This is a genomic window from Phaeobacter sp. CC-HEC084 (assembly GCF_059429255.1).
Window position 1 is genome coordinate 2491089 of record NZ_JCAIJQ010000002.1, and the last position, 57671, is coordinate 2548759.

A 57671-nucleotide genomic window follows, 5' to 3' on the forward strand; every position below is an offset into this window, starting at 1 on the left:
CCCATCCCGAATTGCGTTTTCAGGAGCATCGAACGGCGGCGCTTGTGGCATCGAAACTCAAGGAATTTGGCTGCGATGAGATTGTGACGGGCTTCGGCGCAACCGGTGTGGTCGCTGTGATCAACGGCAAGTCAAACACTTCGGGCAAAACCATCGGGTTTCGCGCAGACATGGACGCCCTTCCGATTCAGGAAGCAACAAATTTGCCTCATGCATCGACCGTTCCGGGGAAGATGCACGCCTGCGGGCATGACGGGCACACATCAATGCTCCTGGGCGCGGCGAAATACCTGGCCGAGACGCGGAATTTTGACGGCCGGATAGTCTTGGCCTTCCAGCCCGCCGAAGAAGGTGGCGGTGGTGCGCGGGCGATGATCGATGCCGGGTTGATGGAGCGATGGGGTGTCGAAGAAGTCTACGGCATGCACAATATGCCGGGGATGCCCATCGGCGAATTTGCGGTGCGCAGCGGGCCTCAGATGGCCTCGCCGGACAAGTTTGAGATCATCGTGCGCGGAAAGGGTGGCCATGGTGCCATGCCACACAAGAGCGTTGATACAACATTGGTGGCGTCGCAGATCGTTGTGGCCCTGCAATCAATCGCATCACGCAACATCGATCCCATCGACAACGTGGTGGTCTCGGTCTGCGGCTTTCGGACAGAAACCGACACATACAATGTAATCCCGGATTCCGTTCACATGCGTGGCACGGTTCGGACGTTCGAACCCGGGGTTCAGAAGCTGGTGCGGGCCCGCATCGATGCGCTGGCGACGGCCACCGCAACTGGCTACGGCGCGGTTGCTGAAGTCACGCATATCTCCGGCCCACCTGCGCTGGTGAACCACGCGCGGGAAGCGGATCTTGCCGCAGAGGTTGCCCTCGAGGTCTCTGGTGTAGCGTATCGTGATCTGAAGCCAATCATGGGGGGAGAGGATTTTTCCGAGATGCTCCTGGAACGCCCTGGGGCATACCTGTTCATAGGCAATGGCGACAGTGCCGATCTTCACAACCCGTCCTATGAGTTCAATGACGAGGTCATTCCCTTCGGCTGCAGCTGGTTTGTCGCAATGGCAGAACGGCGCATGCCGCTGGCATAGACATTACGGCCGGATACCTTGTTGATCGCCTCGCTGGCATCTTATCGCTGCCTGGCAGTCAGTTTTCCGGTGGGTGAGATCGCCACTGACAATCCCAAAGGTTTGTATAGACTTAGCCGCCCGCCCTACTCCGTGCCTTCTCAATAGATCGGGAACCTGGGGATAAAGCTCAAAACCGTGCTACTACATCTGGAAGATGCTTTGCCATTGTTCGGTCTGGCTGTGCCTCATTGGTAGAACACAAAAACGCCGCTGCCCTTTCGGGTGCGGCGTTTTGCGTTATTTTTGGTTGCGGGAGCGTGCAGCCGTCGCAATCTACCAAATCCGAACTGCTATGTTTGAACCCTTTGGTACCTAGGTCATTCCCGCCCCTCGCTTTGCCAGCGACAAGCGACAGGAAATGGCTGCTCTACAACCTGATCCTACGGCAGCAGGCCAACAATGCACTAACAAGAAAACCGAACCACCCGATGGTTGCACGCCAAAATCATTGTGCTGCCCTCACAGCCCGCAGAACTTCCTCCAGGTGATCGGCAGGATAGCCAGGGGGTATCTCAATGGCTGCCGTTCCGATACTGATCCGGCAGGAGGTGCTACTTGCAGTCTCGTGGCCATACTCGTGAGGAAGCTCGGCCAGCCGCTGGACCGCCGGAGCAACGAACTCGACAAAAGCTGGGCTCTTCCCGGAAGTGTCGGCCTTCTTAACCCAGAGAGCGACCAGAGATTTGTTGGTGCCGATCTCCTCAGCCGTCTCACGGATTCCGGCTCCAGCTAAGATCTTTCGAACAGCCTTGGCGCGGAGCGCGTCTGGCCATTTCCGCCTCCTGGTTGGGGAAACGGGGACCGTGATCCCCCACACTTTCACTTCTTCCGGCATCATTCCATCCAGAATTACCGCCTCCTTTCTTCAGGTGGCGCCAGTATCTCAAACCCCTTATTTCATTGAAACATGGGGTCTTTGCACCGCTTACCCTCGAACTGCACGACCTCGCGCCCCGCCCCACCGAAACCCGCGATCCATGCCGGGCGTAATTCGCATCAGCCGGGTTTCCGGCGGGTGCCCTGCTCCAGCACCGCGTTGCGGCGTGCCGCAATAACGCCGCGCCCACAGGATTCGAGGCAGCACTCAGAGCAGAACAGCCGAGTTCAATGAAAAAAACTCCTCAAGAGTCAGTCACACCGAAAGTTTGTGTTTGCGCAACGTTCTGAGCTCCCGACCGGGATAGCTTTTTCTCAAACAGCAGTCATAATGGAAAGGAACGGGACATGCTGACGAGAAGAGCCGCATTAATGGGGGGCGCAGGCGTTGCCGCGCTGCCGCTTCTTGCAAAGGCTGCCAAAGCCGAAGAAATCATGGACACCTCCATGGCCCCGCCTGCCGACCTGTCGAGCCTCAAGCGGATCAAGCGGAGGCTGGTCCGTCCGCCGATGGTCCACGAGCATGAACAGGTGGCCCCTGCGGAACCGCGCATCGTCGAATTCGAGATGCAGATCGTTGAAAAGGAAGTCGAGGTCGGCGATGGTGCCTATCTTCAGGCGATGACCTTCAACGGATCAATTCCGGGGCCTTTGATGGTGGTACACGAAGGCGACTATGTCGAACTGACGCTTTATAATTCGCCCGAAAACCTGATGCAGCACAACATCGACTTCCACTCTGCTACAGGTGCCCTTGGCGGCGGGTCGTTGACGCTGGTGAACCCTGGCGAGAAGACCACATTGCGCTTCAAGGCAACCCGTCCGGGAACCTTCGTCTATCACTGTGCCCCGGGTGGCCCGATGATCCCCTGGCACGTCGTCAGCGGCATGTCCGGCGCAATCATGGTCCTGCCGCGCAACGGTTTGAGCGACCACAATGGCGAGCCGGTCCGTTATGACCGCGTGTTCTACATCGGAGAGAATGACTTCTACATTCCGAAGGATGCGGACGGGAGCTACAAGCGGTTCGAGGATGTCGGCGAAAGCTATCCCGACACGCTGGAGGTGATGAACGGACTGATCCCGAGCCATGTCGTATTCAACGGCAAGATCGGATCGCTCACCGGCGACAACGCGCTTCATGCGGCGCAGGGCGAGAAGGTGCTGTTTGTCCACAGCCAGGCGAACCGGGATACCCGACCCCACCTGATCGGCGGCCACGGTGACCTTGTCTGGGAAACCGGCAAGTTCAACAACCCGCCGGAGCGTGACCTGGAAACCTGGTTCATTCGCGGTGGCTCTGCCGGTGCTGCGCTCTATGAATTCCTCCAACCCGGTGTCTATGCCTATGTGAACCATAATCTGATCGAAGCGGTGAACCTTGGCGCGACGGCCCACGTGGTGGTCGAGGGCGACTGGAACAACGACCTGATGGAGCAGGTACAGGCACCGGTCGAGTATAACGCGGCCTATGAAGGCAGGACCGCCCTGCCATAACGGCCAAGCACAATCAGTGATGATGATGGGGGCGGCCAGAGTATTGGCCGCCCCGCTATGGTTCAGGAGTTCGGATATGAAGCAAATTGCGCTTTCGGTTGGTGCAACCGGTCTGGTCGCGCTTGTCGCCCTGGCAATGTGGCCCGCGCAGGAAGCTGCGCCCCCGCCCTTTTACCCGGTTGAGGTTGTGGACGTTGAGGCAGGAGACATTGACTACCGCCCATTCGGGAATTTCGAACAGGCGGGAAAGGCACAGACCCCACGAGAGATTCTGCTCAGGGTCGAGGGATTTTCAATCATGAAATTTCAGGTCAGCCGAGAGCAATATGGCGCCTGCGTGGAAGCCGGTGCCTGTACTCCGGTTCCCGCCGAGGGAGTGGGACTGCCGCAGACGCAGGTGAACTGGCAGGATGCCAGTGCCTTTGCGGCCTGGTACTCCGACGTAACCGGGGATGTGTGGCGCCTTCCGACCGACCGCGAATGGCAATTGGCAGCAGCTGAACGCTATGGGGATGCGGTCGCGGATCCCGGCGATCTGGATCCGGGTGAGAGGATGCTGGCCCGTTACAAGGCCGGGGTTTTGTTGCGCGGCACGGCCAGCCCGGCACTGCGGCCTGCCGGGGGGTTTGGAATAAATTCCAAAGGGGTGGCTGATCTCTCCGGCAACGTCTGGGAATGGACCGGCGGCTGCATGGAAAACGGAACCCTGAACCCGGACGGCTACATCGCGTCGAGCGAACCCTATTGCGCGGTTCGCATTGCGGGCGGCCTGCATCGCGCGGCCATTGTCGATTTCATCAGAGATGCCCGTTCAGGGGGATGCGCCGTTGGCCTGCCCCCGGAACACCTGGGGTTTCGACTGGTCCGGGAGCCATGAGCCAATCAGCGTCTCTTCCGTGTTTGACGCTCAGAGCGGAAAGGGGGAAACGCCGATCACCAGACTGTGCAGGTGCAGCGCGGCAACCCAGAGGATCAGGCCGAGGGCGGCGCGCATAACCAGCGCCCGACCATTGACCGCCAGCCAGCTGCGATCTGCCAGTGACATTAGCGACAGGATTGACGTCGCCGCAAAGAAGCTGGCGGCTTGTGGCCCGAGTTCCCGCCGCGCGCGGGCATCGAATGCCGGGATCGCGGCAAGGGCCATCACCGTGAAACTGCCGAACAGGATGACATGAGCAAGGTCGCCATTGGGGACAAGATGCGCCCCGGCCCAGAGCGCGAGAGCGACAAAGAGCGGGTGACGCGTGATGGAGGCGAAGCCGGGATTTGCCGTATCGAAAATCGCCTTTCGCTTGCCGCCGAGTGTAAACGGGTTCGACAGCCCGCTCCCACAGGTCACCAGAACGACAGAAAGCGGCATCAAGACGTTGGGCACCCACCGTGACCACAGCATCTGTGGCCAGAGTTCGACATAGGGCGCCCGGCCCGCAGCCACGATCACCCAGACCAGTAATGCGAGGGACAGCAGCCCGTAGGCCGAGAAATACACCCGCCGCCCGAACGCGCGGATCAGCCGCTCGCGCAGTCCCCCAACACGCGGCAGAAAATGGCTCGCGACGAAGACCCCAAGCGCAAAGCCGTATTCTGTCCAGTCGGTCATTCGGTGTCGGCCTTTTCCATCAATCGCACGATGTGACATGCGAAGGCGTACGTCGCCGGAAGGCCGATGACCAGCCCCCCGGCGGCCGATTGTGAGGGCGTCAGCACCGGCCAGCCCAGCCAGGATCCGATCAGGGAGGCAAAGAAGAGATTCACCGCCATGGCGCCGACACCGAACGGATAGAGTGCGGCGACAAGTTTTGGTGAGGGCCTCATCGGCGGCTCACCAGCATCTGCACCGCGACCAGCGCCAGGATCAGCGCGATCGATCCGACGAAGAACCAGAACTCCGCAGTGTCTGTCTGCGGTTGCGGGATCGGGCGGTCAAAGGCCTCGGCAATGGCCGTACTCGGCAGGGTCAGGGCGACGGCAAGGATGGATTTCATTTCAGCTCTCCATGGTCAGAGTTTGATAGATTTCAGGCAGAGCGCGCGGCAGGCGCTCGGGATGGGGCAGCAGTGTGAAACCGGCGCGGCCAAAGATCCGGGCGAACCAGTCCTGCCCGTCCTGATCGACAATGACCCCATGCACCGCCTGCCCAAGGGCGCGGGCCTCACGGACGGCCATGCGGCTGTCCTCGATCCCGTGCTGGCCTTCGTAGTGGTCAAGGTCATTGGGCTTTCCGTCGGTCAGCACCAGCAGCAGACGCCGCGTCGCGCCTTCCTCGGCCAGTTGGGCAGAGACATGGCGGATCGCCGCGCCAAGACGGGTGTAGTGGCCCGGGGTCAGCCCGCCGATCCGCGCTGTCACGTCGCGCGACATCGGTTCGGCAAAAGCCTTTGCCCGGTGCAGGAAAACCCTGTCACGGCGCAGCGAAGAAAATCCCCAGACGCCAAGCTTGTCTCCGGCTGTGTCGATGCCTTCGGCCAGCGACGACAGCGCCTCGCGCGCCACCTCGATAACGGAGGTGTCGCCGATCGCGGCCTCGGTCGAGCGGGAGCAATCCATCAGGATCGCCACCGAAAGGTCGCGCGCCGTAGGGCGGCCCGCCTGCCAGACCCGGTCCGATCCTTCCTGTCCGCAGGCAATGTCGGTGCGCGATGTGACCAACGCGTCAAGGTCCAGATCCTCGCCGTCGATCTGGCGCGGCAGGACCACCCGGCGGGGGTGCAGCGGCGCGAACTGCCGTTTGACCCGTGCAACAAGGCGCGGATCGGGCGCGTATTCCGCGCGCGGTTTGGCCGGGGCCTCCAGCACGCGGGTGTGGCCCTGCATGTAGTCTCCGGTGCGGCGGTTCCATTCGGGATAGGTGAACTTGCCCGCCAGCATCTCGTGATCGGCGTCCTGCGGCGACAGGTCCAGCGACAGCCGCAACCGGGTCGCCGCGCGCTTCATGTTCTCGGAAAAGGTCAGGTGGTCCTGATCCTCGGCGGCCTTGGCAGCGTTGTCCTGATCATCGTCATCGACCATACGGTTGATATTCAGGCTCTCGGCCCAGGACATGATCGTCTCAAAGCGATGAATGATGAATCCATCGTTGCGGTTGGCCTGATCGCGTTCCTCTCGTCTGGCTTCCTTGCGGCTGGGAACGGCAAAAGCGGGGGTCTGGCCCGGCTCTTCTGCCGCTTCGGATGCGCCCTTGCCAGCGGCACGCGGCAGGAGGCGCAACCAAATCGGCACAGGGGCATAGCTGCGATAGCCGCGCGGGGCTGGGGCGTCTATTTCCTCGATCCCACCGCGCTGGCAACCGATCTGATCCAGAATCATTCGCTCCATGGATGCTTCGTGGCGCGGCAAGGCGCGGCGTTCCCGCAGCGCGCAGGCTTCAAGGCACAGTGCGCGGTAGGCGTCCTGAAGGCCCGGACAGGCCGCAAAGGCACGGTCCATCGCAGCCGCGTTTGCGGTGATCTGCGCCAGATCGTTGCGGTAGGGATCGTCCTGCCGTGCGGGGATCTCGGCAAAGGCGGCGATGGCCGCGAGCCACAGATAGGCGGCGCGGTTCAGCTCGTGGGTGGAAAAGACATCCATCACAGGCGGCAGACGCAGGCGGTCGCCATCGAAATCCGACACATGGGCCATCTCGCGCGGGGTACCAATCCGTCGCAACAGGCCGGGCCGATGATCTGATGAGGCAAGCGGCGCCGCCACGATTTCGACCCCTGCCGATCCGCCAAGCGCGCGCAGCAGCGCGGCAAGGCTGGGGCGTATGGCATCGAAACGCACGGCGCGCTCCACATCGATTGCGGCCTTGCGCGTGGCCATGTCGTGCCAGAGGTTGCCGACGGTTTCCTCCGGCTCCATGAGGTCGAGAACGTGGATCATGGCGTCACCCGTAGACAGCGCTGGCAAGATCGCGCAGCGCCTGCTGAACGTCCGGTTCGTCAGACAGCGGTTCGATGATTGCGGCCTCAAGCGCCCGGTCGACGGGCATACCCTTGGTGATCATCGTGGCGGCGTAAATCAGCAGGCGGGTCGAGACCCCCTCCTCCAGATCCATGCCCGACAGGTTGCGGATGCCAGCCGCCAGCCGGACCAGCGCCTTGGCCCGGCTTTCATCAAGACCGCTTTCGCGGGCGACCACGGGCGCCTCCACCTCTGGCGAGGGGAAGTCGAAGCCGATGGAGACAAAGCGCTGCCGGGTCGAGGGCTTCAGCTTTTTCAGGATGTTCTGGTAGCCTGGGTTGTAACTGGCCACGAGCATGAAGCTGTCTGGCGCCACCAGTTCCTCACCCGTCTTGTCAATGACCAGCCGACGGCGGTCGTCGGTCAACGGGTGCAGCACGACGGTGACGTCCTTTCGGGCCTCCACCACCTCGTCGAGGTAGCAGATACCGCCCTCCCGCACCGCCCGTGTCAGCGGACCATCGACCCAGACGGTTTCCCCGCCTTTCAACAGGTAACGCCCGATCAGGTCAGAGGCGCTGAGGTCATCGTGGCAGGCCACGGTGTGCAGCGGCAGGTCCAGCCGCGCCGCCATATGTTCGACAAAACGCGTCTTGCCGCAGCCGGTCGGCCCCTTCAGAAGAAGGGGCAGAGCGTTGGCATGGGCCATCTCGAACACCGCGCATTCATTGGCAACGGGCGCATAGAACGGCAGGTCGGGTTTATGCAGGTCTTTCATCGGATCACTCTCCCGGAACGGCCACAGGGCCGGGTTTGACCACCTCGCGGCGCACCACGAGCATGGAGTAGATGAAGAGGATGGCGCCAAGGACCACCGCGATGCCCGAGCCAAAGCGCATCAGGTAGAAGAGACCCAGCTGGTCCTGCACATCCATGTAATAGTCGCCCACGATGCGCTGCATGTGTGTCTGGATCGTCCCGGCAAAGGTCAGCGTGAAGGTCATGAATGCCATCCCGCCGGTCATCAGCCAGAAGCTCGCCATATTGAGCACCTGATTATAGGGCGCGCGGTTCCGCAGCAGCGGCATGGCATAGCTGAACATCGCGAGGTTCAGTGCAACATAGGCACCATAGAAGGCCAGGTGCCCGTGGGCGGCGGTGATCTGCGTGCCATGGGTGTAGAAGTTCACCCCGTGCAGCGTGTGCAGGAAGCCCCAGACGCCCGCACCAAAGAAGGCGACGGTGGAAGATCCGAGCGACCACAGCAGCGCGGCCTTGTTCGGGTGGTTCTTGCGCCCTTTCCAGACCATGACAAAGGCAAAGGACATCATGGCGAAGAAGGGAACCACCTCGAAGGTCGAGAAGATGGAGCCGATCCACTGCCAGTAGCCCGGGGTGCCGATCCAGAGGAAGTGGTGGCCGGTGCCGAGGATGCCCGAGAACAGCGCCGTCGCGACGATGATATAGAGCCACTTCTCGATTACCTCGCGGTCAACGCCCGTCAGTTTGAGCATCAGGAAGCCGAGGATCGCGGCCATGACAAGTTCCCAGGTCGCCTCGACCCACAGATGCACGACCATCCACCAGTACATTTTATCAAGGCTGAGGTTGTCGGGATTTATGAAGGCGAAAACCCACAGCAGGCAAAGCAGCCACAGCCCCATCATCAGGATATTGGTGATCGCCGTCTTGCGCCCCGCAAGGAAGGTCAGCGAGACATTGACGAGAAAGATCACCGCGGCGACGAGAATGCCGAACTTGACCCAGAGCGGTTGTTCAAGGAATTCGCGCCCGCCGTGAATGCCGCCAAGGTAAGAGCCGACGGCGCCAAGGGTGCCGACCACGAGAATGGCGAGCTGGATATAGGCCAGCTTGACCGAGAATATTTCGCGTTCGCTTTCCTCGGGCACCAGGTAATAGGCCGCGCCAAAGAAGCCGAGCAACAGCCAGACGATCAACGCATTGGTATGGATCATGCGGATAACGTTGAAAGGCAGGATCTCGGATAGCGTGTTCGGTGACACGTAGATCCAGCCGGCCAGCAGCCCGCCCAGCACCTGAATGCCGAAAAGCGCCATGGCCACAAGGAAGTAGGCGTAAGCTACCTTTTGAGATTGATATTTCATGGTTGTTCTCCTGACGCGCAACGTGATCCGAAAACCGATTCCCACTTTTCGGGTTGCGCTTGTCTCCTGTCCCTCGATCAGCCCGCGTCGTTCGGCGGCCAGTTCTGGGTATCGGTCTGATCAGCCCAGCGGAGGAATTCGGCGAGCCCGCGCATTTCCTCTTCGGTGAGCTCGAAATGCGGCATCTGACGACGCCCCTCGATGCCCGAGGGCTGGGATTTCATCCAACCGTCGAGGATCTCATAGGCAAGTTCCGGATCGTCCTGCGCGCCCCAGCGGGTCATCACGTTGCCGACCTCGGGGGCGAAATAGGCGCCCTCGCCATGCAGGGTGTGGCAGTTGATGCAGGAGTTGCGCTCCCACACATGTTTGCCCAGCCTGACCTCGTCGGTCAGGGGCATTCCGGCCGTGGCCTCGTTTACGATATAACGGTGGCTATGCGCCGTCAGGGCCACGAACACGACGACGAAGAAAATGGATCCCCCGTAGAACACGTTCCTGGCCCGCGATTTGGTAAGTATTTCTGACATGTCGCGGTCCCGACAAATTGTTGCGGATACCTGACGTCTATGGGGGGTGGCGTGGTCGCTTATTGCGGAATCGCAAAGAACGAGCCGAAAGATGCGCGCAGCATGTCGGTATGAAAGGACCCGCCATGCGCAAGCCTGATTTCGATGACCCCGATCTGGCGCTGTCCGAGCTGTTTGCAGCTTGGCCACAGATGGCGGCCGTATTCTTTGACCGGCGCATGCTTTGCCCTGGCTGTCCGATTGCGCCTTTCCATGCGCTGACGGATGCCTGCCTTGAATATGATCTGGACGAGGATGCGTTCAGGGCGGAATTGGCTGCACTGATACCGAAAGTTTGATCCGGCAGAGCACAGCCTGTTCGGTTTCAGCCTTCCATGCCGCTCAGGAGGACAAGCCGGTGCGGGTCCGTGACAACGATATGCTTGCGGGTTGAGCGAACGACACCGTCCTTTTGCCAAGCGGATAGCAGGCGACTTACTGTATGCAAGGTGGTGCCGGTCATTTCGGAAATGTTCTGGCGGGTCACGGGAAAGGCGATCTCGATCCCATCCGCGGTCTTGCGGCCAGTCTGATTGACCATCCGCAAAAGAGCACAGGCGACGCGTTTTTCCACCGCCTGGGTCGCCATCTCGGTGAGTGTTTCCTGGATCTGGCCCAGGCGCTGCCCGAGGGTCTTGTAGCTTTCACTCGCGAAGCCCGGAAACCGCGATGTGAAATCCTCCCACACGCTGGTTGGCCAGGACAGCGCAATGGATTCGGCTGCTGCGATGGCTGTCGCCGGGTAGGTATCCCGCTGGAGCGCAGGGGCGATGCCAAAGAGCTGTCCCGGCGAAATATGCAGCACGATAATCTGGTCGCCACCGGGCGTCGTCCGCACAACGCGCAGGTAACCATCAAGAAGAAGATAGAACCGCTCGGCCTCATGCCCCTCCCGGAAAATCTCGCTCCCCTCTTCATACCGACGCGAAACCGCATGTGTCAGGATTTCGCGGATCTGTCCCCTCTCCAGAAGCGAGAACGGCGGCAGATCGGTCAGCAGGCTTTCATCGAGCTTGGGCACGTTTTGTGTCCGGAGTTTGTTTCAGAGCAACGTTTGGCGTCTCCCCATAACGCATATCAGGGGCAGAGAACGCAACCGGACAAATGAAAGGATGTTCCGATGCTGAAGAAACTGATGCTGACCGCCTGTGTTGCCCTTGCCGCCGGAGCTGCTGGTGCGGAGACCTTCGAGGTTAGAATGCTAAACAAGGGCGATGTTGGTGCGATGGTCTTCGAACCTGCCTTTGTGAAGGCTGCGCCGGGCGACGTGGTGAGGTTCATTCCCACCGACAAGGGCCACAACGTGGAGGCCATCAACGGCATGCTTCCCGAGGGCGTCGAGGGCTTCAAGAGCAAGTTCAACAAGGAGTTTGATCTGACCGTCGAGGCGGAAGGCGTCTATGGGATCAAATGCACGCCGCATTACGCCATGGGCATGGTCGCCCTGATCCAGGTCGGGGATGCGGTGAACCTGGATGGCGCGAAGGTCGTGAAACAGAAAGGCAAGGCAAAGGCCCGGATGGCCGATCTCATCGCTCAGGTCGAATGACCGAAATGCCCGTGTCAACTGACCGAAACGGGCGGTGCCGGAGGTGCCGCCCGATTGCTTTCAAAGGGGTATGATCAATGAAACCGCGGAATGATTTTCAGGGGCCACCGCTGTTCAGCTATGGCTTTCGCCCTTTCTTTCTTTTTTCCAGCATCTTCGCCTGCGGGGTAATCCCGCTCTGGTGGCTGGTCTGGCGCGGGTATGTGAACCTTGGCGGATATTTTGTTCCGGCAGACTGGCATATCCACGAGATGGTTTTCGGATACGGTGCCGCCGTGGTCGCCGGCTTTCTGTTCACCGCGGTTCCCAACTGGACCGGAAGAATGCCAACGCGGGGCTGGCCACTGGCGTTGCTGCTGATGCTGTGGCTGGCTGGGCGAGTGGCCGTCGCGGGCCTTTTGCCTTTTGCTGCGCCCTGGATTCTGGGCATCGACCAGATGTTCCTGTTTGTCGTTGCCGCTATGATTGCCCGCGAAATCGTGGCGGGCCGCAACTGGAAGAACCTGAAGGTGCTTGTCCCCGTATCTCTGCTCTGGGGCGCGAATGTCCTGTTTCACATCGAAGCGCTGACAGATGGTGTTGCTGACACCGGTCGGCGGCTTGGCATTGCACTCCTGATTTTCCTGATCATTCTGATCGGCGGGCGGATCGTGCCGAGTTTCACCCGCAACTGGCTGGCACAGCGGGGCGCGACGCGGCTCCCGGTCGCGTTCAACAGGTTTGACGGGATCTGCATTATCGCCGGTCTGGCCGCCTTGCTCAGCTGGGCAGTGGCTCCCTTCGATCTGGTGAGCGTGTTCACAGGTGGCGCTGCGGCCATTCTGCACCTCTGCCGCCTTGTGCGGTGGCGGGGGCAGAACACTTGGCGGTCCCCCTTGTTGCTGATGCTGCACATCTCCTACCTGATGGTGCCGCTCGGCTTTGCATCGATTGCAGCGGGTTCTCTGGGGATCGCAGAGCTTGCCGTCACTGCCCATGTGTTCGGCATCGGGGCAGTTGCAGGTATGACCCTGGCGGTGATGATGCGGGCCACCATGGGGCATACAGGCCGCCCGTTGGTCGCCGGGAGCGCGCTAAGTCTGGCATTTGCAATGATCTGCGCCGCCATGCTTGCCCGCGTTTCCGGGCAGGAATTCAGGATCGAAAACTTGGATGGAATTGATCTCTCAACCATGTTTTGGACTGTTGGCTTTGGCATTTTCCTGTGGCGTACGGGGCGCTGGATGACGAGGCCAAAAATCAGAAGGAAACCAGTGTCAAACGTAAGCTTTGTATCTGGCCCTGCTTAAGGCTCGAAGCCGACTTGCGGCGTTTCGGCGACCGGTACGCTATCTTTATGGTCGTCCGGTCGGTCGCCGGATGACTGCAGACTGAGATGCCCTTTATGCAACAAGAAACATTGCGCGCCTAGCGACGGGTTAGGCGACCAGACCAGCCATTCGCTGCGCCTGGGAAAGCGAGGACACGTAGGAGGCTAGGAACGCTGGACTAAGCTGCCGACTGAAATCAGCCAAGGCAACCTGGCCATGCAGGAGAAGGTCTTTGCATATCTGCGCACGGCTGCCGCTCGCTCGACGTCCCAAATGTGACTGCACTTTGCCTAGCTTGAACCCAAGAACATTCCGCTTACAGTTTATCGTGAAAGTCGCTCAAGTATCGGCAAAGCCTACATTACTTGCGGCCTGAGTGGCTCGCATAAGGCTGCTCAATGTCGGCATCCTGACGCTGCTAAGCCAAGACTTCTGTGCCTGACGGATCGAAGCGACCGGTGAGAGGCCAGAAGGTTTCGCACCGGCAGAAACTAACACTCGCTGCTATGTCTATGTCCAATCCTGGCTGCCTGTTTCTTGTTCGTAAGTGGCAGCAGATGCCATTGGATCGGGTTGGCGCTGTCCGTGCTCCGCCATAGCGCGGTCCGGTGAAGAAATTATAGCAAAGGGCATTAATCCGCCTATTGTTTTCGCTGCGATTTCAACTCCTTCGTGATATACCCTATAGTAAACATGTAATCTGTAAGAGGTTCACATGCTCCACCAGAAGGTTTCGCCGCCTCGAACCGTTACGCTTGAGGACGGTACTGTCATGACACGGGAAGACCTGCCTCCGCAAAGCACCAAACGCTGGACCGCTTCCCGTAAGGAGGCCGTCGTACAGGGGGTGCTGTACGGGTTGCTTCCGCAGGAAGAGGCCAAGCGCTGTTACCAACTAAGCGATCAAGAGCTTCGAAGTTGGATATCCGCAGCTCAGACGCATGGCACTGACGCGCTGAAAGCGACCCGATTGTGGGTGTACCGCTGAGCATTCACTAGCCGCCATTTGCATTTCTAGTGGCCGGATAAACTCCAGAGCCAAGTTGTTTTAATCGATTGTCCCTCAGCGGCTGGCGGTATGGTGAGATTGTGGAATGGCCATGAAAATCCTGGTTATCGAAGATGATACTCCCACGCGGCAGTTCCTTTCGAACTTGTTGAAATGCGAGTCTTTTGGAGTGCGAGCGGTATCATCCGCTGAACAGGGCCTCTCCTTGCTAAGCCAAGAGCTCTTCGATCTGATTGTGCTGGATCTCGGTTTGCCGGGCATGACGGGTCTCGAAATGTTGCGCTACGTAAGATCTTCCGAAAACGATACTCTCGTCCTCGTTTTGTCGGGTGATGACTATCTTGATACCAAGGTGCAAAGCTTCAAACTTGGCGCCGATGACTTTCTGTCCAAGCCATTTGTTCTCAGGGAATTACCTGCTCGGATTCGTGCCTTAGGCAGGCGAGTGCGCGCTCCAATAGGCCCCAAGATTAAGGCAGGAGGCATTTCTTTGGATCCCGAGGCCGGCAGCGTAATTTCCGATGGGCGTAAGATGGTTCTAAGTCGGACAGAATATCTGTTTCTGGAGCTTTTGATCCGACACGTGGGAAACATTGTGACTCGCCAGATGCTCCTGACCCGGATGTATGCGGAAAAGAACACCCCGCAGGAGGATATCATTGATGCCTACGCGCACAGGCTGCGTAAAAAGCTCGCGAGGACGTTCAATGGAACCCTCCGACTTGTGACCGTTTGGGGTCAGGGGTTTGTCCTCGAAGTTAACACTATCAGTCTCGGTGATGACGCTGATAGCGGGATGCTGCGCGCCTGACCTTGCCTCCCAGAACCTGGTCAAGAACTTCCTTTCTGGCGACAATCGGCATCAAATATTATACTATAGACACCCAATTGCGGCTCCACAGAGCATCTTTTGTGGCTACGGTCTAAAAAATTGAGAATGAAAGACCACTTCACTCCCGCTGGCTGGAAAGCCCCAAACATTCAGTATCCGGAGCACGGCACCTCATTCGAATGGCCGCTTCGGGCTGCTAGCGTCATCTGATGGCGGGGACTAGGTGCCGTATCGCTACGCGTCCCTTGCCGCAGCGCCGCAGGTCCGGTGAGAGCCCGAAGCTGTCTCATTGACCCCAGATACAGTGGCACAAAAAATGTGCTAAACTTCTCTCCAGTACCAGGGGAGAGACAGAATGACTGACGCACAGAGCATTTCAGATCACTGGGGCAAGGGAGATGTATTTTCCAAACTTCTGGATACGATGAAGTTGGCGGGCATCGACCCGCACTCACTAACAGTCGAACAACTCGCACCAGTGGATCACTTCCATGCAAGAGGTTTTCCGGCAACCGTCGAACTTGCTGATGCGCTGCCAATCAAAAAGGGTGATACGCTCCTCGACATCGGTTCGGGGCTCGGGGGGCCAGCGAGGTACCTATCAAAGCGGTTCAACTGCAATGTCGACGGCGTGGACATAACGGCTTCTTTTGTGGATGCCGCAAACAAACTGAGCGCGCTCGTTGGTATGGATGAAGCGGTGAAATGCCAACACGGTGATGGACAGAAACTACCTTTTAATGATCAGGCATTTGACGGTGGCTACACTCAGCATGTCACAATGAACGTACCCGACAGGGAAGTATTTTTTGCTGAAGCCTACCGGGTGCTGAAGCCTGGTGCTTTTTTTGCGCTTACCGAGCACGGGCTTGGAGAGGTTGGTGAGCCCCACCATCCGGTGCCTTGGTCAGCAGACGGAAGCGGAGCTTACCTGATGCGCCCTGCCGATACCGTTGCAGCGCTGGTGAAAGCCGGTTTCACCGACATAGAGGTTACTGATACCGGCGACAAATACTTACAAGGCTATCACCAAGCCATTGAAACTGCAGAAAAGGGCAAAGCTCCTATTTTTGGAGTGCATATCTTGCTGGGAGGACAAGCGCCGCAGATCGTGCGAAATGCAGCGCGAAACATCGCCGAGCGCAGAACCCACCCCGTCCAGATCATATGCTTTAAACCCAAATAGGTGGGGGCTGAATGGTTGGTTCGGGGCTCGCTTTGTCCGCTTGCCTTCCGTCCAATGGTATTTGCAGACTGTACTTGCGGCGAAGGTCTGCGCTTTCCATTGCTCATGCAGCATGGGATCGCCGCTCAGCTGCCAAATCCCGCGACTTTGCAGAGGTCGCTATCTGCGCATCTCTGCCGTTCGTGATCAGCGCAGCGAACTTCCGGTTTCCGCCCTTAGCGCCAGAATGGGAAGTTCTCCCACACATAGCAAGCACGCCCGCTTCGGGCTGAGACCAGACATCCTGAGCCAAGAGCACGAACGGCGGCTCCGGGCTGAGAGCGGACATATATTGCACTTATTGGACCTGGCGGCAAATACTGAGCGCTCAGAACAATCAGAAGCGCGCCCAAAGCCCTTGCGGGGAAAAGCGCAGGCCGTGTTCTGCCTAGGGGCCGATCTACCCGGACATCTGGAGTGTCCAGTTGGTGGATTTAAACGAACTCGAAATAATCCCAGATCTGCCCCTGCAACACAGTTTGGTCGAAACTGATGGTGATGGCATCACCGGTTGTGCCAAAGCCGATTTCGAAATTGCCACTACTGGAATCCCGGGTGACATGAATGCCTTGCGTGGCCATTGCAGCTTCTATTTCCTCGGCGCTTGCCGTTGAGGTGTCAACATCGACACCAAATCCCTGCAGGCGTAGGATATCGCCGCCGAAACGCTGCATAGTGATGAGATCGGTGCCACCCGCTACGTTCTTCTCGAAAATGAACAAGTCAGCGCCGCCGCCGCCCTGCAGGAAGTCATCCCCACGCCCGTCTATCAGTGTGTCATTGCCAAAGCTTCCAGAGAGCGTGTCATTGCCACTCCCGCCAATCAAGCGGTCGTTGCCCTCACCGCCTTGCAAGACATCCGATCCACGGCCGCCGGACAAGACATCCCTGTCGCCGCCGCCCTGAAGCCTGTCGTTGCCGCCACCACCAATCAGCCGGTCATTCCCGTCATCACCGCTCAGCACGTCACGGCCGCCGCCTCCAGATAGCTTATCCTTACCAGCCCCTCCTTCCAACGTGTCCTTGCCAGCTTGACCGAACAGCCTGTCATTGCCACTGCCACCAAGAATTTCGTCGTTCCCGCGCCCGCCTTTCAGAATATCCCGGCCACCCAGACCTTCGATGATATCAGCCTGAGACGTGCCGTTATAACGGTCGCGCCCGCTGGTGCCGGACCAGCCGTCTTCGATTGCGAACTCACCATTCACCAAAGGGTTCAGGGCAGTGAGATCCTGCTCGGTCCAGTTCTCGACAAAATCTTTTACCGTCGGTCCCTCGCCGTTGAAATCGATGGTTATGCGATAGGCGTGCGGCACAATGACCGTCACTTCTTCGATCTCGATATTCGCTGTGCTCTCGACCCAGGCGACGTTTTCGTCGGCTTGCGACAAGGTCAGAGGGTCAGGCCAGTCGCCAATGAAATCAGCTGTGACCGATCCCGTGGCATCACTGTAATATGTTAGGCGAAAGACCCCCTCGGGCAGAAATGTTGCCGGAGTGGTTTCGGCCTGTCCAGTCAGGTAGTTTGTGTCTGATAAACCAAAATCAAACCTGGCGCCGCCACCGGCAAAGAATTTCAGATCTACATCGGCAAATGTGTATTCAATCAGGCCATTCAGGTCCTGAAGCGTGACCTCAACTGTCATGCGTATAAAATCCTGTCAAACTAGGTTACCGTAAACACTCAGAAAAAGAATTCGTCGCAATTCGAAGATACGGGCATTGAGTTGTCTAGCCAAACGCTTTTTGCCTGTAGGAAGGCTCAAACGTCCATAGACACCGAGTTGACGGTGAACATGAACCGCGGCCTCGGCAGCGCCGAGCTTCTTTGTTGTGCCTGTGCAACTTCAAGCATGAGGACTGAGATCTCGCACCTGTTTGGCTTCCCATGCGTCGCTCGGCTCACTGCAATGACCGCTATGGGCTGACTGCCGTTATCTGGTGGTCCACCCGACGCATCATGGCCGCGTACCTATCTTTGCAATGCTGCATGCCAGCGTCGAGCCTAGTATCTGCTCGTTGTGACCGGAGCATTCTACGTCTCGTGTGCGAAGTGGTTCGTTGTTGCCCTTGCTAGGTCCGTCATTGTGCGGGCAAGGCCATCCATATGCCCGCAAACATCAACGCTCCGCCGATATTTACCCACGTATGCCAAACCGCATACCGGAAAGGCAGCGCTTTTTGGGCGTAGAATGCCGTTCCAACGACGTAAGCGACGGCCCCGGCCACGATACACCACAGTGTCGCAATGGGCACATTTGTGAGGTCAGGCAAGGCGCTCAATCCAAGTGCGCCCAGTCCGAGGTAGGACGCTGTTGACCATTGCGACTTGACTGTGTCGTTTGTGATTTTGTTCCAGACAGCCACGACAGTCAGGCCCCAGCAGATCCACAGCAGGGTCATCGTCCACGTGGTGCTTGCCAGCACGAAAAAGGGTGTGAAAGCGCCAGAAATGCTGGGATAGATTGCAGCGTGATCAATGCGTCGCAATAGTTTGCGCCGGTGATGCCAAGTGGAAAAGTGATAGGCGGCGGACGCCAGATTAGATGCCAACGAACAAAGCAAGTAAATTACGACGGCAAGAACTAATTTGGGCTCGAGGCCACTGATTGATTTGGAAATCAGAAAACCGCCCGCCGTCAGGATCAACGCCAGTGCGATACCATGCATGACAGCGTCGGCTCGTCGGTGTGTTTGGTTAGGGGTTGGATATGTCGTTTTTGTCACGTCGGTCCCGGAAAAATGGATTGCTGACGCTACATCCGGGCCTACAGAGTGTCCATGCTTCCGGGGCGTCAGTTGGTGTTGCCTCAATGTATGAATTTGACTGCTTTGCCCGCGCTGCCTCCAGTTGATCGGATAGCCACACTGCACTTGCGGTGAAAGTCAGCTCTCGCGGGCGGCATCGCAGCAAAAGCTGCGGCGGGTTGTGTCAAACGGCTGAGTTTGTAAAGGTCGTCTCCTTGCACTTTCCTAACTAGGGGGCTGAGCGGATCTCAGGCTGCAGGTTGACCCAAGGTTTGTAGCCCTGGACCTGCATCAGGCAAAACAAGTCGGAAACAAGCGCCATCCTCCTCGCTGCTTGCCGAGATCGTGCCGGACATGTCTCGGATCGTGCCAAAGCTGATAGAAAGCCCAAGGCCAGTGCCTTTACCAGGGCCTTTAGTGGTAAAGAAGGGGTCAAACAGCTTGTCCAATATCCCTTCTGGTATCCCACCGCCTGTGTCGCGGACTTCTATCACGTGGCCCTCATCCGCGGCAAAAACACTTGTTATGGAGATTTTTCCCTTTCTTGCCTCGCTAGCTTCGATGGCATCGCGCGCGTTGCTGATCAAATTTAGAAGAACCTGCTCAAATATGACCTTTTCCCCAAGGACAATCGCTGGTGTTTCGGGTAGGTCCAGCGTCAGGGAAATATCTAGGGTGTGCAGCTGAGTGCGTGCCAGAGCTGAGATCTCTTGCAGGCTGTCGCGTAGATCGAAGGGGCTGTTCACTCCCTCAGCCTTTCGGCCGAAGATCCGCATGTGGTTGATGATTTGCGAGGCCCTTTCTGTCTGCTCACCTATGCGGATTAGCTTGCTTCGCAGATATTCAAGATCTGCTTTGTCCTTGTCGATGCGTTTGACGCAATTAGTGGAAGCCATGCGGATGACACCAAGGGGCTGGTTAAGTTCATGTGCGACGCCGGTGGCCATTTCACCTAGGGTGGCCAGTTTGGAGGCGTGGATCAATTGATGTTCCGAATGTCGCAAATCGGTGATGTCCTTGGCCGAAAGCACGGTCCCGATTCCGTCCACATAGGATTGTACGGTCAAAAGAATGCGGTCGGGTTCACGGCGGATCTCATGCGGGAGTCCATGGCTACGACGAAGCTGCTCCTCTACCCAGGTTTCAGGGTCTTTGATGCCAATAAAGGCCGCCTGCTTCAGGCCGGTTTCCAGAAAACTGCGCAATGTGAATTTGTCGGGCAGGAGTTCTAGGAGTTCCGTGTTGAAGGATCGGAAGGCCGCATTCAGGAATAGAACCCGACCGTCTTCGCCAAAAATTGCGACCTGTTCCTCGACTTGGTCGAAGGCCGAGATGAGCCGCTGTTGTTCCTGCCGGGCCAATTCGACCGCTTTCATTGCATTCTGGAAAACTACCGTGGCACGGGCCATATCGCCTATTTCATCCGGGCGTTCGGTGTCTGGAACCTCCATTGTGTGGCGTCGCTGGGAAATGTCACGCAGGCAGCCGACAAGCACCTCGACCCGGGCGCGTTTTGCCAAAAGCTCATCCTGCTGATCCTGCAGAATGCCGCGATCACGGGCCAGGGTCTGCGCCATGTAGTTGAAGCACTTGGCCGTGTCCGCCAACTCATCCCGGCCCTTGACCTTAATCTGGCTTGCCAGATTGCCGCGGGCAATGTTGAGAGCACCCTGCCGCAGCCACCGCAGTTGTTGTGTCAAGATGGTCCCGAGGCAAAAGCCGAAGACTGCCACCAGCGACATACCGATTACGGCGATCAAGATGTTCGAATAGAGGGCTTGCGCCAGTTCCTGTTCTACCGTCCGGGTCGACAGGCCAAGTTCAATGGTGCCGAATTCAGTGCCCTCCACTTCGATCGGCAAATCGATGTCGATCACATGATCTTTTCGGGCATCGTCAAAACTGGCGTCCCTCACGAAAGGGGCTGCAAGAGCAGCTTCAACGCCGCCCTGGGACAGCACCATCCCCGAAGGGTTTCTGACGCGCAGGTAGGTCAAATCTTCGCTGGACACCGCCATGTCTATGGTGGCGTCCAGCGTCGCCAAGTCCGTTGCGATTACCGCATCTGCAACCGTATTGGCAAAGACACGGGCAGTTGCTTCCGCCCGCTGGTAAAGCTGTGTCGCGGCAGATCCTCCAAGTGCGAATTGGTTGATCCCAATCAGTACGGCCATAACCGTGAGCTCGATGAGAGCAATCCCAAGGACCGTTTTCAGCCGGAAGGACATGCGATCTCTCCCACATGTTTAATTCCCGTCTTTTCTCTGTCCATGCCAAGAGACCGCACATCATCCCAATCGGAATCTTTTGCAGAAACAAATCCCTTCATGCCGACACCCAGCACCAGATCCGGGTGCGTGGACGCCATGTTCACGAGCGCTGCTTGAATCTTTTGCGCCAGCACTGGCTCAACACTCCCATGGGCAGCAATAGCGTGGGGGGTGAAGCCGTCGGTTTCGTGTATGATCCGCAACTGAGTGCGAACCTCCGGATCTAGAGCATTCCAGGTGCGTGTCACGCCTCCGCCTGCGGCCATTAGTCCGGCGGCGACGGCCCGATAAACGCTGTCATGAGATTTGACGTAAGTGGGGGTGTAAGTCACGTTGACCCGCCGTAAGGAGGCGCGGTTGAGAATGCTCGCCCCAAAAGCGCCGGGCGACGGAAAGGCGATTTTCTGACCATCCAGACTGGTAATTTCGGTGAATTCAGAATCTACGCGTGCGACCATCACGCCCTTTAGCCGCTTGCCCTCCTGATGGGCGATCGCACGATAGGCCGCTTCGTTTGAGAAGATCGCGTAGTGCATTGGGTTCATGTAAGCAAAGTCAAATGCACCTGCAGCCAAGCAGGCTTCAAAGGTGGGTATGTCTTTTGTCGTGCGAAAACGGAATGTCGTGCCCGTCTGACGGCTCAACGCATCCAGAAACGGGCTCCACATACGTGCGAGGCGACTGGCGGATTGCTGGGGCACAATGCCAAAGGTGATTTCCTTGCCGCTTGGGGTATCATCTGCTTGGCCCGGGGAAGAAAGAACTATGCAAAGGGCTGTGATCAACGCTCCAAGAGTTTTCATGCCGTGCCTCCGCTGGTGTGAACGTTGGCTGCGTGCACTTCCTTTGTTATGCGCTGCACTTTCTTAAGCAGGTCTTCACCCGTTTCCGCCCAAGCGGGCGGCGCTGCCGCGGTTCCGGCTTTTTCCGCGCCGATCCGCACGGCAGAAATCAGTTGATCGGGATCGAGCGGCTTGGACAGAAAGTCGATTGCTCCGGTCTGCTGAGTGGACTTCTGTGCCGAAGGATCGCCACTCAGGACCACGAAACTCAGCTCGCGTTCCGGGAAACGGGCCTTTGCTCGCGACATTAACTGGAACCCGTTCGACGTATCGCCCGACGGGTCAACAAAGTGAACATCCGTCACAACAACAGAAATGTGCGGGTACCATTCCAGCACTTCGAGGGCCATATCGACACTGTCCGCAATGATGGCGCTCCAACCTTCGAGGTCGACAATGTCCTGCAGTTCTTCAAGCGCATCCCTGTCATCGTCCACAACTAGAACAGTCAGGGTCGGTGTGGCTTCGTTCTGTGTACCGAAAGTCATCTTTAACTCCATCCGAGTGTAAGCGTTCGGCTCACTGTGAGTTAAGTATGCAATCGCACACAATGTAATTTTTCTTCTTCTATCCTTATGAATTTAGATGACATATTCCAATGGATAGGAGGCTCTGCGCAAATGCATAACGCCCGATGCCAAGGGGAGCTCTAAACCGCGCCCGTAATGGCCTCGATTAGATCGTCGGGATCGATAGGTTTAGCGAAACATGCCACAGCGCCCAAAGACATGGCCTCTTCGCGCGAAGATTCCGCGCCATGTCCGCTGACTACAAACATGGCACCCTTGAAACCCATCTCCTTGAGCTGGTGCAGAAACTCTAGGCCACCGACATCGGGCATCTTGAGATCGGTAACAACTGCGTCAAAGTCCGTCTCAGCGCATTGTGCGAGGGCATTCGGCACCGAATCCGAGACCGATACATCCAAATCTTCAAGCTCTAGGGCTTCTTCGAGTTCCTCCCGTAGAAGGGGTTCATCATCGACAATGAGTACATGTGTCATAACGCTGCTCCGCACCTATCACATCAAACGCTAACATGTGGCGTACCAAGACAGTCAGATCTTTGGGAGAGGCGCAGCGCAAAAACGACTAGGAGAACGAATTCCAGTTCTTGGAAACATGGCGTTATGAGTTCGGGGGTACGGGCATCTGTCCTTTTCTGAACCTAACCGGCTATTGGGACAGGAGTACTGATCTTGTCTAAGTCGTCAAAAAGCTAATTCTGGCCGTGGAAGTACGACTGAGGGCTGGCCGTATAGTTCTGGAACTCCCCGACAGTCTTGCAATCATTCGGCACCCTGAAGACTGATGGTCGTTGCTCAAGTCACTTGAAGGAAAAGACTATTTCCTCAGCTGTATGCGTCCGTTGAAACTGCTCTGACGGTGTCGGTCTGCTACCGATAATGTCCATGATCGGTAATGGACATCTTGAGGCACTCCATGGCGGGAAAGAAAGGGCAGAAGAAGCGGTTCTGGTCTGACGAGGAGAAACGCAGGATCTGTGGGCAGGCGCGCGCGCCTGGCGTTTCCGTGGCGCAGGTTGCACGTCGCTATGCGATGAATTCGAACCTGCTCTTCACATGGCTGAGGGATCCGCGTTTCGCGTCGGCCGACCACGAAATCTCCAGCGATCCCGGGGATGGCGATCTCTTCCTGCCGGTTGAAATCACCGAATTTGCCACCGAGCCTGACCCGCGAGCTGACCTTGCCGGGACATCGCGTTCGACAGATGCCCGTGTTCTCGCGCAGCGGGTCGATATAACGCTCTCGGACGGGCGACGGGTCGTGGTGGAAGGGCCAACGGCATTGTCGGCGGTTCTCGGGCTGGTGAAGGGCCTGATGGCATGATCCCGGTTCCGAGCAATACGCGGGTCTGGCTGGCTGCCGGGGTCACGGATATGCGACGGGGGTTCAATACGCTTGCGGCGCAGGCCGAGAAGACGCTTGAGGAGGACCCGTATTCCGGCCACCTGTTTGTGTTCCGCGGTCGCCGGGGCGATCTGTTGAAAATCATATGGTGGGACGCGCAAGGCGCATGCCTGTTCTCGAAACGCCTAGAGCGCGGGCGCTTCGTCTGGCCTGCCGCCAAGGACGGCAAGGTTAGTCTCAGCCCATCGCAATTGTCGATGCTTCTGGAAGGCATTGACTGGCGCATGCCGCAGAAGACGTGGCGCCCTCTTACCACTGGAAACTTTCCATAGAATCCAACATCATAACCTTCACTTGCGCGCGGCTAACCGGTATAAATCCAGCAATGCTGGAGACGCCTCAATCCCTTCCTTCCGATCCCGATGAGCTCCGCGCCCTCGCGGCGCAGCTGCGCGATCTGGCCAAGTCCCAGGCATTGAAGATTGAGCAGCTCGAACACCAGCTGGCCGGTCATCGCAAGGCGCGGTTCGGAGCCAAGTCGGAAAGCTTGGATCAACTGGCATTCGACCTTCACGAGGACGCCGAGATCGCCACAGCCGCTGCGGCCCAGCAGGAGGAACCCAGTCAGGGCGGTGGGAAGGTCGATGCGGGAAAGCGCAAGCACAGCCGTGCCCCGCTGCCCGACCACCTGGAGCGGCAGTCCGAGGTCCTATCCCCGGGCGAGACCTGTTCCGACTGCGGCGGACCCTTGCGGGCCCTTGGCGAGGATGTGACGCAAGAGCTGGAATACATTCCGGGGCGGTTCGTGGTCCGCGAAATCGTGCGCCCGCGCATGGCCTGCAAATGCTGCGAGACATTCGTGCAAGCGCCGCTGCCGAGCCGCCCGATCGAGCGCGGGCGCGCTGGCCCCGGTCTGTTGGCGCATGTGTTGGTCGGCAAGTATTGTGATCATCTGCCGCTCTACCGGCAGTCCGAAATTTACGCCCGCGAGAAGGTAAATCTTCACCGGTCGACGCTGACTGATTGGGTTGGGCGATCGACGGCACTCTTGGCACCTCTGGCCGACCACATCGGCAAGCTGGTAGCGGCCGGGCCCGCGCTCTTCGCCGATGATACCCCCGTCAAGATGCAGACCGGGGGCAAGACGGGCAAAGCCCAGACCGCGCGGATGTGGAGTTATGTCCGGGACGAGCGGCCTTGGTGCGGCCAGGCCCCGCCCTGCGCGTGGTACCAGTTCAGCGTGGATCGCAAAGGCAAACATCCCGCCGCACATCTCGCGGCGTACAAGGGCACCGTACATGCCGACGGGTTCACCGGCTTCAACGGGTTGTTCGGCGAGGGTTTGGCCAGCGAACAAGCCTGCATGGTGCATGTGCGGCGCAAGTTCGTGGATGTCTTTGAACGAAACGGCTCCACCATCGCGAAGGAAACCATCAAACGGATCTCCAGGCTCTATGCCGTCGAAAAAGATGCACGGTACAAGCCGCCCGAAGAACGTGTCGCCCTGCGACAGACCAGGGCCAAGCCCATCTTCGACGACCTGGAGGCCTGGCTAAAGAGCCAACTGCCGAAAATCTCGGGGAAAACCAAACTGGCTGAGACCATCCGGTATGCGCTCAGCCGCATGCCCAAGGCACGGGCCTATCTGGAAAACGGCCAGTTGGAATTGGACAACAACATCTGCGAGCGGTCAATCAGGCCGCTGACTCTCGGGCGGAAGAATTATCTGTTCATGGGGTCCGAAGGCGGCGGCAAGGCCGCGGCGATTGCCTACACTCTCATCGAGACAGCCCGCATGAACCGCGTCGATCCGGAAGCCTGGCTGACTTGGGTGCTAACCCACATCGCCGATCACAAGATCAACCGCATCGACGAACTTGCGCCCTGGAATTGGCAGCCAACTTGATGTCAACGGCGGTCACGCCGGACGGATACCCTCAGCTTTCCTGATGCTTCCCTCAATTTCAAACTCGAGACTGGATATGTCGGCATCAACCCTGGAAGTGATCTTTCTAAGCTGATCCAAACTATAGTTCACAGAACTGAAGCCAAAATTTGAAGAAACACCTTTCAGCGCGTGGATCAACCGGTTGCAAGTAGCCATGTCTCCGCTCAAAATTCCTTCTCGCAACTGAGTGACCATAGTCTTTGCATCTTGGTCATACTTGTCCAGAAGGCGCTGGATTTCATCCACACCGACAGCTGCAACCATGCAACTGAACTGGAGTTCATCGATCTTCTTGCCTTTCAAAGTCAGGCCCTCACTTGATCGCTGTCAACTCTTATCGAAACATCTGAGTGTTGCTCCAGGTACACGGCTTTAATTCTGTTCTTTGCAGCCTCAAAAGCAAAGACGCAATCAGGATCAAAGTGCTTTCCTGATTGTTCGTGGACGAAGGAACGGACTTCTTCGAATGACCATGGCTCTTTGTAAGAGCGCTTGGTTAGCAATGCATCCACTACGTCAGCCAATGCCACAATTCGTCCAGCCAGGGGGATATCATCACCGGCTAGTCCGCTTCCATACCCACTTCCATCCCATTTCTCGTGATGGGTCAATGCAATTTCGAATGCCATCTTAATGAGGTTACTCTCGCCTCCATCAAGTATGTCAGCCCCAATCGTTGTATGTTGCTTGATAACTGCCCGCTCGTGATCGGTGAGCGTACCAGGTTTGCTCAAGATGGCATCAGGTATACCTATCTTGCCTATGTCATGCAGCGGTGCCGCTAGATACAGCGTGCGGCAGAACTCCTTGTCAGCGCCCAAGTGCTCCGCAATAATTTTGGAGTTCCGCGCTACTCTTGAGACATGTTCCCCCGTGCCTCCGTCGCGATACTCTATCGCACGCGACAGGCGCCAAATTAGTTCCTCTTCTCGCCGGGCGATCATTGCCGTTGCTTTGTTTACCTCACGGCTCAGATTTGCCGCCCGTTCTTCAATCTCTATGCGTGCCTTCCGCAACTCAGTCAGGTTTCGGACACGGACCTTCAACTCTTCAGGGTCAAATGGTTTGTTTATAAAGTCGGTGGCTCCAAGTCTTATTGCTGACAGGCGAGTTTTCCGCTCTTCATCCGAGGTCAGAATTACTATTGGCACATGCGTGTACTCATCAAGAGACCGAAGCTCAGACATTAGCTCCAACCCACTTATTCCGGGCATTTGGAGGTCCACTAGCAGCAGATCAAACTGTTTTTCGTAGAATTCCTTGAGAGCTGCTTTCGGATCGCTAAAGGCTTCGATATCTTCCCATCCATCATTTCTTAGGATGGCTGATACTAGATCAATCGTGATCCGTTGATCATCAACAACACCAATTAGCAAGAAGGCCCCCGGGAAACTATACAAACCGCAACTGCGTTGATCGATGGCTACCCTACAAATACTCTCATGGGGTTAACACTCGGTGCACAAATCCTTGCGCCTTTCGAAACGCCCGCGTTCCATCCCATTGCTGACCTTGCGGGTGCGTTGTGAGGAAGGGGGGAGGGGGAGTAGGCGAACTTGTTTTAGAGGACGTTTCCCATGGTCACTTTTCGTTCTGCATATGTCCTGGGAAAATTGTTGCCCATATGCTTGAAATAATGGAGTCTTCCTGATCAGCCCCACCTGAGTGGTCCGGTTTGATTGTTAGTGCATGACCGGTTGGATCTCACCCCGTTTCTGGTCCAGGCTTCATGCGACCTTTCGGGTTTCCTTCAGTTGGGACGCAAATTCGCTCGGCGTCAAGTTTCCGAGCGATGAATGCGGCCTGGTTTCGTTGTAATCTGTTCTCCAGTTGTTGATCCGGGTTCGAGCGTCGGCCATGGACAGGAACCATGACGCGTTAAGACATTCTTGGCGGAGGCGGCTGTTGAAGGCCTCGATATGGGCGTTGTCCGTTGGTTTTCCAGGCCGGGAGAAGTCCAGCTCGACTTTGTTCAGGTAAGCCCATTGGTCGAGCAGTCGGCCGGCGCACTCCGGTCCGTTGTCGACTCGAATGCTCCTGGGTTTCCCCCTGACCCGTGCCAGCCGATCCAGTTCATCAATCACCTGGTAGGCTCGGAACGTCGTCCTCGCAGCGGTCGCGAGAGCTTCTCTCGTAAAGCAGTCCACGATGGTCAAAATCCGGAACGGTCTTTCGTCGAACAGCCGGTCCGACATAAAGTCCATCGCCCAGACATCGTTCATGCCGTCGGCGTCTGATCGGCCGGATCGGTACCGGCAGGCACGCCGTCGCTTCGGGCTGCGCGTTCGGATCGACAGGCCCTCTTCGCAATACAGCCGGTACAGGCGCTTGTGGTTCACGTGCCACCCTTCGCGCTGCAGCAAGATATGCAGGCGGCGATACCCGTAGCGGACGCGGGCTTCAGCCAGTTCTTTCAACCGCATCCGCAGTTCCACCTCTGGATCGCGCCTGGATTGGTATCTGTGAGAAGCCCGCCCGAAGCCCATGGCCCGGCATGCCCGACGCTCTGACACCTCGAACACATGCTGATAGTGGCGGACAACCTCGCGACGTCGAACAGGCTTCACCACTTTTTTCGCAGAGCATCCTGCAGCATCGTCTTGTCCAAAGTCAGTTCTGCGACCAGCCGTTTCAGCTTGCCATTCTCGTCCTCGAGCTGCTTCAGCCTTCGGATCTCCGACACACCCATCCCGGCATAAACCTTCTTCCAGCGATAGAACGTCGCTTCGGCGATGCCCAACTTCCGGCATATCTCGCCGACCGTCGTTCCAGCTTCTGACTGCCTCAATGCGAAGGCAATCTGTTCGTCGTTAAATCGTTTCTTCGGCATCGGTACACTACTCTGTTGCCAGAAATGTACCCAAAATTTCGCACTCAGCTTGGACCAGTTTCAGGGGGCAAGACCAGGCCTGCTGCCGTAGGATTAGGTTGTAGAGCAGCCATTTCCTGTCGCTTGTCGCTGGCAAAGCGAGGCGCGCGAACTACCTAGGTACCAAAGGGTTCAAACATAGCAGTTCGGGTTTGGTAGATTGCGACGGCTGCACGCTCCCGCAACCAAAATATCACAACAATTACAATGCGATAGCGCCCCAAGGGGCGCCTTCTGCGTTTGTAGCCCTGGAAGTGTGGAAGCACTCTGGAAGCACGCGGGGACAACTCGCGCCGTAGTAAAACGGCAACAGGCACTTGCGCCGGTAAACGACTTCGAGACACTGCACGCCTGAGATCAACAGGGAACCGAGGAGCAGAAGAAGCCGATTGGCACGACCGGCCCTAAGCCGACCTCGACGCAGCAAGATCAGATCGCCGAACCTACTTCGCTGCGTTACCACACGACAGCTCCAAGCCCTATTAGCTTAGTCCACTGGAAGTTTTGACGATCGCTATTCGTATGGTTTTTCGCGGCAGTCTGCAATTTCCTTACTGGCGCAGAGTGCCATTTTGACAGGCAGGCCCGCTGGATCGTAGGAGGGACCATGAAGAAGATCGCCGGATTTTTCTTGTTGTTTTGCATTGCTGCGGTCACACTGGTCTTCTTCGCTTTGTCCCAGCCGTCTCAAATGACGCATTATGCCGCCGAAGACCTTGTAGGATTAACCTGCGCAGAGCTGAGCGCACGGCATGACGACTTCATCTTCGAATATCATGATGCCGAAATTGCCAACTATAGGCGAACAGGTGGTTTTCAGGATGATCTGGGCCTGCCGCAGGAAGAGACCTTGCCGTTTATCGTTCTCATGAGATGGTTCATGCAAGACAACGAAATCATTGAGGCGGATCTCGTGCATTCTTCTTTACCTTCGAAAACACTCCAAGGCACGAAATTCTATTATGAAATATCTGCTGCATGTGCCTCAGCTTCCCCGTTGAGGGCGGTTGACGTGATGCAGCAAGTGGCAACGAAACTCAATCTGATTGATCCGGCCGTGTCTCCATAAGAGACATTCCTATCAGATATGGGATCGCCGTCCGGCTGGCAGATTTCACGACTTTGCAAATGTCACTATCTGCGCTTCGCTGACGTCTGCACTGATCGCAGCATCGCCCTGGTCAGCTGAGCGGACCCGCAGGTCCGCTCTTGGGAAACCTCTCGCGCCTGCAGCAGAACCTGCGCTGCGCCCTGCTGGAAGGTCGGAATTGGGCTGACAACTGCCCTTTAACTCGCAGGTTCTCAGACAGAATTTCTTAATCCTCCCTGGCTAAGCTCACCTCTGGGAAAACGATATCTGACCGCTCTGGCCCTATGCGTTGGGACTGAGCCGGGCGGAGTGTTGCGTTGCAGGTGCAACACACTGCTTCAGCAGTAATCTGGTACTTGGGGTGTTTGCGATGTCAACAAGTCAAGAGGTTAAGTCAGATGCGCTATCACGGCTCATCGCCGAGCACGTGCGTGACAGTATTATCCTGATGGATGCCCTAGGTCGGGTTGTTTGGGTTAACCCAGCCTTTACCGAACTCAATGGTTACGCCTTGGAAGATGCGCTGGGTAAAAAACCTTCGGAGTTGCTGTGCGGCTCCGCGACCACGCTGGAGAGCAGTAAGGCACTTGCCAAGGCTACCTCGGAACGGAGTGTCATCCGGGTTGACGTTGTCACCTATAAACAGAGTGGGCAGACCTACGTAGCTGAAACCAAACGCATTCCAATTGTTGATCACGATGGAGAGCTGATTCATCTTGTTGATATTCAGCGAGATGTTAGCGAAGAGCGAGCGCTCAAACAGGATAGCATTGACTTCAAAGCCTATCAGCGTGCGCTAGATCTGCAGGCGATTGTTTCGGTTACGGATGCACGGGGAAAAATTACCTTCGTAAATCCCAAATTTACTGAAATCAGCGGCTACAGCGCGGAAGAACTCATCGGTAAGACCCACCGTATCGTGAACTCCGGGTACCATGACAGATCACTCTTTGTGGAAATGTGGCGGACAATTCGAAGAGGAGAAACCTGGCATGGTGAGGTGTGTAACCGTAACAAGGCAGGAGATATCTATTGGGTCGATACCACCGTTGTACCAGTTCAAGGCCCAGACGGTAAAATTCTACGCTATGTGTCGACCCGGTATGACATAACCGACCGGAAACGGTCAGAACTTGAGCTTGAGCGCCTCGCCCTTACTGACGGCTTGACCGGACTAGCCAACCGCACCCGGTTCTTGTCCATGCTGAAGGAACTGCTCGCTACAGAGGACGGTTGCGGCCTGATTGCACTGATCGACCTTGATCACTTCAAGGTGCTCAATGACAGCAAAGGTCATTTCATCGGCGATCTGCTTCTAAAAGAGACAGCCTCGCGCATGAAAGAATTCGTCGGCAAGTATGGGACTGTCGCACGGCTAGGCGGTGACGAGTTCGGCGCAATAATACATTGCGATGCCGTAGCACGCGCGCCGAAAGCCTTTATTGATACCATGCATAAGAAGCTGAGCGAACCTACATCGCTTGAAGGGGCTCCATATGTCCCTTCGTTTTCACTAGGGGTAGCTCAGTACCCGCAGGACGGGGCGTCCGCGGAAATGCTTTTGACCAATGCCGACATCGCGCTTTACGACGCGAAGCGAAACGGACGCGGTGCGTGGCGGTTTTTCGACTCTTCGGCACAAAAGCGCATTGATCATAGAGAGCGCCTTGAGGCCATTGTGGTGGATGCATTGGCGAACGAGGGCTTCACTATTGCATTGCAGCCGATCTGTAGTGTCACGAAACAGGAACATGTGGGTTTTGAGGTGCTGGCCAGATTGTTCCATGATGGGATATTCGTGCCGCCGGATCAGTTCATTCCGGTCGCCGAGGAACAGGGTCACATCCCTGCAATCGGTAGGCTGGTTCTTGAGAAGTCATTTGCCTTCTTTGGTGAAATGAAAAATCATGGCCTGCACCCCGGAAGGCTGGCTGTCAACGTATCACCTGCGCAGTTCCGCGAACCGGGATTCGCAGAAGAAGTTCAGGACCTGTTGTTTCGGTATTGCATTGCTCCGACGGACCTTGTTCTGGAGATCACAGAGACTGCACTAATCGGACGCTCCAAAGAACTCGTGGAGAAAACTCTGCGCCGATTGCGCGCAATGGGCATCAGCATATCTCTGGATGATTTTGGAACGGGGTTTTCGTCTCTTTCTCATTTGCGCGACTTTTCCGTTGATGAAATTAAGGTCGACAAAAGCTTCGTTCAGGATTTGGAAGCTTCGGCCGGAGACCGCGCACTTATCAAGGGCTTGGTAGAACTTGCGCATTGCCTGGATCTAAGCGTAGTGGCTGAAGGCGTGGAGACGCTGGCGCAATTCGAGTATGTCCGCGACCTTGGCGTCGATTTTGCACAGGGTTTCTTCCACGCTCGGCCACTCTCACCTCGCGAGGCGGAAGAGTTCTTATCCCAGTCACAAACCTCCAGCATGCTTCAGATCGGGTAAATGCTGTGCCAGCGGATTGCTAGAAAACTAGTAGAGCCGCCAGATCACCGTGCGAAGCAAAAAACGAGCGGATTAGTATAGCAGAGCGTCGGTCAACGGAGTGGAGACTCGGCAGCTCTTTGACAACTTGGTCAAGGCCTTTCAGGCTCGCGTCTGCCCCGTCTTTTATGTCGTTGGGCCAGGCGAAACCCATTGACCAATTAGGGAAGACTTTTCGGTCTACTTTGCCATGGAACAGTCTCAACAATCCCCTGTGGCGGCCATCCATCTTGATGCGTTCGAAACAGGCATCGACCCTGCTCTGATCCCCCTCAAGAACCTGCAAAATCGAGCCCTCATGATAGAGAAGCAATCCGCTTATACCGTCCGACTGATTGTTTCTACGCGAGACGGAAAGAATGGCGTTCAAGTCCTCGGTTGAGAACATGTGACTAGCAGCACTCAGATAGATTGTCCTGTACATTCCGCTCCCCCAAAATTCCGTAAATTTATCATAAATATTGCATTGTGTGAATGGATGCGTCGTTACGTAATCTCGATACACGCAACCAAGGATTTTGGGTCTCGCTTCCTGAGTGAGATGCTGAACTGCCGATTGCGAGCAGCGCAGATGCTCATCCAGACTAGGCATTGTTGCTGCGGACGTCGCTGCCGCGATGGGAAAAGCGGTACTGCACGGCCTGGCCGTTTTCCATGCCCTTCTCGGCAATCCTATCCTTTTGGATATACGCCCTATCCTTATGCAAAATTCCGCAAGACACGGCTTGGTAACGGTTTTGTGTCACGACTTGCGGAGTTTTTATGATTTTGGTCCGAAGGGGGCATGAGTATGGACAATGTAGCAGCGCCGCAGCTGTCGAAGGCGCGAAAGCTGTCCTTTGCGAACTTAAGCACCAAAACCAAGGTTCTGGCTGCGGTAGCCGCTCCATTGCTGCTGACACTTGGTATCGGTGTCATTGCAAAAGTGGACCTCAACAAGATGTCAGAAACATCTGGCTGGGTGAGGCATACTCAAACCGTTCTTGAGGAAGCTGACGCCATTGTCGCGTCCGCTGTAGATATGGAAACCGGCATGCGAGGCTACCTCCTTGCCGGCGAAGAGCAGTTTCTTGCCCCCTACAACGCCGGTGAGGAAAAAGCCTATTCCACACTGGCTCAGCTCCGTGAGGTTGTAAGCGATAACCCACCTCAGGTTCAGCGTCTGACCGAAGCAGAAGATGTACTCAGGAAATGGCAAACTGAAGTTGCCGAACAGCAGATCAAGCTACGCCGCTCGATCGGAAATTCCGAAACCATGGTGGATCTGGCGCGCCAAATCCAAAAAGCCGAAGGCAAAGTCTACTTCGATGGGTTTCGCGGTTTGATATCGGAATTTATTCTGGCTGAGCGAACCCTGCTCGACCAGAGGTCGGAAGAATTCTCCCAACTGATGGAATTTGGCACCCCCACCACGGAAAGCATCGAAAATGCCGTGAAATGGGTCAACCATACCCATACAGTTATCGGCGAAGCGCAGAAAATTCTTGGCGCTGCCGTGGACATGGAAACCGGTATGCGTGGGTTCCTGCTCGCTGGTGACCCTGCCTTCCTCGAACCCTATGAAGCAGGTCAGCAAAGCTTTGAGACGCTGGTGACTGAGCTTTCCGAAACGGTCAGCGATAATCCCGCTCAAGTCGCGCGCCTTGCGGAAATCAACAAGACAATTTCGGAATGGCGCACCAATGTTGTTGAGCCGATGCTGGATCTACGCCGCGCGATCGGCAACTCAGAAACCATGGATGACATGGCGAGATTGGTTGGCGAGGCCCGAGGAAAGTTCTTCTTCGATCAGTTTCGAGAGCTCATGGGAGAGTTCATGTCGATCGAACATGCTTTGATGGAGGAGCGCCAAAAAGCCAATGTTGCGACGGCAAAAAGCGCTGAAATCCAGATTTTGGGCGCAGTTGCTGCGGCCATCTTGCTGGGGTCCGTCATCGCTCTCTGGGTTGGAGCCAATATTGGGAATGCAGTACGAGCAATCACCCAATCAATGGGTCAACTGGCCGAAGGGGATACCTCAGTTGAAATCAGGGGACAAAGTCGTGGCGATGAAGTCGGTGCGATGGCGCGCGCACTCGACGTCTTCCGCAAAGCCTTGATCCGCGAAAAGGAACTGGAAGCCGCGCAAAAAGTAAAGGATGCCGAGCAGGCGGAGGTGGTTCGTGAACTCAGCAATCGCCTGTCTGATCTGGCCCAGGGTGACCTAACCGCGCAGATCCAGCGCAACTTCCCTGCTGACTATGAGCAACTACGCCGTGATTTCAATTCGACGGTTTCCACCTTGAGTGCAACAGTGACAGAGGTCATCGAAACCTCTGGGAGTATCCAAAACGGTGCGGCTGAAATCAGTCAGTCCTCCGATGATCTGTCCCATCGGACAGAAAGTCAGGCTGCGACTCTCGAAGAAACCGCTGCTGCGATTGACGAGCTAACAGCTTCAGTGAAATCGGCTGCCGATGGTGCTCGCAGCGTTGAAAACATCATGGGCGAAGCCCGCACTGAGGCTGAGAACAGCGGCAAGGTTGTTCAGAGTGCTGTTGCTGCAATGACAGAGATCGAGGAATCCTCCACCCATATCGCTCAAATCATAAGCGTGATTGACGACATTGCCTTCCAGACTAACCTTCTGGCCCTAAACGCTGGGGTCGAGGCTGCAAGGGCCGGTGAGGCTGGACGGGGGTTTGCAGTCGTTGCTTCCGAGGTCCGTGGCCTGGCGCAACGGTCCGCCGATGCGGCAACCGAGATCAAGACGTTGATCACCGACAGCAGCAAACAGGTAACACGTGGTGTGGACCTTGTGGGCAAGGCGGGCGAAGCGCTCACCAGTATCGTTGATCGGGTCAGCCATATTTCCCAGCTGGTCAGTGACATCGCCGAGGGCGCAGTTGAGCAATCCACAGCACTCGGAGAAATCAACACCGGCGTTGTGCAACTGGATAAGGTGACACAGCAAAATGCAGCCATGGTGGAAGAGGCCACTGCCGCAAGCCACATGCTCAAAAGCGATGCCACCAAATTGGCCGAGCGGGTCGCCCACTTCAAGATCTCGGGTGGAGCAAAGGTCACGCCCATGTACGCGGTCTCGACGACACAGCCGACCCGCCACGGAAGTGACGACTGGGAAATGGGTGAAGCCGTATCGGCGGCCACCGCGCATGGAAACGCAGCCTTGGATAAGTGGCAGGACTTTTAGGGCTCACTCGCAGCCGAAATACGGCCAGCGAGGTAAGGTTCATTGAATACACAGAGTGTCCCGCACGGTTCGCCTAGATACAAAACACAAATGTTCCAAAGTCCGCTATCTGCGCATTGCAGTCGATCGTGAAGGGCGTAAAAACGCCCACGACCGACTATGTCAGCAGCTCGCCACCCGATGTCGCCAGAGGCAACAGGTGGCAGCGACAATACAGTTCCAGAGCTGATTGCTGCTGCTTTGATCGCGAACTTCACCTTCACATGAGCCGCCCACTCTCATCCGCTGTGTCGAGAGACAGGAGTGCCCCATCAGGCAGTGGTCGCTGCAATTGTTGGGCAGCCTCAATGGGCGAATTTAGCCAGAGGTCCCACTCACCCGGCTCCATCAAGATCACCGGCATAGCCTTCGGATGGACCGCAGCGACCTCGGCATTTGGCTGGCACGTCAGAAAGGCAAAAAGATCGTCCTCTGTCTCCCCATCCTTGACCTTGCGCACCGAGCGCCAACTGCGCGTCTCGATCCCCGCGAAGAACATCGGGCGATCTGGATCGGCGCAACTGAACCACTGATTGCCCCCTTTGACCGGCTCGGCAAAGGAGGTGATCGGCACCAAACAGCGATGCGCAGGTCCCAACCAGCGTTGCCAATGGCGCGAGACCAGGTTTCGCACGTTGGTGACGCCGGGATCTCGCTTCGTCTTCAGCACAAAAGCAGGGGATGGCATTCCCCACCGCGCCTTGACCAGTTCCAACCCGTCGGCTGAATGCCGAATGATCGGCGCCAGCTGGTCGGGGTAATAGGAGCCACTTCCCAAGTTCCCGGCGCGATCCACGAGGCCGGGGAAGAGGTGTCTCATGGCGTCTTGAGATCTGGTGTTGCTGTAGAGGTTGCACATATCGCCACGCTGCCGCCGTTGGCTTCGGTTGGTCAAGGTTCCAAATCCTGCGCGATTGGCTTACCCCCAACGCGACACAATAGCGAATTCGGCCCGAAGGTTCGAATAGCCGTAAGCGTCGGAGTGGACGAGGTGTTGATCTGCCGTTATGTCTAACAGACATAGGAGTTCGTGATCGACTGCAAGGGCTCCCCCGCTGTCGTTTGGCAGTTCAACCGCAAGGGTGAATAGCGAAGAGGTTGTCGAGGTAGCCAAGGGGTCCAAATGGGCCCCTTTGGTGTTTTTAGAAGCGGCGGCCAAGGACGAGAGCCAGAACGCGGAGTGTAGCCTATCTCGGCGCAAAAAGCACCATTCGCAAAGTTGTGGTTTCTCCGTGGGCCCAAGGGGGGGGAACGGCCCACAGCGGACACTCATCCTCGGGCCCGTCGCTGCAACGCGGCGTCACGAAAGCTGACATTGGTCTGTTTAGCAACGAAACCTACTCATGGTCTTACTCTATACGGAAACACCCGTTGTTCGCCAAGATTTCGGCGCGTCCTTCGCGATATGATGGCTGTGAAACTGAAGGGCTGCATTCTCAGCTGAACCCATATCAGTTCAGGTGACAAGAAATCTCTTACACAGACGGCATTCCGATCTGGTCTTGCGGAAACCTCAGCGCGTCATGCAGCTGCGGGCTGATCTCCTGAGCATGTAGGCCACCCTCTTTTAACAACCCAAGTTTTGCCGCCCGTTGAACAGTTTCCATGTCGTTGCGTGTGCCCAAAGCCTTGCGAACCCGCTGCATGTGGTTGTCAACGGTTTTGGGGTTTTCGCGCTGGATTTCATACAGGATCTCCTTGACGCGCAGCCCCTGCGCTTTCAAGCGCAGCACCTTCAGGTTCATTTCGCTCAAGCCCATTTGGGTGATCACGTCGTTGGACCAGTCGCTGCACAGGTGCAGGTGATTGGCAAGCGCCTGGATTATGGGCCGGTCCCGGTTGAATCGGGCGTCGTGTTTGACGATGTCTCCGGACGGATCGAATAGCCCCACGATCCCTCTGACCCCATTGGCTTCCAGTGGAAGCACCACACCGGAGGAAACAAAGTTACGCACCCCGCCAACGACACGGGCAAAATTTCCAGGAAGTTCATCCTCGTCCAAAAGGCGGTAGAAACTGGATTGCAGGATGGGCTTACGGGTGAGAGCCCCCATCCGCATGCCAAAGTCATCCAGGGCATAGTTGTTTCGCTGATAGATTTCGCGCCATTCGTCGGGCAGGCCTGAACGTTTGGAAACATGGTTGTTGTGAATGGCGTGCAACGACCGCGTGTCTAGAAAAAGACCGTAGTTTACGCCGACATAGCCGTATTCCGCCGCCATGAAGCCTGCAAAAAGCTGGTACTTTGCATCAAGTGTTGGCGCTTCGGTAATGTCGTTAATCAAGTCAAGGGGGGCAGGCATAGTTCAATCTTCAGGTTTCTTGCGGCGTTGTCACCTAAATCCGCAGATTGAAATAGCAATTGCTTCCAAGATGTTAAGGGGGAATTTGTTCGTCACACCCTCAGTTCAACCTTCGGGTGTAGCCGCTTCATTAGGGCTCGTCGCTCGCGTGATCTGGGCGCCGACCGACTGGGGAAAAGGGATGAACAGACACTGCAGCCCTAAAGAAAACCAGCATGAAAGGTCCTAGGCAAGCAGATCCTTTCACGCCAACACGCTGCCGCATGCGACAATATGAAGGCTATTTGCCTTCGGCCCGCAGAGGCCCCTGGTTCCAGTCCACGACCGCCTGAACATCCCACAGCATATCCATGTATTGCTGCGCCTTTCCATCCTGAGCGAAATACAGGACCTTTCGCGCATAGGCCGGCCCGGCATCGGAATGGACAAAATCCGCAACCGCGTCACGTTTCCGGTTCATCCAGCGTTCGCAGAGGATAGCTGCCGGGCTGATCTGGGAGCCAAGAAAACTCTGGCTCTCTTCCAATGCAGAAACCGGCAGGTCGGTCGGGGTTAGGACAGTGGCCTCTTTCGTCATCAGAAAGCACAGCTCGGACTCGTCTTCAGAGGCATCGAAGGCACCAAATGTCGGTTGGATCTCGGCAACGACCGAAAGCCTATCATGCATAAAATCCGTGGTGGACATCTCGACGGCAGCATCTTCGAAAAAGGTGGCCTGACCAATCATCAACACGCGATCCTCGTCTGGGTGCTCATCGAATACGATGATCAGCATCTCGTTGTCTTTCTGATAGCGCATGGTCCACATCGTACGCGGATCCGCGTCGGAAAAGGAAAACTCCTCCTTCCAGAGCGCGCAGCCCGCTTCATCAATTCTACCATCTTCAGGATCCATGACGACCAGGCGTTCACAGCGATAGCCCTGCGCTTCATAGGTGGCGCCAATTTGCGCGACGGATTGGGTGAAAGTTGCACCGTTGATGGTTGCCAGATCTGCGGCAGAAGCAGTGCCATATGACAAGGTCACTGCCACGGTTGCCGCAAGAGATCGATTGAATATCATCAAGGTATTCCTGAAAATTGGATGGAAAAGGAGGGCCGGCCATGGGTTCCCCCATGGCTGGCGCAAGCCTCAGATCATTTTGAAATCTCGCCCAGATCAATCGGCACGCAGTTGCCGGAGTGCTGGCCCTGCTCGCTGTGGGATACATTTAGTTCAAGCGTTTCGTGAGAGAGCGACAGGGTCAGTTTGGCGTTCAAACGCATGACCTGTTCAGACCCGGTATCGGTGGTGGTCTGTGGCCCCGATCCCGGTGGCAGGGTCAGGCGTAGCTGCTCGTTTTCGATTGTGATGGTGCCATTGTCGGCGTGAACCATCGCAAACCGAAAGCCCCCGGCCTGACAGGCAAGCGCTTGTGGGCGAGAGAGAGCCAGTGCCTGTTCCGAGATCTCCGGAAGTTGCGACAGGCGCACGAAACCAGAGCTACACACAGCGCCGATTGCATCCGGTGCGTTCAGGTCGCATTCAAACCCATAAGCCTCAAACCGCACGCCCTGCCATCCATCGACCGGCTCGCCACATACGCGCACGTTCTGATCAACCGGTACGACTTCGGTTGTGGCCTCTTCAGGCCCAAGGTGGATCGGGCTGACCTCCTTGTCCTGCATCCACTCCGCAGGTCCCAGCGCAAGGACCGCCCCACAGTCCGGTGACACCTCGGGCACGGACACCACCGGGGCGACCCGACCAATGCTGCGGGCGAATTGGTCAAGCACTTGGAATTGATCTACAATAGTATTTGGATTGCAGGCTTCCTCGTTCGAAGGCAGGAAGTCATGCGCCAGCCCCAGCGACACTGAAGCAAGCTCCAGATCGCGATCCACGCCCACGGTGAAAACCCGCCGCCCTTCATAAAATCGGATATAGCTGAAGTCTTCCTCGGATTGGGCAATTCCGGTTGAAAGATAGGGCATGAACCGAACCGGCATGGACAGGTCGTAAACCGGATCGGCCAGGTCTGGCCCGCCAAGGAACTGAACGGTTTCATCGTGCAAGCAAACCTGCACGCGGGACGCGTTCTCGGTGTCACAATAGAAGATCTGAGTTCCGTTGGCGCCGCAGTCCGAAAATGCCGGAGCCGCTGCGGCGATCAACATGCCACTCAACAGAAAGGGTTTCATCTGCGTTAGCCCCCGAAACCGGCAACATTGCCTTCTTTGATCCATGCGCTTGAACATTTGCCCCAATAGGCCATGTTCGGCGGCCATTCCTCGGGCGTCATGGAGCACGCAGCCAGACGTGCCTCATAGTCAAGCTGGGCCATATAGCCACCGGCGCCGTCGCCCTTCTCGGGATCGATCCAGATGATGCCCGAGTAGCCGTCTTCATAGGCACACTCAAACGCAGACCCCAGATCAGACGGGAATGCGTAGCCCAAGATCGCTGCGTCATCTGTTGGCGCAGCATAGAGCGCGATCTGTCCGTTTTCGGTGCCTTCATTGCTTAGGACGCCTGCGACCTCGCGACAGTCATAGCTGCCATAGGGCGTGGCACCGGTGATCGGTTTGCTGGGCTGATAGAAGGCTGCGCTATCGGCGCTTGGGCCAGTCCGCATCGTATTCATCGACACGCGCCGCAAGGCCAGCAGGTCTGGGATTTCTGCCATCAAGGCTGGTTGCATACAATTGAGACTACGATCAGGGGCGGTCCCGCGTCCGAACAAGTCCAACCAGATTTCGGCAGTTGACGTATCGTCGGTATCCATAGCGGTTTTCACACTCAGAACGGCTCTGCCGCCTTCATGTACAAAGGAAAATTCATGCACGTCCCAGGGAAACCCGCCCGTGCCGGGCGTCATGCCAATGGGAACATCTGCCGCCAGATGATAGATTGGACCATCCGAGATCTCCGGCGTCACATGGAGTTCTAAGACGGGATCTCCCGTTTCAGGATGCTGGCTCGCGCAGACCTTGATTTCGTCCGCGTCCTCGGTCAGGCACAGCACCTTTGTCGCCAGAATATCGTCGCAAAAGGCCTGGGCCGTGCCAGCAGAGTACAGCAGACTGATCCCGAATATCGTCAGCAATGATCGCACGTTCATTTCTCCTTCGAGGTTGGGGCGTAAATCGCCGCATCGTTCAGCGCGGCAAGCGATCCGCTCACTGTGCCGAATGTGCAGGCAAACGAAGATGATCCGCCGCCGTCCTGGATCTGGTTCATGCCACCGACCTGCCCAGAGACATACACCTCGTAGCTCGCACCAGGACCGCGCAGCGTGGATGACGCCGAGTCGCTTGCCGTCAGCCCCGTTACATCCCCCAAGGGAACGCGGACTTCGGCAGGCAGGTCGGGCTTTTTGTCGTATGTCAGTCGGGCCTGTTGCGGTGTCCAGCACAGGGACAGATGCCCCCCGCCCGACAGGGCGCAGGACAGCGCGAGACTTTCATCCGGCAGGCAGTCCGCATAACCAAGGGCGGGAGCGAAGGCCAAGACACACAATAGCGAAGGACGCATGATACCTTTCATCCTGCAAAAGCCGTACATGTATCGGGGGTGACCGACCCTTCGGGGATCCAGCCTGCGGCTGTCTCGGTCTCGACAAACTCAAATCCCCCCCAACTTTCGAACCGGAAATACACCGTATCGCCGCCTGTGATGGAGCCAGTGGGATAGCTGTCACGCTGACCAATGCCGCTGGTCATGGTGACCGGGGCACCTGTGTATCCAACACAAGAGGATTCAAATTGTGACAGGGTGGGCAACAAGTCGACATCGTCCAGCTTTCCAATCAGCGTCGAGGCCAGGTTGCGGCCTTTGGTGTTGATCTTGCAGCTGTAGCTGGTTTCCAATTTCTTGTGCGCGCTCACCATACGCTGATCCCAGTCATCAAGACTGGGTTTTTTTGTAGAACAGACTGCATCAAAAACGGACTTACCCAGTGTCGAGCCAAAGCAATAGCCTGCCCTGTCAAAGGCCAGGTTCCGCAAGTACCACGCGTCCTCACACAGGGCGCTGGCCGTGCCAGCCGTGCAGACCAGTGCTGCGGTTAGAAAGAGTGTTTTCATCTATCGTCTCCTTGGAGAGCTGTGCGTTGACCCCCGACTTGCGCCAAGGGGAGAGCTTGGCAAATCGTCGCCTTATTGGGTTCTCTGAAGATAGGCGCCATCCACCCATCCCGTGGCGCAGGGGCCGGTGTAGGGCCTGCCAAGGTCCTCTGGACGCAAGAAACAGCCCGTCAGCCCGTTTGTCGGAATGGCAACAGCAATGAATTCATTCGCGAGATCAATGATATCGACGGTCTCGCCAGGCTGTAGCATCCACCAGATCGGGGTCGCGGCCCCGGGGCGCGCCGAGGCATAGACCGGCACACCTTCTGCTGTCGCTTCCATGTCAGTCACCCGCGCCATCCCCACCGTGTCCACTCGGGGGATGATTTCATCCTGGGAAAAGAAGGCTGCAATTGGGCCGCGCGCGTGCTGGGCGGCCCAAAGCCCTTCTGGATCGGCATATACGGTTTCTGATGCGCATGTGGTTTGATCTACGCGGTCCCGCCAATGGGGGGATTGCAGCCACATGGCGGAGCTGCCCGTTTCGGCAACCGTTTCAGTCATGTCATCCCAGGGAAGCTCCATATGCAGGGTCACGGGCTCTGCCAGGTCCGTGCTCCAGAAACCGATTTCCAGCTGCACCTGATCATCCTCGGACCAGCGAAACCAGGTTGTGTTGGCATCCGCGATCAAGGGGGCGTCATAGTACTTATCGCCCGACGACAGGGCATGGCGTGTCAGGGCATAGCTTCGATCCCGTGCGCAAACGGTAATCTGTTCGCGAAAATCCGCGCTGTCTGTCGCGCATTGGAACAAAACCGTGCCGCCACAGACGGATTGCGCCGTCGCTGCATTGCTCCAGCCGACCACCATGAAAACAGTGGCCACCGATAGGGGGAAGCGGTGCATGAGAAAAGCCCTTATTGCGCCGCTTGGATCAGTTCGATGAGCGAGGACAGGTCGCTATTTACGGTGCCAGCGTCACAGGGAATATCGGCAATCAGCGCGCCGTCTTTCAGCACGTTGATACCGCCCATCTCCGAGGCACCTGCCGCGCGTTCGCTGCCCCACCAGACCTCATAGGCATAGCCACCGCCACCTTCAAAGGTCACAGATTCGCTCATGAAATCCCCCATGCCATTCCAGGGCATAGCGGTGACGGTCGCTATATCTTGCAGGATCTCTTTTTCCACCGTTCCATTGGATTTGAAGAACCCGTAGGCGGCCTTTGTGCCATTGGCCCAAACTGCATTGCAAACCTCGACACCGCGCGTGCCTCCTTTCAGCGTGCATGAGAACATTTCAGTGCCGTCAAGTTCGCAGAACTGCCCGGCCTGTAGCGCACCTGCGCTGAACATCATCGCAATCGAAAGATAAAGCTGTTTCATTTTATGTCCTATCCGAATGGCCATGTTGAATATTCAAGTGGTTTCCGGCGCCGCTGCTGCCGACTTGCGCAGCCAGTAGGCGCTGGCGGCAGCACCGGCCGAAGCGACAGCAATGATGACCAGCGCCAGAACCGGACGGAAGTAGACCCAAGCAATCGCCATTGTTGTGCCGCCAACAACCAGCGTGAGGGCAAAGCTGATCAACGAGGTGACAGAGGCAGTGATCCACCCCAGAAAGGGCAGAATGCTGGCAATGACATCCACTACGCCGAAAAGCGCCTTGAAGCCGAGAAACAGCAGCACCATCAGACCAATGCGCAACATCCACGTCTTGAAGGTGTTGCTAGCAACTGCCGTCTGGAACATTTCCTCTGCAGTCCTCAGCCCCTCTTCGACCAAATAAATCTTGCGCCCATTTTGTGCAGTGTAGGGGACCAAAGTGTCGCCACGCTGCACGCCAACCACGCTGGCCTCGTCAATTGTTGAGGCCTGATAGCTCACCCGTATATCGCCAAGCTGCGGAGCCGCGACATCCGCCCCGAAGACGAGCTGTCCGGCGACCAGCTTGACGGGCTTCTCCAGAGAAAGGGCGTGCGAGACCTGCCGCGCCTGTTCAGCGTTCAACAGCACCGGCGTTGCACCGCCCAGATCGGAAATCTCATCATTTACGGTAAAGGCGCCGATCACGCCCTCTGGCTGGCGGATAACCTTCGATGCGATTGGCATCGGCGGGTTCATATGCCCGTCGGGGATCCGAAACTCTGCCCCACTTGCGGGCGCATCTGTCCAATCCAGGTGATAGGTATATTGCGTGGTCTTTTCCTGCGAGCCGCCCAGTTTTGTGTCCGTTTTGGTTTGCTTTTCTTCAATCCATGCAAATTGTTCCACCTTGCGTTCAAGACGCACGGTCTGTGCAGGGGCGATCACACCCAGCGCCACATCGGCCAAGGGCATCGCAAGCGCAAGCGGGCCGTTTATGTGAAGAAGGCGAGCTTCGTTTTGCGGATCAAGCACTGCGCTGTCCACCGAAACGACCTGGGCTGCGCCTTCGGAAAGCGCCCGCGCTGTGCGCACGGCGTTGCCTTCGTTCCAAAACAGAAAATACACAGCGATACCTACAAGGCTGATCCCGAGCCCGATACCTTTGATGGCGTTTTTCAGCCGTGCGAAAAATCCGACCTGTGTCGTTTCAGTGAATTGAGACACTTTTCAAACCTTTGTGGAAACGTGATGGGTGGTTTAGGAGGCTTTGCCAAAACCCAGAGTTTTGATGACTTCTGCCACATCGGCCATGCTCGGCCCCACAGCGATCGGCGCATCAGGTACCCCCAGCCAGTCATTGATTTTCTGGGCGGTCAAAAGATGGCGTTTGCTTGTGGTGTATCCATGGGATAGTGGAACGCGATGCCTGTTTTGCGCAGAACCTGTGACCACACAGAGCCTGTAGGTATAGCTGGCATTCAGCCTGTTGTTGCTGCGCTCATTGCGTTTGAGATCAACATCGGCCTGTTTGACATCATCAAGCGCAATGGTCTCTTCGCGGGTTCCGTGCAGCATGGTTTTACGCATTGTCAGCACATTCCTGGAGCGATCAAACACAACTGCTGTCTTATGATAGACCAGCCACAAAATACCCCCACCAATGAAAACAGCCCCCAGAGCAATACCCCAGCCGGCGATGAAACCGGTAACAGCAGCGCTCAGGCTGATCCCCATGATGACCAGAAGGATGATGCACAACACAGTCGCAATTACACTGGTTGTTCCCTTCAGGATCAGACGATCAGATTGGTTCAGGTCGATTTTCATATGGTGGGTCTCAGATACGTAAAGAACTTTTTTCAAATTGGCGAACACCGTTCTATCCGGGATAGGTCCCAAATCTGTGAAACGGTATACTCGTTACACAACTTAGCAACGCGTACAGGTGTCGCCTGGGAGGCGCGAACGAGGGAGATTATCGCACCTACTAGGCACCCTGCTGCGAGGCATAAATTGCTTACAAAAGCTCCGGCTGGTGCCCGGTATTGGTTACCAGATTGTGGGTTTAATTAACGTTTCCGGCTGCGCGGCCCTGTGGTTCCGCAGCAGGTGAGGTCGCGTTTGACCTCTCTGCGTTTGCCCGTGCAGCATCATGCGCAAAGGCAGATGCTGTCATCGTCAACGCGAGGGCTTGGGAAACGAGCGTGATTTTCATGATATTTTACCGATCTAACTCTTCATCAGCACCTGATAGACATGTGGCAGGGAACGAAACACATGGATTTTTCCCCATATTTCCGGCAAACAGAATCTATGTCTTGGCAGCCACGCACAATGCCGTCAGTCATTTGAAAGACGCTTCCAAAAAGATTGCATTTGCAGGTGTCTGAGGTGGATCAGTCTTGGAGGAGCAAACAAGCGACCAACTGCCGTTACGGAAAGGGTAACGGAAACGGAACTTCTATGCAGCTTGCTCCCCTCCAGTTCCTACGCAAATGGTTTAAGTGACTGCTTTTGGGCCTGGACCAAACGTAGGAGCGGGTGCAGCGAAAGTCAGCTCTCCGCCCCTCTTTACAAACGTCCCCCATCCGGGTCCCGTGAGATCTGAGCCAACCGCGCCTGGGCTTCTGGTTCCCACTGCTCCCGCAAGCCGCGCACGTATTCCGCATCATCCTGGAGTTTCTGGCGCTCTTTCGCGAGAACGCGTTTCACTGTCTGGGCCACCAATCGGGCGATTCGAGCGACCAGTCGCCTTGCCGGGCGGATTTCCTTCAATTTTTCTGCGCGACCATGCTCATCAACCGGCGCAGATGGTCCCCAAGAAAGTTTCGGTTTGCTACCGGGCATCGCATCCTGCCAAACAAGCGCGCCATCGGCAACGAGCTCTAATCCGACCTCCATGGCCTCTGAGATGGCCTCTGCCTCCGCAACCTTCAGCTGCACCCTCTTAGCCGCCTCTGCCAGTTTCTTCTCTTCAATCCGCCGCGCCGATTGTGCTGCCATCCCTGCAGCCTCTTCGTTTGCGCGATGCTGGGCAAGAGATTGCACTTGCTCATGAAGATCGGCCTCTCGCTGTTGCAAAGCAGGCAACGCGCCCTCCATGTCCTCCTTTTCCCGGCTGATCCGTGCCGTGTTTTCTTCCTCAAGTTTCCGTGCGTCACGCTTCTGGCGGAACTTTTCCGCAGCCGCTTCTGCCCTCTCCTCATACCCCTGCACTATCGGCTTCAACGATCCGATCTCGGCCTCGATCCTTTTCTTCGTGGATGATGCGGCGGCAGCCGCTTTTTCAAACTGCTGAGCTTTTTCCTCCGCCGCATCGCGGCGGCGGGTCGCCTCTGCAGTTTCTTTCGCAGCCCGCCGCTTGCGGGCCTGCGCCTCTTTAATCGCGCGCTTGCGCGACTTTTTGACCGTGGCCTTGGCCAGGTCCCGGCCGTCCTCGACGGCCACCTTCGCCGTAGCCTCGGCTGCGTAGAGGATACGTTTCTTTTCCTTTTGCGCCCTACGGCGCTCTTCCGCGCGCCACTGCGATGGCGCAACATGTTCCTTCTTCGCGGGCAAGGGCTTGCCCTCGGCCCGCGCCTGGCGCCGGGCCTCGGCACGGCGCTCCCCTCGAGTGATCCCAATTTTCGCAAAAGCCGCACCCGCCATATCTTGAGCCCGCTCATAATTTTTGAGCAGCGGGTTTTCCGATGGCTGCAGCAGGATTTGATGGCCACGATTGGCGGATGTTTTTTCAACCCAGACCGCAACAACAAAATGGATGTGCAGGGCTTCTTCATCCATATGCATCGACGCGTAACGCAGCTGACCATCAGGGAAACTCCGACGCAGGAACTCAAGCGCGGTCCGCTTGAACTCCTCCACACGTTCCGGATCCCACTGAGCCTGCCCACTTCCGCCAAACCAATCCTTGTTGACGGTCAAGATCCCTTCCCTGAGAGGTCCCTCCTTGCTGGCACGCCACGGATTGACTGGCCCCGCCTCCTCAACTCTGCGCGCCTCCGATTTCCGTGATTTCTCCTGGAGTGCTTCAAGATGCTGCTCAAAGTTATGCTGCTTCATCTGTGCAATTTCGTCACGGATGACCTGATCCCAATTCTCATCACCAACAAGAATCTCGTTGGCCGTTGTGCGGCCCAAATCAACATGCCCCAGATCCCCACCGCGGCGTTCATCGTGGAACCTAAACCGGCGCAGCGTATGAGGCAAAAGCCCAGAGAACCGCAGAACGATGGGCGGCTTTTTCAGATTGACAGGCTGGGCTTGGGTAAACTGGGGCTGAACGGTCATCTTACTGCTCGGATCTATTTCTCTGATCCGATTCTGCGCGAAGACGAAGAAAATCCCGATACACTTTTTTGAATTTGTGAGACTTTTACTCACTAGGCAAGTTGCAATCCCAGGCTGAGCCCTGGAATTTCAACTTACCTGTTCGCGAGGGGGATACCCCCGTCGATCCCCTCCTCGTCAGCTTGTTATCGGCCTTCGCCTCTAAAAGCTTCCTGCGGCCAGCAGCCTGCTGGACCCGCCCTGCCGGGGGCCACGGATGCCTTATTGTTTTTCGATAATCTGGGTGGGGAGAAGGTTCTTCGGCGGCGTTTGGAAGGCGGTTCCTGATCACTTATGCGATGAACACTAGGTCAATCTTCGCCGCTGGGCTTGGCGCTTGCATCCAATCCTATTTCAATCAAACGCCGGATGGCCTCGTTCTCTGACTGAAGTCTTTGAGCGAAGCGAAAGTCTGCGATGCGAGTTGCCTGCTCTTCAGTCAGGTTAACCAGCTTTTTGATCGGGTATACAGTTTGCTTAGCCATAAACCCCGAATAAGCGATATGCAGTATATTGACAATACCTCAGAATAACGCATATGCTCAATATGCGGGCGGTAGAGGTGTCGTTACCACCTCTCCGCCCTAATCACACTGATCTCGGGTAAGGAGACCACTATGACTATCGCAGCTGTTACCACGCGCGTGAGCGCGGCAAAAGACCTGCACCCTGCATTGGCGGCCCCGATTGCCGACCAAAGGGACACCCCAATCTTCCGGACATTCGCTGAGATGATCGAAGCCGTAGATGCGGCGATCGAGATGGAGCGCGACCTGTCACATTCCATGAGCTGGGATCCCGCAAGCAGCGGTTTTGTGGAGGCGGCGGAGAACCAGTGGCAAGACTGCCTGCGGCTGGCGTCGGATATTTTTTCCGCCCCGACTACCTCGGCCAATGATCAGCCGTTGCAGCGCATGGCCATGCTGATGCACTTCCTCATCGAAGCGCAGAACCCGGACGAGGCTTTGCATTTCCAGCGGCTGATGTATGAGCATCGGGACCTTTTCACCACTTCAGTTCCCGGTGTCCGCCAGGCGCTGAACCGGGCTGCCTGGCACGTTGATGCCATCGTGGAGATGGCCGCGTCGACGCTCGACTGCGTGCAGATCTAACACGGCCCCAATTTCCCCTGACAACACCTGACCCCGCAGCGGACCTCCCCGCCTGCGTCCGTCATGTCCTGTCCAATTCCGGATTTTCACCGGCTGACGCATTGCGCGCCTGCCGTCCCCTGCCCTTTTGCCTGACTGGAGCTTTTCATGACCCAATCCGCAAAACCCACTTTCCCGCTTACCATCCACGCGCATTGGCGCGAGACCGCCGCGAGCAAGGGCTTTGATATCCTGCAGCGTATCACAGACCGTTACCACCTGCTGCTGCGCTGCCGCAGTTGCGAGGCAACACACATGAGCAAACTCTACGTTCTGATGAACAACCAGCCCCTGTGCCCACACTGCATTGAAGCGCGATGGCGAGAAGAAGCCTCCGCAGCAGGTTTAACCTGGCTGGGGCGCGACCCCGATGACCGTCATGTCGGCGTCTACCAGGCGCCCTGCGGGCATGAACTGCGTCGGCAATTCGTGCTGATCAGACGGATCGCTGCCGACGACTGCGCCCACCGGTGTGAACACTGTCATCGCGACAAGGAAAAGAAGGAAGCACTCGCGCAAGGCTGGACCCTGATCGGCCCTGCAAAGGATCGCGGCCCAAACTATCGCCGCTATCGCCACAGCTGTGGCCATGTGCAGGAGGTTGCGCGGGTGAACATGCGGTCAGGTCGCTTCAATTGTGAAGCCTGCGGTGAGGGTTGGGCTTCGGCGCCGAGCTACATCTACTGTATGCGCTTTGAGCTGCCCAACATGGCGCCGCTTGTGAAGCTGGGTTTTTCCCGGAACCCGGAAAGCCGGTTGCATTATCAACTCAAGCGCAGCCCTGATCTGCGGGCCCAGATCCTGCGCAGTGTTCCTGTTCAGAGTGGCCACACAGCACTGTGCCTGGAAAAGACGATGCACGCGACGCTGAAGCGCGATCATGTAGAGAGCATCATTCCGCCAGGTCACTACAGTCAGTGGCTCCGAGTGAAGTCCGAGATCTATTCCTCCGACCTGCAGTCCATCATTCTGGGCATGCTCGACGCTCTTCCCCCAGTCGAAGTCTGATCTCTGCCCCCATCCAATCTTTTCACCGGCCCTGGCCGATCCTGAACTCATGGAGGACACCCATGTCCAACACACCGACCTGGCACCCTTATGCCCGCTTCATTCTCCGCCGTCTCCAGCATGCTGAACGCGACACCAGCTACGACGCCGAGGACGAGAACCGGAAAATTCCGGCGCAGGAGCTACCAGCGCAGACCCTTTTGGAGGCACTTGATGATCTCCCGGCAATGCAACGGCTCGACAACGAAGAGCTGTATACACTGAGCGAGACAGGGGCCGATGGCTGGGCGATTGACGCTGATGGCAATGACATGCCGCAGCACTATACTGCGCCCAGCACAATCCTGATGTGCCTGCGTCTGGCCGCCACTTTCGGCACACATCAGAACTTCTGCGCAACGTCACTCGCACCGCATGGCGTCATGGTCATCAATGAGATCCCCACAAGCCAACTTGATATCGCATGTACGCAGATCGGCCGGGTGTTTCTACCGCCGAGCTGGACGGCCCAAACCTATGCCGCTCGAAGAGGCGAAGAACAGGTGTTGCAGCTGATCCGTCCAACGGTCGGTAGAGAGGGCACGATCTGTCTCGCAGGTATGCGCGACTTCGAACACCGCCTTCTCGGATCACTCGCCCAGCCCCATCCACTGCTTGTCCTGTGGCCGGAGGGGCTGCGGCTTGATCCTGATCTGAAGCGCATCCTGCCGAAGCCTGTTCGACTGGCGCCTGTTGATCCGGAAATGATGTTGATGCTGCTGGAACAGACCCACAGCACCACAGGCAAAATCGACCGTGCGCGTGTCGCGCCGCTGCTGCCGCACAGTGCAGCACTGCAATCGATGGACGAGCAGGTCCTCATTGCCGCCCTGCGCGCGCCGAATGCTGGGGCTGCAGCCAGCAAGCTGGCAGAGATCCTGCAGGCTTCGCAAGCCGACAACGGAGCCCTGACACTCACCGACATCAAGGGGGCCTCCCCTGCGCACCAAGCGGCAAGGGACATCGTCGAAGACCTGAGGGCATGGCACGACGGCAAAGCAAACTGGACCGAGATCCCGCATTCCCTCCTGATCAGCGGCGAGCCAGGGGTTGGCAAATCCGTACTCGCGCGGGCCATCGCGGCCTCGGCCGACGTCCCTCTCATTGAAGCTTCATTTGGCGGCTGGCAGAGCTGCGGACACCTCGGCGACATGCTTGGCGCCATGAGAAAAAGCTTCACCGAAGCCACCCGCAATAAGCCCTCGGTTCTCTTTATCGATGAGATCGACTCGGCAGGCGCCCGTGATACATCCGACCGTCATGGCAGCCACTACAGGCGCAATGTCATCAACCAATTCCTGGCGGAGGTTGACGCACTGATGCGGGACGAGGGTGTGCTGCTAATCGGTGCCTGTAACCATCCAAACAATCTCGATCCTGCGATCCTACGCTCAGGCAGGTTCGACCGGCATGCCGAGCTTGACCGCCCGCCCCTCGCGCAGATCCAGCACATGCTGGAACGCGCCCTTCCCACGGACCACAACTCAATCGAACTGGCTCGGGCCTTCGCAGGTCAGACGCCTGCAGAGATCGACGCGAGCTTGCGGGCGGCTCGCGCAAGCGCCCGGCGTGCGGGACGCAGCTGCGATGCCGCCTGGGTATTGGCCCAGATGCCGAAAGAAACGCCACGGGCCAAGGCACGCCAGCGCCGCATCGCGATCCATGAATGCGGTCATGCCCTGATGGCCACACTGCTCAGCGCCGCTCCGGTTGAACGTGTGACAATCTCGAAGAATGGGGGCCAGACCATTCGGCCATCTGCCGTTTACGAGGGAACCCTTTGCGAGTTCGAGGACGAGATGACCATCCTGCTTGGCGGGCGTGCCGCCGAACGGATCCTCCTTGGAGACATCAGCGCTGGCGCCGGTGGCGGGGATGGCAGCGATCTTCAGCAGGCCACGCAGGTGCAGCTGGCCTGCGATCGCGAAGTCGGGCTTGGCATTCACGGCAACGGCTGGATGGGACCGGCAGTCATGAAGCATCTCACTCCGAATGAGCGTGATCGCCTCCGGGTCAAACTTGACCGGTTTGAACGACGAGCACAGAGCCTCCTTGATCCGCACCGCGACCAGCTGGCACGTCTGGCCGAGCATTTGTTGACCGTCCGGGAGATGGATACCGCAGATCTGCGCCCCTGGCTGGAACACCTCGCACCGTCAGCAGCCGAGCAGGTCGACTCCTCTACGGCCACAATCCATCCACAGTAACAAAAAACGGGCTTGCCGCTTCCACTGTGGCAAGCCCACCGCTTTGCATCCGGCTCAATAGGATTCACGGAACTGTTTGCGGGATATCTCGCTCTGAAGAATCTGGCCCTGAAGATGAGGGGCAAACCATAGAGAATCTCCCCGGCAAATGGATGCTGCCCACCTGGCGACCGTGCTGCAATCTCGATCCTTGGCACGACATGTTCGGAAATAGTTTTTCCAATCAGGAGTTCTATATATTTTTCAGCTGGTTATCCCCAAAATCCGGAGCCGGAAACTGACTTTGCTCTCCAGGAATTCCCCCACCGTCTGGTACTCTGCTCACAAGGAAACGAGCAGATGACGAGCCGCCCATGACACAACAAATTCTCCCGACGACAATCGGTGCCATCACAGAGGCCCCTCAAAAGCGCCGCCCAATTTCCCTTGCAAAAACTCCGCGCGGTCTTCATCCTGAGATTGTGGCCCTGGTGCGCGCAATGGCGCGTCGTCAGGCACAAGCTGATTTTGCCGCCCTGCGCGGCGCTTGAACTGAAGCTTTAACCTCCCCGAAGGAAGGTGCCACATGAACTACTCTACCCCCTCTCTCCGCGTTGCGCTTTACGCGCGCTATTCTTCAGACCTGCAACAGCAGTCTTCCATCGAAGACCAGCTGCGCCTGTGCCGGGCATATGCAGCCCGCGAAGGCTGGGAAGTCGTTGCGGAGTTTTCCGATGCGGCGACCTCTGGGGCCTCTCTAATGCGCCCCGGCATCAAACAGCTACAGGGCGCGACCGAGATGGGTGCTTTTGATGTCGTCCTCACGGAAGCCTTGGACAGACTGAGCCGCAATCAGGCCGATATCGCCCGGCTACACCAAACCCTCAACTTTCACGACGTGCAAATCGTGACTCTGTCCGAGGGCGCGGTCAACGAGATGCATATCGGGCTGAAAGGAACAATGAATGCCATGCTTCTCAAAGACCTGGGAGAGAAGACACACCGGGGCCTCTCTGGCCGCATCCTAAAGGGCAAGTCGGCTGGTGGTATAAGTTACGGCTACCGCCCTGACCGTGAGGTCCTGGGCGACGGGACCCTGTCTACTGGAGATCTGCGGATCGAAGCAGGTGAGGCGGACATCATCCGCCGGATCTTTCACGACTATGCCGAGGGTCACTCCCCGCGCGAGATCGCGGCACGCCTGAACCGTCAAAACGTGCCTGGACCGAAGAGGGGCCAGGGATGTGGCAATTGGAACCCGTCGACGATCAACGGCAATGTCAAACGTGGCACGGGGGTTCTGAACAACGAGCTCTATATCGGCCGCCGTGTCTGGAACCGGCAACACTTTATCAAGGATCCGGCCACGGGAAAGCGCCAAGCACGCATGAACCCTCCCGAGCAGTGGATCACCGTTGATGTGCCGGAACTTCAGATCGTCGATCAGGACCTGTGGGAAGCCGTGAAAGCCCGGCAAGAGTCTGTACGCGAAGCTCTCAACCCGACTGGAGCGCGGAACACGCGCCGCAGAACGGAAGAGGCACGCCGCCCAACCTATCTGCTCTCGGGCCTGCTGCGCTGCGCGGAGTGTGGCGCCAGCTATACTCTCATCAACAAGACCCGCTACGGCTGTGCTGCCAGCCGCAACAAGGGCGACGCTGTCTGCACCAACCGCACCACTATCCGCCGAGACGCCGTCGAAGAACGGGTTCTGTCCGGCCTGCGTCACCGCCTGCTCACCCCTGAACTCGTGGAGGTCTATGTTGCGGAATACAAAAGTGCCTACAAAGAGGTCACTGATACGGCTGGCGCGACCCGGAAGGCTGCAACCACGGCCCTCGCAGGCATCGAAAAGAAGATCGCAGGCCTCATGGCAGCAATCGAAGATGGCCTCTATACGCCAATGATGAAGGAGAAGCTGTTGGACCTGGAGCAACGCAAGCTTGAGCAGCAGCAGATCCTAGAAGCTGCGGAGCTTGCCCCCACCCCGCCGATGACGCCGGAAGTTGCAGAGCGGTTCAAGACGCAGGTGAACAATCTCACCACCACACTGAACGACCCGGACCTGAAGACGCGTTCGACGGAGGCTCTTCGGGGATTGATTTCCAGTGTGCGGATGGAACCGGACGGATCTGCGCCTGGGAGTCACCGGATGCTTCTGGAGGGTGATCTGGCAGGTATTCTGGCCTGCGGGAGCGCTCAAATGACCAAGCCCCCGCGATTTGCGGGGGCTTGGTCGGAAACGTTGGTTGCGGGAGCAGGATTTGAACCTGCGACCTTCAGGTTATGAGCCTGACGAGCTACCGGGCTGCTCCATCCCGCGGAGATTGTTGGTTATGATCGTTAGAGAGAATTTATTTTGGTATTTACTAGGTTTGGCGGTGACCTACTCTCCCAGGGCTTAAGCCCAAGTACCATTGGCGCGACGGCACTTAACTTCCGGGTTCGGGATGGGACCGGGTGTTTTGCTCGTGCTATGACCACCAAACCAAGAAAATACCAACAAGCCTGCGGCTTGTTGGATTTTCTTGGTTAGCGGCAGGCAGGGTATTTGCAGAGCAAATACCCGTTGCCGCACCTGAGTTTTGTCACGAAGACATTTCCACAAGCGCGAGGCTTATCTATCAACGTTTTGTCCAAGTTATGTTTTGCTTTTTGGTGTTTACGAGACTGTCTGTTACTGGAACAGATCAAGCCTATCGGGCGATTAGTACCGGTCAACTGAATGCATTGCTGCACTTACATCTCCGGCCTATTGACGTGGTGGTCTTCCACGGCCCTCAGGGATACCTTGTTTTGAGGGGGGCTTCCCGCTTAGATGCCTTCAGCGGTTATCCTTTCCGATCATAGCTACCCTGCACTACCGTTGGCACGATAACAGGTCCACCAGTGGATCGTTCACCCCGGTCCTCTCGTACTAGGGGCAACTCCTCTCAAGTATCCTACACCCACGGCAGATAGGGACCGAACTGTCTCACGACGTTCTAAACCCAGCTCACGTACCTCTTTAAACGGCGAACAGCCGTACCCTTGGGACCTGCTCCAGCCCCAGGATGAGATGAGCCGACATCGAGGTGCCAAACACTGCCGTCGATATGGACTCTTGGGCAGTATCAGCCTGTTATCCCCGGCGTACCTTTTATCCGTTGAGCGATGGCCCTTCCACTCGGGACCACCGGATCACTATGGCCGACTTTCGTCTCTGCTCGACTTGTCAGTCTCGCAGTCAGGCTGGCTTCTGCCATTGCACTCAACGAGCGATTTCCGACCGCTCTGAGCCAACCTTCGCGCGCCTCCGTTACGCTTTAGGAGGCGACCGCCCCAGTCAAACTACCCGCCACGCAGGGTCCCGGATCCGGATAACGGACCGCGGTTAGACATCAAGAGTGCGAAGGGTGGTATCTCAAGGGAGGCTCCACCGGAACTAGCGTTCTGGTTTCGATGCCTACCACCTATCCTGCACATCACAATCCTGATGCCAGTGCGAAGCTGTAGTAAAGGTGCACGGGGTCTTTCCGTCTAACCGCGGGAAGCCTGCATCTTGACAGGCAATTCAATTTCGCTGAGTCGATGTTGGAGACAGCGGGGAAGTCGTTACGCCATTCGTGCAGGTCGGAACTTACCCGACAAGGAATTTCGCTACCTTAGGACCGTTATAGTTACGGCCGCCGTTTACCTGGGCTTCAATTCGGAGCTCTCACTCCTCCTTTTAACCTTCAGGCACCGGGCAGGCGTCAGACCCTATACGTCGTCTTACGACTTCGCAGAGCCCTGTGTTTTTAATAAACAGTCGCCACCCCCTGGTTTGTGCCCCCGGATCCAAGTTGCCTTGAACCCGGGCCTCCTTCTCGCGAACTTACGGAGGTATTTTGCCGAGTTCCTTCAACATCGTTCTCTCAAGCGCCTTGGTATTCTCTACCAGTCCACCTGTGTCGGTTTAGGGTACGGTCTGATGGAGGGCTATTTCCAGGGACTGCTCAGCAGCCCAACCAATCCGATAAGGCTGAACTACAGTCGCAATCCGTCACATCCTCCTGGCCCAGGAATATTAACCTGGTTCCCATCGCCTACGCCTTTCGGCCTCGGCTTAGGGGCCGGCTTACCCTGCTCAGATTAGCTTTAAGCAGGAACCCTTGGACTTTCGGCGAGAGTGTCTCTCACACTCTTTGTCGCTACTCATGTCATCATTCTCGCTAGTGATCTCTCCACCGGATGGCTCACGCCCCGGCTTCATCGAAAGCCTCTTGTCTCCAATCTTCCCGAAGGAAGTAAGGAGACATGAGACTATGTCACACTACGCTCTGCTACCATGCACTATGTGCATCCTCGGCTTCGGCTCATGGCTTGAGCCCCGTTACATCTTCGCCGCAGGACAACTTATTTAGACCAGTGAGCTGTTACGCTATCTTTAAAGGATGGCTGCTTCTAAGCCAACCTCCTGGTTGTTTTGGTCGTCCCACCTGCTTTCCCACTTAGCCATGAATTGGGGGCCTTAGCCGGAGGTCAGGGTTGTTTCCCTCTCCACTACGGACGTTAGCATCCGCAGTGTGTCTGCCATCTAGTACTCCCGGGTATTCGGAGTTTGGTTAGGATCAGTAAGCCTGTGGGGCCCCATTACCCATCCAGTGCTCTACCCCCCGGGGTATTCGGATGACGCTCTACCTAAATAGATTTCGCAGAGAACCAGCTATCTCCGAGTTTGATTGGCCTTTCACCCCTAGGCACAGCTCATCCCGATCTTTTTCAACAGATGTGGGTTCGGTCCTCCAGTGCGTGTTACCGCACCTTCAACCTGGCCATGCCTAGATCACTCGGTTTCGGGTCTGATCCCACGAACTCATTCGCCCTATTAAGACTCGCTTTCGCTGCGCCTTCGCCTAGCGGCTTAAGCTTGCTCGTGAGACCAAGTCGATGACCCATTATACAAAAGGTACGCTGTCAGCCCTCAAGGGGCCTCCAACTGATTGTAGGCGTTCGGTTTCAGGTACTGTTTCACTCCCCTCGTCGGGGTGCTTTTCACCTTTCCCTCACGGTACTGGTTCACTATCGGTCAGTAAGGAGTACTTAGCCTTCGAAGGTGGTCCTCCGATCTTCAGACAGAATTTCACGTGTTCCGCCCTACTTAATACGTCCATCAAAGCTTCCTGTACGGGGCTATCACCCGCTATGGCTGCGCTTCCCAACGCATTCCAGTCACTTATCTGGCTCGGCTGGTCCCCGTTCGCTCGCCGCTACTAAGGGAGTATCAATTGATGTCCTTTCCTCCGGGTACTTAGATGTTTCAGTTCCCCGGGTTTGCTCTTAAAACCCTATGTATTCAGGTTTTAAGTACCTGGTTCAGCAAGATATTGGCTACCGTGGTAACAATATCGAACTGTCAGGTGGGTTCCCCCATTCGGAAATTCATGGATCAAAGCCTATTCTCGGCTCCCCATGACTTATCGCAGAGTATCACGTCCTTCATCGCCTCTTACTGCCAAGGCATTCACCAAACGCCCTTCTCGCGCTTGATCTGGTCCAGAAAGAGACAGTCTTTGACAACTGTCGGATCCGGAAGCTGGTTCACAACCGGATCATCTGTCTCTGAACCAAAAAGCATACTTTCCCGCTCTTCCATCCTTATGCCTGTGATGTCGGTCGCAGGCGGACGAAAGAACAATGCATGATCGGGTAGATCATGCGGGTTAGTGTACTTGACTTGGACAACTCCGTCGTTTCGAACCGGCATACCAGAAGGCGTCTGAGGAAACATGACGTATCTTCCGGCTTGCCTCACCCCGAAGGGATCGGCACCAATCCGAGATCATCCCCACACTCGGGGCGATCAACGGTGTTGTTGATTTTTCTCTCTATACGATGTCAA

The 57671-nt window shown here is 56.9% G+C and carries 50 protein-coding genes, 1 tRNA gene and 2 rRNA genes (1 of these 53 only partly in view); 19 read left to right on the forward strand and 34 right to left on the reverse strand.

Annotated features, from left to right (window positions below):
- A protein-coding gene (locus AC5SSZ_RS12055) for a M20 aminoacylase family protein (RefSeq protein WP_495438342.1) crosses the window boundary here: on the forward strand, positions 1–1100 show its 3' portion. 67 nt of this gene lie to the left of the window's left edge; the window shows 1100 of its 1167 coding nt (coding positions 68–1167); its start codon lies beyond the left edge, outside the window; the stop codon is at positions 1098–1100.
- A 487-nt stretch (positions 1101–1587) separates the two neighbouring features.
- Here AC5SSZ_RS12055 and AC5SSZ_RS12060 read toward each other — a convergent pair whose 3' ends face one another.
- The gene (locus tag AC5SSZ_RS12060; RefSeq protein ID WP_274831200.1) at positions 1588–1977 is read right to left on the reverse strand and encodes a transposase; all 390 of its coding nucleotides are present in this window, start codon (positions 1975–1977) and stop codon (positions 1588–1590) included.
- 389 nt (positions 1978–2366) lie between these two features.
- On the opposite strand from AC5SSZ_RS12060, the gene nirK reads away from it, so the two are divergent.
- Positions 2367–3515, forward strand: a complete 1149-nt coding sequence (nirK, locus tag AC5SSZ_RS12065; protein WP_274830423.1) for a copper-containing nitrite reductase — start codon at positions 2367–2369, stop codon at positions 3513–3515.
- A gap of 76 nt (positions 3516–3591) precedes the next feature.
- On the forward strand, positions 3592–4392 hold the full coding sequence (locus tag AC5SSZ_RS12070) for an SUMF1/EgtB/PvdO family nonheme iron enzyme (protein ID WP_495438303.1): 801 nt from the start codon (positions 3592–3594) through the stop codon (positions 4390–4392).
- 30 nt (positions 4393–4422) lie between these two features.
- Here the strand turns inward: AC5SSZ_RS12070 and AC5SSZ_RS12075 are convergent, their stop codons facing one another.
- The 7 genes from AC5SSZ_RS12075 to AC5SSZ_RS12105 all read right to left on the reverse strand — a co-directional run bounded on the left by AC5SSZ_RS12075 (position 4423) and on the right by AC5SSZ_RS12105 (position 10053).
- The gene (locus AC5SSZ_RS12075) at positions 4423–5115 is read right to left on the reverse strand and encodes an NnrU family protein (protein ID WP_274830421.1); all 693 of its coding nucleotides are present in this window, start codon (positions 5113–5115) and stop codon (positions 4423–4425) included.
- Positions 5112–5330 (reverse strand): NnrT protein, encoded by a 219-nt coding sequence (locus tag AC5SSZ_RS12080; protein WP_274830420.1) that lies wholly within the window; start codon positions 5328–5330, stop codon positions 5112–5114. The genes AC5SSZ_RS12075 and AC5SSZ_RS12080 overlap by 4 nt, the downstream gene beginning before the upstream one ends.
- A complete protein-coding gene (locus AC5SSZ_RS12085; protein WP_274830419.1) occupies positions 5327–5500 on the reverse strand; it encodes a hypothetical protein in 174 nt (57 codons plus the stop codon). Before AC5SSZ_RS12085 ends, AC5SSZ_RS12080 begins: the two co-directional genes overlap by 4 nt.
- Before the next feature lies 1 nt (position 5501).
- The gene (locus AC5SSZ_RS12090; protein ID WP_274830418.1) at positions 5502–7376 is read right to left on the reverse strand and encodes a nitric oxide reductase activation protein NorD; all 1875 of its coding nucleotides are present in this window, start codon (positions 7374–7376) and stop codon (positions 5502–5504) included.
- Positions 7377–7380: 4 nt separating this feature from the next.
- Positions 7381–8175 carry a CbbQ/NirQ/NorQ/GpvN family protein gene (locus tag AC5SSZ_RS12095; protein ID WP_274830417.1) on the reverse strand — a complete coding sequence of 265 codons (795 nt, stop codon included), beginning with the start codon at positions 8173–8175 and terminating at the stop codon, positions 7381–7383.
- A gap of 4 nt (positions 8176–8179) precedes the next feature.
- Positions 8180–9523, reverse strand: a complete 1344-nt coding sequence (locus AC5SSZ_RS12100; protein WP_274830416.1) for a cbb3-type cytochrome c oxidase subunit I — start codon at positions 9521–9523, stop codon at positions 8180–8182.
- Between the two features lie 77 nt (positions 9524–9600).
- Complete coding sequence (locus AC5SSZ_RS12105) at positions 9601–10053, reverse strand: c-type cytochrome (RefSeq protein WP_274833916.1); 453 nt, start codon at positions 10051–10053, stop codon at positions 9601–9603.
- Positions 10054–10178: 125 nt separating this feature from the next.
- On the opposite strand from AC5SSZ_RS12105, the gene AC5SSZ_RS12110 reads away from it, so the two are divergent.
- Positions 10179–10391: a DUF1858 domain-containing protein gene (locus AC5SSZ_RS12110; protein WP_274830414.1), complete on the forward strand. Its 213-nt coding sequence runs from the start codon at positions 10179–10181 to the stop codon at positions 10389–10391.
- A gap of 26 nt (positions 10392–10417) precedes the next feature.
- Here AC5SSZ_RS12110 and AC5SSZ_RS12115 read toward each other — a convergent pair whose 3' ends face one another.
- Positions 10418–11113 (reverse strand): Crp/Fnr family transcriptional regulator, encoded by a 696-nt coding sequence (locus AC5SSZ_RS12115; protein WP_274830413.1) that lies wholly within the window; start codon positions 11111–11113, stop codon positions 10418–10420.
- Positions 11114–11212: 99 nt separating this feature from the next.
- Here AC5SSZ_RS12115 and AC5SSZ_RS12120 point away from each other — a divergent pair, with 99 nt between their 5' ends.
- The 5 genes from AC5SSZ_RS12120 (at position 11213) to AC5SSZ_RS12140 (ending at position 15978) form a co-directional block, all read left to right on the forward strand.
- Positions 11213–11641 carry a pseudoazurin gene (locus tag AC5SSZ_RS12120; RefSeq protein WP_274830412.1) on the forward strand — a complete coding sequence of 143 codons (429 nt, stop codon included), beginning with the start codon at positions 11213–11215 and terminating at the stop codon, positions 11639–11641.
- 77 nt (positions 11642–11718) lie between these two features.
- A complete protein-coding gene (locus AC5SSZ_RS12125) occupies positions 11719–12930 on the forward strand; it encodes an NnrS family protein (protein WP_274830411.1) in 1212 nt (403 codons plus the stop codon).
- Between the two features lie 736 nt (positions 12931–13666).
- Positions 13667–13939 (forward strand): CtrA inhibitor SciP, encoded by a 273-nt coding sequence (sciP, locus tag AC5SSZ_RS12130; RefSeq protein ID WP_274830410.1) that lies wholly within the window; start codon positions 13667–13669, stop codon positions 13937–13939.
- Between the two features lie 106 nt (positions 13940–14045).
- The gene (locus AC5SSZ_RS12135) at positions 14046–14771 is read left to right on the forward strand and encodes a response regulator transcription factor (RefSeq protein WP_495438304.1); all 726 of its coding nucleotides are present in this window, start codon (positions 14046–14048) and stop codon (positions 14769–14771) included.
- Positions 14772–15147: 376 nt separating this feature from the next.
- Positions 15148–15978 carry a class I SAM-dependent methyltransferase gene (locus AC5SSZ_RS12140; protein WP_274830408.1) on the forward strand — a complete coding sequence of 277 codons (831 nt, stop codon included), beginning with the start codon at positions 15148–15150 and terminating at the stop codon, positions 15976–15978.
- 473 nt (positions 15979–16451) lie between these two features.
- Here the strand turns inward: AC5SSZ_RS12140 and AC5SSZ_RS12145 are convergent, their stop codons facing one another.
- From AC5SSZ_RS12145 to AC5SSZ_RS12170, 6 genes are all read right to left on the reverse strand, one after another.
- On the reverse strand, positions 16452–17663 hold the full coding sequence (locus tag AC5SSZ_RS12145; protein WP_274830407.1) for a calcium-binding protein: 1212 nt from the start codon (positions 17661–17663) through the stop codon (positions 16452–16454).
- 436 nt (positions 17664–18099) lie between these two features.
- The gene (gene trhA / locus AC5SSZ_RS12150; protein ID WP_274844707.1) at positions 18100–18744 is read right to left on the reverse strand and encodes a PAQR family membrane homeostasis protein TrhA; all 645 of its coding nucleotides are present in this window, start codon (positions 18742–18744) and stop codon (positions 18100–18102) included.
- Positions 18745–19013: 269 nt separating this feature from the next.
- Positions 19014–20993 carry an ATP-binding protein gene (locus AC5SSZ_RS12155; protein ID WP_274830405.1) on the reverse strand — a complete coding sequence of 660 codons (1980 nt, stop codon included), beginning with the start codon at positions 20991–20993 and terminating at the stop codon, positions 19014–19016.
- Positions 20978–21838: a phosphate/phosphite/phosphonate ABC transporter substrate-binding protein gene (locus tag AC5SSZ_RS12160; protein ID WP_274830404.1), complete on the reverse strand. Its 861-nt coding sequence runs from the start codon at positions 21836–21838 to the stop codon at positions 20978–20980. Before AC5SSZ_RS12160 ends, AC5SSZ_RS12155 begins: the two co-directional genes overlap by 16 nt.
- Entirely contained in the window at positions 21835–22365 is a 531-nt protein-coding gene (locus tag AC5SSZ_RS12165; protein WP_274830403.1) for a response regulator, read from the reverse strand. Before AC5SSZ_RS12165 ends, AC5SSZ_RS12160 begins: the two co-directional genes overlap by 4 nt.
- 161 nt (positions 22366–22526) lie before the next feature.
- Positions 22527–22880, reverse strand: coding sequence for a response regulator (locus tag AC5SSZ_RS12170; protein WP_274830402.1), 354 nt, complete (start codon positions 22878–22880; stop codon positions 22527–22529).
- Between the two features lie 439 nt (positions 22881–23319).
- On the opposite strand from AC5SSZ_RS12170, the gene tnpA reads away from it, so the two are divergent.
- Genes tnpA through tnpC form a run of 3 tightly spaced genes read left to right on the forward strand, consistent with a single transcriptional unit; the run spans position 23320 to position 25654 of the window.
- Entirely contained in the window at positions 23320–23727 is a 408-nt protein-coding gene (tnpA, locus tag AC5SSZ_RS12175) for an IS66-like element accessory protein TnpA (protein ID WP_027234191.1), read from the forward strand.
- Positions 23724–24080 (forward strand): IS66 family insertion sequence element accessory protein TnpB, encoded by a 357-nt coding sequence (tnpB, locus tag AC5SSZ_RS12180; protein WP_495437911.1) that lies wholly within the window; start codon positions 23724–23726, stop codon positions 24078–24080. The genes tnpA and tnpB overlap by 4 nt, the downstream gene beginning before the upstream one ends.
- Positions 24081–24133: 53 nt before the next feature.
- A complete protein-coding gene (tnpC, locus tag AC5SSZ_RS12185) occupies positions 24134–25654 on the forward strand; it encodes an IS66 family transposase (protein ID WP_495437913.1) in 1521 nt (506 codons plus the stop codon).
- Positions 25655–25666: 12 nt separating this feature from the next.
- Here tnpC and AC5SSZ_RS12190 read toward each other — a convergent pair whose 3' ends face one another.
- From AC5SSZ_RS12190 to AC5SSZ_RS12200, 3 genes are all read right to left on the reverse strand, one after another.
- Entirely contained in the window at positions 25667–25999 is a 333-nt protein-coding gene (locus AC5SSZ_RS12190; protein ID WP_495438305.1) for an Hpt domain-containing protein, read from the reverse strand.
- Positions 26000–26001: 2 nt separating this feature from the next.
- Positions 26002–27072: an HD domain-containing phosphohydrolase gene (locus tag AC5SSZ_RS12195; RefSeq protein ID WP_274831199.1), complete on the reverse strand. Its 1071-nt coding sequence runs from the start codon at positions 27070–27072 to the stop codon at positions 26002–26004.
- A 351-nt stretch (positions 27073–27423) separates the two neighbouring features.
- Positions 27424–28526, reverse strand: a protein-coding gene (locus tag AC5SSZ_RS12200; protein ID WP_274833928.1) for an IS3 family transposase whose coding sequence is annotated in 2 segments (ribosomal slippage) — positions 27424–28274 and positions 28274–28526 — 1104 coding nt in all. Because the reading frame shifts where the segments join, the coding sequence is not laid out codon by codon here.
- A 646-nt stretch (positions 28527–29172) separates the two neighbouring features.
- Here AC5SSZ_RS12200 and AC5SSZ_RS12205 point away from each other — a divergent pair.
- Together AC5SSZ_RS12205 and AC5SSZ_RS12210 are read left to right on the forward strand one after the other, a co-directional pair.
- Entirely contained in the window at positions 29173–29634 is a 462-nt protein-coding gene (locus tag AC5SSZ_RS12205) for a hypothetical protein (protein ID WP_274831065.1), read from the forward strand.
- Between the two features lie 391 nt (positions 29635–30025).
- Complete coding sequence (locus AC5SSZ_RS12210) at positions 30026–32104, forward strand: putative bifunctional diguanylate cyclase/phosphodiesterase (protein WP_274833930.1); 2079 nt, start codon at positions 30026–30028, stop codon at positions 32102–32104.
- Between the two features lie 19 nt (positions 32105–32123).
- Here AC5SSZ_RS12210 and AC5SSZ_RS12215 read toward each other — a convergent pair whose 3' ends face one another.
- The gene (locus AC5SSZ_RS12215; protein WP_425537274.1) at positions 32124–32735 is read right to left on the reverse strand and encodes a BLUF domain-containing protein; all 612 of its coding nucleotides are present in this window, start codon (positions 32733–32735) and stop codon (positions 32124–32126) included.
- A gap of 198 nt (positions 32736–32933) precedes the next feature.
- Here AC5SSZ_RS12215 and AC5SSZ_RS12220 point away from each other — a divergent pair, with 198 nt between their 5' ends.
- A complete protein-coding gene (locus AC5SSZ_RS12220; RefSeq protein ID WP_274831063.1) occupies positions 32934–35336 on the forward strand; it encodes a CHASE3 domain-containing protein in 2403 nt (800 codons plus the stop codon).
- Positions 35337–35595: 259 nt separating this feature from the next.
- Here AC5SSZ_RS12220 and AC5SSZ_RS12225 read toward each other — a convergent pair whose 3' ends face one another.
- The 12 genes from AC5SSZ_RS12225 to AC5SSZ_RS12280 form a co-directional block, all read right to left on the reverse strand.
- On the reverse strand, positions 35596–36234 hold the full coding sequence (locus AC5SSZ_RS12225; RefSeq protein WP_274831067.1) for an SOS response-associated peptidase: 639 nt from the start codon (positions 36232–36234) through the stop codon (positions 35596–35598).
- Between the two features lie 616 nt (positions 36235–36850).
- Positions 36851–37678 (reverse strand): autoinducer binding domain-containing protein, encoded by an 828-nt coding sequence (locus tag AC5SSZ_RS12230; RefSeq protein WP_274833932.1) that lies wholly within the window; start codon positions 37676–37678, stop codon positions 36851–36853.
- A gap of 280 nt (positions 37679–37958) precedes the next feature.
- Entirely contained in the window at positions 37959–38807 is an 849-nt protein-coding gene (locus AC5SSZ_RS12235; RefSeq protein ID WP_274833934.1) for a hypothetical protein, read from the reverse strand.
- An 8-nt stretch (positions 38808–38815) separates the two neighbouring features.
- A complete protein-coding gene (locus AC5SSZ_RS12240; RefSeq protein ID WP_274831060.1) occupies positions 38816–39859 on the reverse strand; it encodes a hypothetical protein in 1044 nt (347 codons plus the stop codon).
- A gap of 5 nt (positions 39860–39864) precedes the next feature.
- On the reverse strand, positions 39865–40773 hold the full coding sequence (locus AC5SSZ_RS12245; protein ID WP_274831059.1) for a hypothetical protein: 909 nt from the start codon (positions 40771–40773) through the stop codon (positions 39865–39867).
- Positions 40774–40775: 2 nt separating this feature from the next.
- Positions 40776–41192, reverse strand: a complete 417-nt coding sequence (locus tag AC5SSZ_RS12250) for a hypothetical protein (RefSeq protein ID WP_274831220.1) — start codon at positions 41190–41192, stop codon at positions 40776–40778.
- Positions 41193–41200: 8 nt separating this feature from the next.
- On the reverse strand, positions 41201–41743 hold the full coding sequence (locus AC5SSZ_RS12255) for a DUF4453 domain-containing protein (protein ID WP_274833937.1): 543 nt from the start codon (positions 41741–41743) through the stop codon (positions 41201–41203).
- Between the two features lie 72 nt (positions 41744–41815).
- Positions 41816–42634, reverse strand: a complete 819-nt coding sequence (locus AC5SSZ_RS12260) for a hypothetical protein (protein ID WP_274831056.1) — start codon at positions 42632–42634, stop codon at positions 41816–41818.
- Positions 42635–42645: 11 nt separating this feature from the next.
- Complete coding sequence (locus AC5SSZ_RS12265; protein ID WP_274831055.1) at positions 42646–43113, reverse strand: hypothetical protein; 468 nt, start codon at positions 43111–43113, stop codon at positions 42646–42648.
- A gap of 33 nt (positions 43114–43146) precedes the next feature.
- Complete coding sequence (locus AC5SSZ_RS12270) at positions 43147–44052, reverse strand: TMEM43 family protein (RefSeq protein ID WP_274831066.1); 906 nt, start codon at positions 44050–44052, stop codon at positions 43147–43149.
- A gap of 300 nt (positions 44053–44352) precedes the next feature.
- Entirely contained in the window at positions 44353–44922 is a 570-nt protein-coding gene (locus AC5SSZ_RS12275) for a hypothetical protein (protein WP_274831054.1), read from the reverse strand.
- A 744-nt stretch (positions 44923–45666) separates the two neighbouring features.
- Complete coding sequence (locus AC5SSZ_RS12280; protein WP_495438306.1) at positions 45667–47478, reverse strand: plasmid recombination protein; 1812 nt, start codon at positions 47476–47478, stop codon at positions 45667–45669.
- Positions 47479–48041: 563 nt separating this feature from the next.
- On the opposite strand from AC5SSZ_RS12280, the gene AC5SSZ_RS12285 reads away from it, so the two are divergent.
- The 4 genes from AC5SSZ_RS12285 to AC5SSZ_RS12300 all read left to right on the forward strand — a co-directional run bounded on the left by AC5SSZ_RS12285 (position 48042) and on the right by AC5SSZ_RS12300 (position 54098).
- Entirely contained in the window at positions 48042–48536 is a 495-nt protein-coding gene (locus AC5SSZ_RS12285; protein ID WP_274831051.1) for a hypothetical protein, read from the forward strand.
- Between the two features lie 147 nt (positions 48537–48683).
- A complete protein-coding gene (locus tag AC5SSZ_RS12290) occupies positions 48684–49583 on the forward strand; it encodes a GIY-YIG nuclease family protein (RefSeq protein ID WP_274831050.1) in 900 nt (299 codons plus the stop codon).
- Positions 49584–49645: 62 nt separating this feature from the next.
- A complete protein-coding gene (locus tag AC5SSZ_RS12295) occupies positions 49646–51829 on the forward strand; it encodes an AAA family ATPase (RefSeq protein WP_274831049.1) in 2184 nt (727 codons plus the stop codon).
- A 565-nt stretch (positions 51830–52394) separates the two neighbouring features.
- Complete coding sequence (locus AC5SSZ_RS12300) at positions 52395–54098, forward strand: recombinase family protein (RefSeq protein ID WP_495438343.1); 1704 nt, start codon at positions 52395–52397, stop codon at positions 54096–54098.
- Here the strand turns inward: AC5SSZ_RS12300 and AC5SSZ_RS12305 are convergent.
- From AC5SSZ_RS12305 to AC5SSZ_RS12315, 3 genes are all read right to left on the reverse strand, one after another.
- Positions 54055–54131, reverse strand: a tRNA-Met gene (locus AC5SSZ_RS12305). The genes AC5SSZ_RS12300 and AC5SSZ_RS12305 overlap by 44 nt on opposite strands.
- 50 nt (positions 54132–54181) lie before the next feature.
- Positions 54182–54296, reverse strand: a 5S ribosomal RNA gene (gene rrf / locus AC5SSZ_RS12310).
- 198 nt (positions 54297–54494) lie between these two features.
- Positions 54495–57321, reverse strand: a 23S ribosomal RNA gene (locus AC5SSZ_RS12315).
- Between the last annotated feature and the right edge of the window lie 350 nt (positions 57322–57671).

Coding starts and splice junctions, on each gene's coding strand:
- AC5SSZ_RS12125 (WP_274830411.1), top strand. CDS start 11,719: ATGAAACCGCGGAATGATTTTCAGGGGCCACCGCTGTTCAGCTATGGC.
- tnpB (WP_495437911.1), top strand. CDS start 23,724: ATGATCCCGGTTCCGAGCAATACGCGGGTCTGGCTGGCTGCCGGGGTC.
- AC5SSZ_RS12120 (WP_274830412.1), top strand. CDS start 11,213: ATGCTGAAGAAACTGATGCTGACCGCCTGTGTTGCCCTTGCCGCCGGA.
- AC5SSZ_RS12060 (WP_274831200.1), bottom strand. CDS start 1,977: ATGCCGGAAGAAGTGAAAGTGTGGGGGATCACGGTCCCCGTTTCCCCA.
- AC5SSZ_RS12170 (WP_274830402.1), bottom strand. CDS start 22,880: ATGACACATGTACTCATTGTCGATGATGAACCCCTTCTACGGGAGGAA.
- AC5SSZ_RS12160 (WP_274830404.1), bottom strand. CDS start 21,838: ATGAAAACTCTTGGAGCGTTGATCACAGCCCTTTGCATAGTTCTTTCT.
- nirK (WP_274830423.1), top strand. CDS start 2,367: ATGCTGACGAGAAGAGCCGCATTAATGGGGGGCGCAGGCGTTGCCGCG.
- AC5SSZ_RS12140 (WP_274830408.1), top strand. CDS start 15,148: ATGACTGACGCACAGAGCATTTCAGATCACTGGGGCAAGGGAGATGTA.
- AC5SSZ_RS12080 (WP_274830420.1), bottom strand. CDS start 5,330: ATGAGGCCCTCACCAAAACTTGTCGCCGCACTCTATCCGTTCGGTGTC.
- AC5SSZ_RS12260 (WP_274831056.1), bottom strand. CDS start 42,634: ATGCACCGCTTCCCCCTATCGGTGGCCACTGTTTTCATGGTGGTCGGC.
- AC5SSZ_RS12090 (WP_274830418.1), bottom strand. CDS start 7,376: ATGATCCACGTTCTCGACCTCATGGAGCCGGAGGAAACCGTCGGCAAC.
- AC5SSZ_RS12285 (WP_274831051.1), top strand. CDS start 48,042: ATGACTATCGCAGCTGTTACCACGCGCGTGAGCGCGGCAAAAGACCTG.
- AC5SSZ_RS12290 (WP_274831050.1), top strand. CDS start 48,684: ATGACCCAATCCGCAAAACCCACTTTCCCGCTTACCATCCACGCGCAT.
- AC5SSZ_RS12165 (WP_274830403.1), bottom strand. CDS start 22,365: ATGACTTTCGGTACACAGAACGAAGCCACACCGACCCTGACTGTTCTA.
- AC5SSZ_RS12085 (WP_274830419.1), bottom strand. CDS start 5,500: ATGAAATCCATCCTTGCCGTCGCCCTGACCCTGCCGAGTACGGCCATT.
- AC5SSZ_RS12145 (WP_274830407.1), bottom strand. CDS start 17,663: ATGACAGTTGAGGTCACGCTTCAGGACCTGAATGGCCTGATTGAATAC.
- AC5SSZ_RS12135 (WP_495438304.1), top strand. CDS start 14,046: ATGGCCATGAAAATCCTGGTTATCGAAGATGATACTCCCACGCGGCAG.
- tnpA (WP_027234191.1), top strand. CDS start 23,320: ATGGCGGGAAAGAAAGGGCAGAAGAAGCGGTTCTGGTCTGACGAGGAG.
- AC5SSZ_RS12070 (WP_495438303.1), top strand. CDS start 3,592: ATGAAGCAAATTGCGCTTTCGGTTGGTGCAACCGGTCTGGTCGCGCTT.
- AC5SSZ_RS12210 (WP_274833930.1), top strand. CDS start 30,026: ATGTCAACAAGTCAAGAGGTTAAGTCAGATGCGCTATCACGGCTCATC.
- AC5SSZ_RS12255 (WP_274833937.1), bottom strand. CDS start 41,743: ATGAAAACACTCTTTCTAACCGCAGCACTGGTCTGCACGGCTGGCACG.
- AC5SSZ_RS12250 (WP_274831220.1), bottom strand. CDS start 41,192: ATGCGTCCTTCGCTATTGTGTGTCTTGGCCTTCGCTCCCGCCCTTGGT.
- AC5SSZ_RS12295 (WP_274831049.1), top strand. CDS start 49,646: ATGTCCAACACACCGACCTGGCACCCTTATGCCCGCTTCATTCTCCGC.
- AC5SSZ_RS12230 (WP_274833932.1), bottom strand. CDS start 37,678: ATGCCTGCCCCCCTTGACTTGATTAACGACATTACCGAAGCGCCAACA.
- AC5SSZ_RS12110 (WP_274830414.1), top strand. CDS start 10,179: ATGCGCAAGCCTGATTTCGATGACCCCGATCTGGCGCTGTCCGAGCTG.
- AC5SSZ_RS12240 (WP_274831060.1), bottom strand. CDS start 39,859: ATGAAACCCTTTCTGTTGAGTGGCATGTTGATCGCCGCAGCGGCTCCG.
- AC5SSZ_RS12100 (WP_274830416.1), bottom strand. CDS start 9,523: ATGAAATATCAATCTCAAAAGGTAGCTTACGCCTACTTCCTTGTGGCC.
- AC5SSZ_RS12105 (WP_274833916.1), bottom strand. CDS start 10,053: ATGTCAGAAATACTTACCAAATCGCGGGCCAGGAACGTGTTCTACGGG.
- tnpC (WP_495437913.1), top strand. CDS start 24,134: ATGCTGGAGACGCCTCAATCCCTTCCTTCCGATCCCGATGAGCTCCGC.
- AC5SSZ_RS12225 (WP_274831067.1), bottom strand. CDS start 36,234: ATGTGCAACCTCTACAGCAACACCAGATCTCAAGACGCCATGAGACAC.
- AC5SSZ_RS12215 (WP_425537274.1), bottom strand. CDS start 32,735: ATGCCTAGTCTGGATGAGCATCTGCGCTGCTCGCAATCGGCAGTTCAG.
- AC5SSZ_RS12075 (WP_274830421.1), bottom strand. CDS start 5,115: ATGACCGACTGGACAGAATACGGCTTTGCGCTTGGGGTCTTCGTCGCG.
- AC5SSZ_RS12300 (WP_495438343.1), top strand. CDS start 52,395: ATGAACTACTCTACCCCCTCTCTCCGCGTTGCGCTTTACGCGCGCTAT.
- AC5SSZ_RS12155 (WP_274830405.1), bottom strand. CDS start 20,993: ATGTCCTTCCGGCTGAAAACGGTCCTTGGGATTGCTCTCATCGAGCTC.
- AC5SSZ_RS12095 (WP_274830417.1), bottom strand. CDS start 8,175: ATGAAAGACCTGCATAAACCCGACCTGCCGTTCTATGCGCCCGTTGCC.
- AC5SSZ_RS12275 (WP_274831054.1), bottom strand. CDS start 44,922: ATGAAAATCGACCTGAACCAATCTGATCGTCTGATCCTGAAGGGAACA.
- AC5SSZ_RS12220 (WP_274831063.1), top strand. CDS start 32,934: ATGGACAATGTAGCAGCGCCGCAGCTGTCGAAGGCGCGAAAGCTGTCC.
- AC5SSZ_RS12205 (WP_274831065.1), top strand. CDS start 29,173: ATGAAGAAGATCGCCGGATTTTTCTTGTTGTTTTGCATTGCTGCGGTC.
- sciP (WP_274830410.1), top strand. CDS start 13,667: ATGCTCCACCAGAAGGTTTCGCCGCCTCGAACCGTTACGCTTGAGGAC.
- AC5SSZ_RS12265 (WP_274831055.1), bottom strand. CDS start 43,113: ATGAAACAGCTTTATCTTTCGATTGCGATGATGTTCAGCGCAGGTGCG.